Consider the following 57,671-nt stretch of genomic DNA (forward strand, 5'->3'; position numbering starts at 1 on the left):
CCTGGGCTGGCTGGCGCACCCCGCCAGCAACGCGAGACACCCTGTGAGCAGAACCGCACGTGCTGTTTCAGGCATCATCGTTGACCTCCTCATTCCACGTCATCCAGCGCACCTCCCGGTCGTACCTGCCGGGGAACAGGTCCGCCAGAACTTGCAGGCTGCGTTCCATCCACTCATCAAACCGGCCTTCCGCCAGGCGTTGATGATTCCTTGCGTGCAGGTCGATGGCCTTTTCCTCGAAAGGGTAGGCCTCCTCTTCAAGCAACATCCGGTACTGGGTTGCCTCAAGGTCGCTCAGATTCGCCGGCGCTTCTGACGTCATGAGATCCTGCGCCATCACCCGGTACAGCTCTGCCCGACGGAACAGAATTTCCGAACCTGCGCCCTCGCCAATCAGCTTCTCAGCTTGTGAGAGACGCTCCCGCGCAGCCGAGAGGGCCGCTTGTTTGCGCCCCAGGGATTCGGCCAATGGAATCTGTAGCGGAACATCGGCAAATCGCTCGGACTCCTCCGCCCCCAGCACGATGGCTGCCCGCCCAGCCCACGCCAGCGTGTCTTCCGAATGCCACTGGCTGGCGAGCTCTCGCTCTACCAACTCGATTCGATATCGCCGCGGCTCCACATCGTCGAGCACAAGACGCTGGCGCAGGGTCTGACTAAGGATATGGCTCTCGGAATCGGCAGCAGCGGAATCGCGGTTGAGCCACGCGACGTAGATGCGATTGCGACGCGCATGGGCCTCTGCCTTGTGATACAGCTCAGCCGCCCTCAGTTGCTGATCCCAGGACGGCGACTCTCCTTCGTCGGCACGCATGATTTCATCCGCCGCGCGCACCAGTTGGCCCGATGACTGATAGGCAAACACCAGCTTTTCGCCTACGGTTGGGGTCAGGTCATGCTGCGGGTAATCCGTGCGGAATCGGGTCAGTTCATTAACGGCAGCCTGCCAGCGCTCTGCCTTCAGAAGTGTATTCGCTGCGTCGTAACGGCCCTTGATCGCAATGTCCGACCCCGGAAACGCAGACTCCACACGCTGAAAATGCGCCACAGCGGTATCAATCCGGCCCTCACTCGCCGCTTTCTCCCCCTGGTAGTAGATGCTGCTGGCTAGTTGCCGTTTCAGACTGTCGGTATCTTTGGCCCGCCCTTCCTGTAACAGCCCCTCTGAAATCAGTGCCAGTGCTTGACGCCAGGCATTTTCAGCAAGCCCATAAGACGCCATCGCCAGGCTCGCCTCACCGGCTGCGACCCAGGCACTGTAGCGTTCGGCTGGGCTGACCAACGGATGGGCTATGGCAAGCTCGGCAAACCGAAGGGCCTCAGCATAACGATGCTCCGCGAGCATTCGGTTGGCGATATCCGCCGTCAGACCAGCCTGACGTTCGTCCTCTGGGAACTCAGCCGCGAAGCGGTCGGCGGCTGCAGCCAGGTCGTCCAGTGTCGCGGGAAGTGAATTGCGATTGTCCAGCGCATCACGCTGAATTACGATGGCAGCCCAGGCGGCATCCGCCGCCCCCGGATACTCTTTTGTCTCATGATCCGTGTCATAAGCCGCACGCTGGTAATGCTTGAAGGCGTCAGTGTGGTCACCTGCCTGCAGGAACGCATCACCGGCCATGCGAAGAACGTCTCCCTTCTGGCCGCTCCGGCCAGCCAACTGGCTGTAATACCCCCCAGCCAACCGGAAAGATGCCACTTGGCGCTCCGCTTGCCCCTCTTCGGCCTGATCATAGTGATAGTCCGCCAGTGACCGGCTGAAATTCTGCCAGCGTTCCTGATCCGCTTTCGCGAGTTGCTGGTAACGGGCATCGCCGGCAAATGCCTGGACATACTCAGCCCTGGCGGCCCTTGCGCGATCAGTTTGCCCCGCCATGCGCCGGACATCCACATTCTGGGCCAGAAAGGCCGGTACGGCGTTATGCGCCTGGAAATCGCGAACAAAGGCATTGTTCACCGCCACGCTGTCTTCAAAACGCCGGTTGCTGGCGTAGTAATCTGCCAGCCTGTCGTACAGCAGGTACCCGAAGCCCTTGCCACCCGCATCGGTCAACCAGCTTGCCAGGGATTCAACGCCCCGGTCTTCCGCCGCCATCAGAGCGACAATCCTGAAGGTGTCGTCAACCAGTTCAGCGTCGCTGGCAGGAATGCGGCGAAACCCACTGGTTTCCTCACCGACACCGTCCAGTACCGCCAGGAACGTCTTTGCGGCCCTTGTCCGGCCAGAAGACCCTTGCTTGTACTGGCTCCAGCCCTGCATATATCGGGCCTTGGTTTTCAGGCTATCGGTGCCGTCACTCGAGATCACACGGCTGTACTCGGACTCAGCCTCGGCATAGTCTCCCGCCGAAAACGCTGCCTCGGCAATGCGGAAGCGGGCCTCAGGTACCAGGGAGGACGAAGGATACAGACCAACCAGTTGGCGTAACCGGTCAATAGACTCCTCCGCCTGCCCCGTGTAGGCATGAGCCTTCGCCATCTGGTATAGCAATTCATCAAGCCGGCCCTGGTAGGCGCCCCTGTCGAGAATGGATTCGTAACTTTCCAGCGCCTGCCGGTATACCTGTTGTTCGCGTTCTTCGCTGAAGCTGACGTCCTCGTCAGTCACCTTCTGGATATTGGAAAGTCGGTTAAGTGCATCAATGCGTACTTCAGGTTCATCAGAGTGTTCAAACAATCGCTGGTATCGACGGGCAACTTCTGTTGGCGATATGGCCGGCATCGGTCGGGACTGGAATTCCAGAAAAACCGGGCGCATATCAGCGATGGTTTCGCCGTCGCGACCGAGCTCTACCCGGAAAGATTCCTGTGCCTGGGCACTCGCCGCGAACGCCGTAAACAGCACCGTCAGGGAAATTGACACCACTGGCTTCATGGCTGACCTCGCTCAAGGTTTTCCAGGGCCAGATACTCGTACAGGTGGGCAATCTGCTGCTCGGTCCGATCCAACGCAAACGCCATACGGTGATCCTGCTCTTCGACATAGGCCAGAGCCAGTTCATCCAGTTCCGACTCTGCCCTGCTCAGAAGTGCATCGGCCGTGCGACGAACCGTCCGTATCCGCTCCAGCGCATGGTCGGTGCGTGTCACCAGTTCAGTGAGCTTGCGATCTTTCTTTTTCAATCTTCCATCAAGCCTGCCAACGGACGCTTTCAGATCGGCCAATGTCCTGGCTACACCTTTCAGCGCCTCTTGTTGTGCAGGAGAGATGGTCCGGGCTTTCAGGTTCGCCAACCGCTGCACCAGCTCTTTGATTTCTTCGTTGAAGGGACCGCCATCAACGTTGTGCCCCACAGGCCCCAAACGTTCACTGATGGCCCCCCGAAAAACAGCAAGGCTGTCTTCCCGCTGATTCAGTGTTTGCCTCATCTCCTTCAGTTCAGCCACCCGGTTGACGGCGGCCTGGGCAGCGGGCTGCTCAATGAAACGAATCAGATAGGCAGTACGGGGCTGTGTGAGCGTACGGTTGTCGGCAAGGAACCATTGGGCCTCAGAGTTCCGTGCGTCCAGTACCAGCGCCTGATACGCACCTTTCTGACGGATCTGGTCAGCCAGTTTGCGAAGGGTCACCCGTTCACTTTCATAGGACGCATTTGCTGCCAGATAAGCTTCACCCGCCTGCCCCAGGTAACCGGCGAGGTCGTACCCCCTACCCGTTCCAAGCCAGGCATTGGCCACACCAGGATAGGCCAGTGGGTACTTTTTGGCGCGATGCCAGGACTGCATTGCCGCACGCTGGTTGCCACTGGCCGAGAGTGCAAGACCGTGAAGGTAGAGGCCATGGGATGTGCTGTAGCTTTCCAGGGAGATTTTTTCCAGGAAGCCGATGGCCTTTTCGTAGTCTCCGTGATCGTAAGCAAGGTAGCCGGCGCGAACCAGTAGTCGGCTTCTGAGTTCCTGGCTGCGTTGGCTGTCGACGTCTTCTTCGGACATGGCCAGAGCCACTCGAAGTGCAACCAGTGCTCGCGATGGAGTCCGGTCCTGCCTGCCGTAGTCAGCCGCAATGTTCATGTAACCCAGCGCAGCCCAATAGCCTGGCTCCATGGACGCCAGCACCTTCCCGGCCCGATCGGTATGCCCCGCCTCCCGCTCAATCTCGGCCAATCGGTAAAGCGCCTTTTGCCGGTCGCTGCCACTGGCCCGCTTCGCAGCAGTTTCAAGGTATTCCCGGGTTTTGTTGTCTCCAGAGTCCGTCGGCAGTTCCGCCAGCAATAGTGCCGCCTGCCCGCGGTAATACTGTCCTTCGATCAGTTCTTTCAGCAGCCGTTCAGCCTCCTGATGACTCCCCGTGACTAACAATGCTTTAGCGCGAACCAGGCGTTCGGCTTCGGTAGTGGCATTCCAGGTATAACGCAATGCTGCAGCCGGTTCATGGGTGTCCAGGGCGAATTGTGCGAGCCCCAAGTGCAACGACGCCAAATCGCTGCCTCCGGACGCCAGCCCCGGGATAAGGGCCGCGGTCAGACTGAGAGCAAACCGTGTGGAGACTTTCCGAAACTTAGCGAGCACGACCATCCTTTCGCCCTATTTCCATTCCTGAAACGAAACCACTGGTTCGTAGTCCGGCGCCGCGGCATCCAGAGACAGCTGTATGCGGGATTCACCGGGCCGCTTCCGAAATTGATGGGTCGCTTCACGGCGAACAAAGCGTTCATTCGCTGAACGTGCCGTCAGAACCGCTTTTAGTTGATGGGCGCCATGAGGCAGGTTACCGATATAGAGCCGCTGGACACCGCCCTGCTTCAGGGAGTCACGTTCCTGGTCGGTATAGAGGTGGGAAGCAACTGGCGTGTCGTTCAGGTACAGTTCCACCGAGTCCAGATCCAGCCCCTCCCGATTTCTGAGTGTCAGGAAAACTGCCACTTGCGTGTCGACTGGGTAGAGTACGTTCTCCTCCAGTTGGTACAACGTCTGGCTGAGGTCCGCCACATCGGCTTTCAGGCGGTCGATCTCCTGGTCCAGCGATTCAGCAAAGGCGCTACGCGTCAAACCGAGCTGAGATGCCACCATCATGACCAAAATGACCAGCCACGCCACCCTGACCTGGCGCCCAACCGTTACTGTTTGCTGCGCTCCGGCGACCATACGCTTCCTGCCTCTAGCAATGTTCTGTAACAAACCGGCAGAAAGAGTAACACTTGGTAACAGGCAAGAACGGTATCCAGATCACCAATTGGAAATCCGAAACCGTCGGATTTTTTGACAGGAGCAAAACGTCGAGGAATCTCCCGTTCACGGGAGATGCACGAAAATTATTCTAATTAACTGATTTATATTAACTATTTTAAACTGGCCCCGGATTTGCTCCGAGAGAAGCGCGGGACAGCCTTTTGGCCACCCCGTTTGATATGCCGAGCTTAGCCGATGCTCTCAACCGCATCGGCTTTTTTTATTTGCTCAGTTGTTTCATGGCCGATTCCAGGCCTTCAATGGTCAACGGATACATGTGGTCATTCACCAGCTGACGGGTCATACCGAGCGACCCACCCATGCCCCAGTAGCTCTCCGGCAATGGATTGATCCACACCACCTTGCGGAAGTGATCGGTAATGCGCTGAAACCACGTTGCGCCCGCTTCCTCGTTCCAGTGTTCGATGGACCCGCCGGGGTGTGACACCTCATAGGGCGCCATGGTGGCATCCCCTACAAAGATCACTTTGTAGTCCGGCGTGTACTTGTGAAGAATGTCCCAGGTGCTCGTTGTTTCGTTCATCCGGCGGATGTTGTTTTTCCACACGCTTTCATAGATGAAATTATGAAAGTAAAAGTACTCCATGTGCTTGAATTCGAGCCGAGCAGCCGAAAAGAGCTCCTCGCAGACCCGCACGTGAGGGTCCATGGAGCCACCCACGTCGAAGAAGATCAGGACTTTGACCGCATTGTGCCGCTCGGGAACCATCTTCAAGTCGAGGTACCCGGCATTGCGGGCAGTGGAGCGGATAGTATCGTCCATGTCGAGCTGGTCCGCGGCACCCTGGCGAGCAAACTTACGCAGCCGACGCATGGCCACCTTGATATTGCGAATGCCGAGAGTAACGCTGTCGTCCAGGTCCTTGAACTCCCGTTTTTCCCAAACCTTTACGGCGCGGCCATGACGCCCCTTGTTCTGGCCAATGCGAAAACCTTCCGGGTTGTAACCGTTTGCACCAAAGGGTGAGGTACCACCAGTGCCAATCCACTTGTTGCCGCCCTGATGACGCTCCTTCTGCTCTTCCATGCGTTTCTTGAAGGTATCGATCAGCTCTTCCAGCCCGCCGAGGGAATCGATTTTGGCCTTGTCCTCTTCTGACAGCTGCTTTTCAAATTCTGCGCGCAGCCAATCATCCGGAATCAACGCCTGCATCAGGTCATCGAGGTTTTCTATGCCCTCGAAATAGGCCTGGAACGCCCGGTCGAATTTATCGAAATGGCGCTCGTCCTTGACCAGGCAGACACGAGCCAGGTAGTAAAACTCTTCCATATTCGCAAAGGCGAGCCTGTTCTGCAGAGCTTCAAGCAGGTCGAGGAGTTCGCGCAGACTGGCGGGCACCTTGGCCCGCCGGACTTCGAGAAAGAAATCAATCAACATAGGGTGCTGCTCTTGCTGTATTTCAGCTACGACGACGGGCCATGAAGGCCAGCTTCTGCAACAGGTGAACATCCTGCTCGTTCTTCACCAGTGCGCCATACAGCGGCGGCAAGGCGGAACTGGTGTCCTTCTCCTGCAACATTTTGGCAGACAGGTCATCCGCCATCAGCAGTTTGAGCCAATCGATCAGTTCTGAAGTGGACGGCTTCTTCTTCAGCCCTGGCACCTTGCGAACGTCGAAGAAAACTTCCAGCGCATCGCGAACCACCTGCTGCTGCAGACCCGGGAAGTGCACGTCCACGATGCTCTTCATGGTGTCGTGGTCCGGGAAGCTGATGTAGTGGAAGAAACAACGGCGCAGGAAAGCGTCCGGCAGTTCCTTTTCGTTGTTACTGGTGATCACGATGATAGGCCGATGCTTGGCACGCACAGACTGCTGTGTCTCGTAGACGAAGAATTCCATGCGATCGAGTTCGAGCAGAAGATCGTTCGGGAACTCGATGTCCGCCTTGTCGATTTCATCGATCAGCAGTACCACCTGCTCCTCGGATTCGAAGGCTTCCCACAGCTTGCCCTTGACGATGTAGTTGCTGATGTCCTTGACCTTCTCGTCACCGAGCTGGGAATCCCGCAGACGGGAGACCGCATCGTATTCGTACAGTCCCTGTTGGGCCTTAGTGGTGGATTTGATGTGCCAGGGAATCAGGCGCAGGCCGAGGGACGCAGCCATTTCTTCGGCCAGGAGGGTTTTACCAGTGCCGGGCTCGCCCTTGATCAGTAGCGGGCGTTGCAGCGTTATGGCTGCGTTGACGGCCATCTGCAGGTCATCAGTGGCAACATATTTCTCGGTACCGGTAAACTTCATGCTGATAGTGTCCTGTTCAATTAACGGTTAAACGTCTGTTTGAAAATAGACTCAGAGTATAGAGAACCGAAGCCGTTCTGATAAGAGCCCTGTTCGATTAACCGCCAACTACCGATCCTTTCCGCCATCCTTATCGTCGTTTTCAGACTCATCGTCTGTGGGCTCACTATCCTCATCAGTGGCTGGCAAATCGTCGAACTCGGAGAGATCAAAGTCCTCCAGCCCGAATTCGTCTTCACCGTCCTCCACCTCCGCATCAGCAACGGGGATATCGTCCTCGGGCAACGCTTCGTCTTGCTGGAGTTCCGGCACCTCTTCAGGTTCCGGCAATTCTTCGGGTTCGGGTTCCGGCACCGGTTCTGGTTCAGGTATCTCTTCGGGTACGTCTTCAGGCGCCTGTTCAGGTTCGGGTGCGGCGGTAGCCTCTTCCTCCGGCGTTTCCTCTGCGACCAGGGGCGGCTCCTCGTTGTTGCCCTGATCCTGCGCTGATTTTCTGCGCTTGACGAACAGGAATGCCACCCCGGCGACAGCCACCACACCCAAGGTGCCGGCAGCGGCCCATACCCAGAACGGAATGCCGCTCGCCGCCTCCTCAACGGTGGCCGGCGTTTCCGGTTCCGCCTCTTCCTTATCGACAGGCTGTTCCTCAAGCGGCTTCGGTTCTGGCTCTTCAACCTGGCTGATATCGATCGGCCCGGAACTGGACACAGGCGATTCAATTTCGGGAGCGGGTGAGGCCTCTGGCAACTCATCCTCCATCACTGGCGCTTCCTGCGAGGGCTCGTCAGAAACGACTGCCTCAATTGGGGCTTGTTCGCCCTCGGGCTGAATATATCGGGTAACGGTACTGAAGCGTCGGGAGAACGTTTGACCATCCGCAACAACGCTGAGTTGGTATTCACCGGCATCAGGCAGTCGTGTGATAGTGTCCGTATAGACGCCGTCCTGCGGCGGCTCATCCGGAGACAACACCTTGTTACCGCTGCGCCCGTCCTCTGAGGTTAATGACACACTGACATCGATAACCCCCAGGAAGTCCCGGTTTTCAATTTTTCTGTCTTCCTCAAAGAAGGCCACCTGAAGGGATACTGGTTCGTTTTCCGTGAATGTTGGCGGGACCGGGCTCACCACCATCCGCAGATCGCTGACGACAGTGACCCGACTGCCCTCACCCAACTCGCCGTTGATCGTCCAGTCGCCCGCCTCAGGATCGGTGACGGTAATCAGGTCGTATTCCGTTTCGCGCACCCAACGCATTCCCTCGGTGGCTGAGTCCGGCCCTGCCTTGGTGCCGCCGGGACTGACCAGTTCAAGCGTTCGGTTAGCGGCAGACTCGTCACCAGCGCGAAAAATCAGCGCGGTAAATTCCTCTACGCCACCATCCACCTGAAAGCCATTGTCCTCAATGGGAATCTGCTGCTGCGGCACGGCGGTGTTCAGTGCTTCAAGAAAAGCCAGAGTCAGTGCATCAGCGGACGACGCCAGGGCATAGCGGCCCCCGGTGCGTTCCGCAAGGCTCTTCAAAAGAGCAAGATCTGCCTCCTCGGACAATGCGACGGTATGAAGGGTGGCACCGCGGCTGCTCAGATCGTCCAGCAATGCCCCCAGAATCCGCTCACGCTCCCGATCATTGGCGCTCTCGTTGTCGGAGATATCCACTTTGCCATCGGTGAGTAGAATGAAGTCCGTATTATCGAGGCTCTCCGAGCCCAACAGGTAATCATCACTGGCAACCTGAATCGCCTCCCCCAGATTGGTCCGAAGGGCGACCGAATTGATCTCATCTGAGCGTTCGACAGCCAGCCCCCGCCAGTCATCAGTGACTTTGCCATGGGGCACCAGCATGTTGACGTACTGACCAAAGGTCCAAACTCCGGCATTGGCTTGCCCAGGCAGCATACGCGCCAACAGACGCACAGCCGGGCGGCGCAGGTTGTCCGGATCGTTGGTTTTCATGGAGCCGGAGATGTCGACAATAATTCGGACATCGGCACTGTCGGGTAACTGCAGGGTTGGCGCCTGCTGTGCAAGCGCCGTAATTGGCAGGATGAGGATGACAGCAAGCAGGCGGCTTAGAAGTCGCATCAGGGCAGCTCCATGCGAGGTGGTGATCAAGGAAAGTCTCAGCGTTTAACCAGCCGGTATCTGACGAGGTCAAGAACCCACACCAACACCATAACCAGGGATGCTATGCCCATGTTCACAAAGGCCCGGCCCGCGTTGGCGGCATCACCCAGAATGGTTTCGTAGCCGCCGTGCAACCAGGCCGGCATCCACCAGCCAGCTACCTCTCCGGACTCGACCGGGGTCAACAGGAGGACAATCAACGCGGCCTGCAACAGCGTGCGGATGGCATAAACCGGAATTACCCGAAACAGGCGGGATATGGTGTAGAAGAACACCACGAAGGCGACGGCGTACAGGGCCCAGAATATTCCGTAAGCAAGGTTTGTTTCTGCGTCTATCATCAAAGGATCCAGTGAATTATGTGTTCTTCCCAATCGTCTTCCGGTACATCGGCTTCCGAGATCACGCGATTACGCACCGATACACCCGCTTCATGAACCGTATCGGGGTCACCCGACCGTAGCGGGTGCCAGTCTGCAAGCGCACGCCCTTCCGCCAGTGTGCGGTAGGCACAGGTATACGGCAGCCAATGGTAGTCGCTCAGCGTATCCGGTGTCAGCACCGTGCATGCAGGCACTTTCTGCAAACGCTCGGAGTACACGCTGCACTGACAGGTGTCTTGCTCCATGTAACGGCATACCAGCTCAGTGTAGTAGACATCGCCGGTGTCTTCGTCTTCCAGCTTGGCCAGACAACATTTTCCGCAGCCGTCACACAGGGACTCCCATTCCTTGGCGGTCATCTCATGGAGACGTTTGCGTTGCCAGAACGGAATCTCTGCAATCATTCCCGGCCGGGCTCCGGTTTACGGCGAAAGTCTACAACGTAGCCGCTGGATTCCTCAGGCATCTGCAGGAAGAAATCCTTGTCGGCAATAGCCTCCAGAACCTGCTTGCCAGACGTTCGGGCAAGCTTCCGTTCCGGTGTCATGATCAGGTCCATGGCGTGTATTGGCTGGCCGAATATGCCCCGCAGGCTATCCGGCAGGTCTTCCCAGGCCTGGCCCCGTCGAACGTAGATATACGTGTCCGGCTTTTTACTGCTGCGAAACACCGACACAAAGGTCTTTTCGGTCATGATTTCAGTAATTCCTCAATCTGTTCCTGCACCGGTGCCAGGAGGTCACGGCGCCAGCCCTCGTCAAACAGCCCGGCAGCCAGGTTTCGTTGTTGTACAACAGCCTCAAGGCGCTTGCGAGGCGCCAGCAGTTCCACCGGCACATCCCGTTCCTCCGCCGCCTTCACCATCAGCCGTTTGAGCTGTTTATAGAACATCTGGTCCTGGCGGCTCAGCGGAGCGGCAATAACGTCGATGCCGGAATTATCCGCGGTCGATGCCTCCGCAACCATATTAATAATCGTATCCCCGTAGCGCCTGACCACGGCCGGAGGCAAGCCCTGGATATTCGATAGCTCCCGTACTGACTGTGGCAGTCTCTGGGCGATGGCAATCAGCAGCGCATCGGCCACAACACGGTTGCGGGGCCGATCCCGGAGGCGCGACTCATGTTCCCGCCAACACACCAGGGTTTTCAGCACCCCCTGCTGTTGGCGGCTCAATGTCCAGCCGCCTCGCAGTTTCAGGTAATGGCTGTCGGGATTATCCTGGGCTGCCAGTTCCTTTGAAAATCGAGTGGATTCGTCAGCCAATGCCGCTTCAAGGCCCCGTTTCTGCAACCGAGTAATCACCCAGTGATACAAGGGAACAAGGAAGCGAACGTCGTCCAGAGCGTAGCGTTCCTGAGCCGCGGAAAGCGGGCGAGAAACCCAATCCGAGCGCGTCGCCGATTTATCCAGTGATTCACCGAAGAGAGTTTCCACCAGCCGGGCATAACCGACGGAAAAGCCGGCACCGGCCAGCGCGGCGCCGATCTGCAGGTCGAGAATGCCCTCCGGTTCCAGCTGCAACCAGTGCCGGAACAGTTCCAGATCCTCACTCATGGCGTATAGCAATTTGGGGGTGTCCGGGTCGGTGAGCGCGTTGCGAAAGCCCTCTGACGCCTCTGCGACCGACGGGTCTACCAGGCAGAACCGCTGCCCCATCCCCAACTGGACCAGACCAGGAATCGGGAAGAAGGTGTTGACCCGTTCGAACTCGGTATCCAGTGCAAGCGGTTCGCCTTGCCCTTCGGCAAGCCAGCGGTCCAGGTCGTCCGGCTCCCGAATCCAGGTAACCGTGTCGGGAGCCGCAGGAACGGAAGCGGCCGGGGTGTTGGAATCCATATAATAATCCCGGTCAGGTTTAATCATTCAGAGGTTTTCGGCCACGGAAGGCATGGGTCAGAGTAAATCCGTCAACATAACCCAGTTCGCCCCCCACCGGGATACCATGGGCAAGACGGGTAATCAGGATATTGCGGCCATCCAGCCTGTCGGCAATGTAGTGGGCAGTCGCCTCACCTTCCACAGTTGGATTGGTCGCTAGGATCAGCTCCGTCACCCCTTCTCCGTGGACGCGTTGCAGCAGCCGCTCAATACCGATTTCCTCGGGGCCCACGCCGTCGATGGGCGACAGATGCCCCATCAATACGAAGTAGCTGCCGCGATAATCGCCCGCCTGCTCAATAGCAAGAAGGTCGGAGGGGCTTTCCACCACGCAGAGCGTACCATTCCGTCGTTCAGGGTTTTCGCAGATATTGCAGGTAGGCGTATCGGCGAAGTTCTGGCAGCTCTCACAGCGGCGCACACCGGTCATGGCACGATCCAGTGCGTCAGAAAGCCGCGAGCCTCCAGAGCGGCCGCGCTCCAGCAGGTGGAAGGCCATACGCTGGGCCGTTTTCTGACCGACGCCAGGCAGACAGCGGAGAGACTCCACCAGTTCGTCTACCAACGGACTAAAAGCCATCAGCTATCCTCGATCAGAACGGCATCTTGAAGCCCGGAGGCATACCCATACCGGACATCATGCCGGACATTTTGTCTTTCTGGTTTTCCTCAACACGGCGCACGGCGTCGTTGATAGCAGCCGCCAGCAGGTCTTCCAGAATTTCCTTGTCTTCGCTCAGCAGGGACGGATCGATATCCACTTTCCGCACGTCATGGCGACCGTTCATAGTCACCTTGACCAGGCCCGCGCCGGCTTCGCCGGTAATCTCGGCCTTGGCGGCCTCTTCCTGAGCCTTCTTCATTTCTTCCTGCATCTGCTGGGCCTTTTTCATCAGGTCGCCCATATTGTTCATCACGCTCACCTTCTACAGAATTGCCTTAGAGAGTTGCCACCACGTGGCTCCAACCGCAGACCTTAGCCGGACTTTGCCTGATTCGGCGGCCGGATACTGTTTTCGACGACCCGAGCCTCGAATCGTTCAACAATCGACTGCACTGCGGGATCATTGCGAATTGAGTCTTCCGCTGCCTTCTGGCGCGCCTGCCGCTGGCGCTCTTCCCAGGCAGCCGGCGTTTTGCCCTCAGCATCGCCCTGCTCCACACGCAGGGTTATGGTGGCGCCAAACCGATTCCTCAACGCCTCGATAATTTTTTCTTCATGGCGGGCGTTCAACAACCGCGCATGACCTTCATCGATGGTCAGCACGATTTCATCGCCGTTGCGGGCCATAGCCGCATTACTGGCGAGGTTACCCGGCATGCCCACAATGCCCAGGCTGCGAAAATCACGTTCCCAGACAAATTCGCCAGTATCCGCGGGTTCTTCGATCGGTTCGGCCGGCTCAGTCGATTCGGTCGACGCTGCTGATTCTACCTGGGGCACATCGGCCTGAGGCGCTTCGACGTATTCCGGCTCAGGCGCTACGGGCTCGGGTTCATAATCCTCAGTGCTGGCCGCTTCGGCCGCTGCAGATTCAGCCGCTTCATCCAGGCTCGCCAGCCAGGCAGCGTCAGGCTCCTCTGGCGCGGGAGCGGGCTGGGATTCCAGTACGGGCTCCTGGGCTTCCGGTTGAGGCTCCGGCTGGGGCGTCGGTTCGGTTCGTTGTTCTGGCTCTGCCCGCTGTTCTGAATCTGGCTGTTGAGGCGCTTGTTCAGGCTCAACAGCCGCTGTTATTGTCTCCGATGCTGCCGGGCCAGGCTCAGGGTCTTCCCGGGATTCCTGCCCTGACGATGACGTCCCGGAGGCCACCACCGGTGGTTCACGGCGGTCAGTGCCAGGCCGGAAGGCCAGCATTCGCAGCAACGTCATCTCAAACCCCATGCGGGCATCGGGAGTGACCGCCAGGTCCTTACGGCCCATCAGCGCGGCCTGATAGAAGAGTTGCGCGTCTTCCGCGCTAAGCCGGCGCGCCAGGGACTCCACCTGCGCGGCATCCCCAAGGGCATTATCGACACTGCCCGGCACCACCTGCTCCATCGTCACCCGATGGAACAGCGACAACAGGTCCGCCAGGATCACGCTGTAATCCGGCGCAAAATCGGAAATACGATTGATCTCGGACAGCAGCGCGGGCCCATCGTCTTCCACCAGCGCATTCACCAGGTTCTCGATATCACTTTGATCAATCGTGCCCAGCATGTTGCTGACATCACTGCCGCTGAGCGTCTGATTGCCGAAGGCAATGGCCTGGTCTGTCAGGCTCAGGGCATCCCGCATACTGCCATCCGCGGCACGTGCCAATAGCCACAGGGCCGGTTCCTCGAAAGGAATGCCTTCCTGGGTCAGCACGTGGCGCAGGTGCCCGGCAATGTGTTCGGGCGTCATCCGCTTGAGGTTGAACTGCAGGCAACGGGACAACACGGTCACTGGCAGCTTCTGGGGATCCGTGGTCGCCAGCAGGAATTTGACGTGTTCTGGGGGTTCTTCAAGTGTCTTGAGGAAAGCGTTAAAGGACTGGTTGGTCAACATATGTACCTCGTCAATGAGGTACACCTTGAAGCGGCCACGGGTTGGCGAGTACTGGACGTTATCGGTGAGTTCCCGCATATCATCCACGCCAGTACGGGAGGCTGCGTCGATTTCGATCAAATCAACAAACCGCCCTTCCTGGATTTCCTGGCAACTGGAGCAGGTTCCACACGGCGTGGCGGTAACGCCGGTTTCGCAGTTCAGGCATCGGGCCAGCAATCGGCCAATGGTTGTTTTGCCTACGCCCCGGGTACCGGTAAACAGATAGGCGTGGTGCAGCCGCTGGTTGTCCAGGGCGTGGATCAGTGCCTGGAGCACATGCTCCTGGCCGACCATATCTTCGAATGTCCGGGGGCGCCACTTACGGGCAAGTACCTGGTAGCTCATGTTCTGCCAACTGCCGTTAAAAATGGGTTTAACCATAGCACGGTCAGGATGTTAGAAGAAGCCAACAAGAAGCAATCAGAGAGGGATAATCGGGGGCGTTAAAAGGAAAAATCTGGGGGTGACTCCATCAGCGACACTCCGGCACACAAGTCCACCGCTTCGGCTGCTCCCTTCCGGGCCTGACCGGGTTCACGGTTTATCGTTGCGGAGGCACCAATGGAGCCACCATAACGGGCTTTGGGGCGAAATCCCTCAAAGCGGCGCGCATATTAGCAAAAGGGTTCCGGCACTACAATGGCAGCGGCACTTCATCGCATCGGAACCAGCAGGCGACGCTGTAACGGGTACGGTGGGCCGGCAACACCTCATGGGGAATTTCTTCGCTCATAAACAGCGCCATCCGCCCTGCCAGTGGCAATACGACGCCACATACCTCGTTCTCGTTTTCACGATTGAAAATCTGCAACGCGCCGCCGTCGGCCTCCTGCCAACCCTCATTAAGGTACAAAACCAGGCTGACAACCCGCGACGCCCTGCCCTGGAAGCTATCCACATGGCGACGGTAGAAGTCACCGTTGTGATAGGTGGCGTAGTGCGCCTCAAACCGTTTCAACCCCAGGAACAACCGCTCATTCAACCCCAGCCTGACCGACTCGAAGAACTCGAACAACGCCGCCTGAACCGGCGTCACGCCCTGCAGCCACGCAATCTTGTCTCGCCTTACTGATCTGTCCTGGAGCAAGTCCTGACCACGCCCCACACCCGCCTTACGCAGCGCCTCGGTCCGGTCCAGTATCCGAACTTCACTGCGAAGACCCTTTAAAAGGGACGGAGTTAACAGCACAGACACATCCTGGCTCATCCAGCCGTGCTCCGTGAGACCATCGGCCAAGTCATCAAGCCACTGATCGCCTCCCGGCGTCGAAAGATCGACTCCAGCCTGGCAAGACTCGGGAACTGAGGCAGTAATCTGGTCAATCATTCATCAAACTCCGACGGGGACGGGCGATTTTATGATGGTTTCTCGCCGTAAGCACAGTTTTAATTTACCCTGAGTATAGGGACATGCCGTAACTCTTGCGGCACCTCAGACCGACAATCCATTGACCATCCAGAAAGCTGTAACGAGGCACTACGTGACACTAAAACCCGGGCACTGGTCGTTCACCCGATGGACAACCATCGGGCAACTGGAAGCCATGGAGGTACACCACCCCTTGTTCCACGCCCGCCTTTTCCTGCAGGGCGCTCACCTTACTCACTTTGCCGCCCGTGACGAACCACACTGGCTGTGGATAAGCGACACCGCGCGCTTTGAACCCGGCGTGGCCATCCGTGGTGGCATCCCGATATGCTGGCCCTGGTTTGGGGCGCCCGAGAAAAATCCCCCGGAAGTTCGCCGCAGGCTGCTGACCACCAGCTCCCACGGTTTCGCCCGCACAGCAGTGTGGAAGCTGGAGGATGTCAGGGAAACCGCGCACGACGTGGAAATCAGCCTGTCACTTGATGCAAACAGTGACTTTTCTGATGCCTGGGACGGCCGCGCCCGGTTACTGATGACCTTCCACTTCTCGGCTGACGGCTGCCAACTGGCGTTGACCACCACCAATCCGGGTTCGGAACCGCTGGCGTTTACCCAGGCACTTCACACCTATCTTCCGACCCCGGACATTTCCAAAACGCTGGTCAGAGGCCTCGAAAACTGCGGATACGTGGACTCCCTGAAAGACTGGAGCTACCACACACAGCAAGGGCCAGTGAGCTTCGAGGGTGAAACCGACCGCATCTATGAAAGCGGCAATTCGCTGATCGTTGAAACCCCATCAGGGAACCGGCGCATCACCGCCATCGGCAGCGACTCCACGGTTGTCTGGAATCCGGGGCCGGAGAAAGCGGCACGACTGTCGGATTTCCCCGACGTTGCCTGGGAGTCCATGCTGTGCGTTGAAAGCGCCAATGCCCTCGGCGATTACCGCGTGCTGAATACGGGCCAGAGTCATACCCTTGGCGTTATGATAGGAAGAGAGTAGAAACCACATGGGTCTAGCATCGATTCTGAAGTCACGGTTGATCCCGGCAGAGCTGGAGAATCACATCAATCGCATCCGCAAGCCGATTGGTTCTCTGGGGTACGATCCCTGGGGCTATAACAACGAAGTGATGAAGTACGGCTTCTCCCTGACCCGCCAGATCTACGAAAAGTATTTTCGAGTGGAAGCCACCGGCGTTGACAAAATTCCCTCGGAGGGGCCGGTGCTGATCGTCCCGAATCACAGTGGGCAGTTGCCGGTAGATGGACTTTTGATCGCCTACGCCCTTGCCTCTCGCGAGAAAAACCCGCGCATTCCCCGGGCAATGATCGAACGTTTTTTCCCGACCGTCCCCTACCTCGGCAATTTGCTGAACGAGTTTGGCGCGGTTTTGGGCGATCCCACCAATTGCGCCAAGATGCTGGCCAACGGCGAGGCCGTCATCGTATTCCCCGAAGGCATTCGCGGGTCTGGCAAGCTGTATCAGGATCGCTACCAGCTCAAGCGGTTCGGTAACGGCTTCATGCACCTGGCCATGAAGTACAAGGCACCCATTGTGCCAGTGGGCGTGGTCGGGTGTGAGGAAACCATTCCCGCCATCGCCAACATCAAACCACTGGCTCGGTGGCTCGGCATTCCCTACGCTCCGGTGGCCATGCCGTTTGTCTTGCCGGCCAAAGTCCACCTGAACTTTGGCGACCCAATGGTGTTTGACGACCTGGAAATTCCCGAAGAACAGGTGACAGAGCGGGTGGAACAGGTGAAGGCAGCGATCAGTGAATTGATCGATACCGGACTGAGCGAAAGGAAAAGGCTGTTCTGATGGTTGAAAAAAGCAGACCCCAGATTCTTGTAACAGGTGCAGCTGGCGCCCTGGCTCAACAGGTAATCAGCCGCCTGCGGGATACCTGCAACCTCGTTGCCGTGGATTTTCGAGAACAGGTCTATCTGGGCGACGATATCCCCAGCTACTGCATCGACTTCAACAAGCGCTCCTTCGAAGACCTTTTCCGGCGTTACCGGTTTGATGGCGTCATTCATCTCGGCCGCATCATGTCGAGCCAGCTCACCCGAATGCGCCGGTACAACGCCAACGTTCTCGGTACCCAGAAACTGCTGGACTTGAGCCACAAGTACAACATCAAAAGGGTGGTGGTCCTGTCGACCTTCCACGTCTATGGCGCGGTGGCCTACAACCCGGCGCTGATAGACGAGGAAGCTCCGCTGAAAAGTGCGGGGCTGAGCGCGGACCTGATTGATTCCGTGGAACTGGAGAACCTGGCCAACATCTACCTGTGGCGCTACCCGGACCTGAATATCACCATTCTGCGGCCCTGCAACATTGTCGGCCCTGGCGTGCGCAACTCCATCAGCACCTTGCTGGGCATGGAACGGGCACCTGTTCTGGCCGGTTTTTCACCGATGATGCAGTTTATCCATATCGATGACATGGCGGATGCCATCGTGCTGGCTTACAACAAACCCCAGCGGGGAATTTTCAATGTCGCGCCGCAGGACTGGGTGGCCTACCAGCATGCGTTGAAGCTCTGCGGCTGCGGCCGCATACCAGTACCATCCATTCCCCCCATACTGCCCAGGATGATACTGCGCACACTCAACCTGCGAAGTTTTCCTTCGTACCTGATGCACTTTTTCAAGTATCCTGTAGTCATCGACGGCAGGGCGTTCGCCAGGGAATTCGGTTTCACTCCCAGGCGCCCGCTAAAAGAGATATTCCGGTTCTACCGGGAGAACAAGAAGCCGGTGTGAACGGCACAGGATCGAAATCGGTGCCGTTATGGAAAGTGGCGCATAGCGCAGGAAGCGAAACATGTTGAATAATTTCAGCCTGATCAGTCATTCCACGGCAGCCATTGCCTTTGGGTTGCTATCGCTGCTGATTGCCACACGATACCTGCGCCGGGACATTGATCGTTCTTTGCTCCTCGCCGCCGTGGTCACCACGCTGTGGGCCGGCTCACTTGTTACCCAAAGCCTTTGGGGCGAACCAAGCTTTTTTATTCGCTACCTGCTGGAACTTCTGCGTGATGCCGCGTGGATTACCGTCCTCTTCGCCCTACTTCGCGATTCATTCCGGTCTGCCAATCTTGTCGGTCGCCTACGAAAAGTGCTGGCGGCAGCCACCCTGATTCTGGTTGCTCTCCTACTCGGCAGCGGTGTCCTGGAATATTTCTTCGGGCTCAGCATTCTGGACGGTAAAACCAAAGTGGTTGGCCAGATAGCCCTATCCTTACTCGGCTTATCGCTGATTGAGCAGATCTGGCGAAACTCCGTGTCATTTGGTCGGTCCAGCATGAAGTATGTCTGTATTGCCGTTGGCAGCCTGTTTGCCTTTGATTTCTTCATGTATGCCGACACCCTGCTCTTTGGCCAGGTCTCGGAGTCGTTCTGGAACGCCCGTGGCCTGGTCAACGCTGCACTGGTGCCCTTGTTTGCTGTCAACGTGATTAACACCCGCAAACAGCCAGTGGATTTCCAGCTCTCCCGTTCAGCCGTCTTCCACGCCGGAGCCCTGATACTCGCCGGTGGTTACCTGTTGTTCCTGTCACTGGGTGGCTACTACGTCAAAACCCTGGGAGGCGAATGGGGCGACGCCCTGCAGGTACTCTTCTTCAGCATCGCACTGGTATTCCTCGTCACCCTGCTGGTCTCGCGCCGTGTGCGTTCCCGGCTAATGGTGTTTATCAGCCAGAACTTTTTCGATTACAAATACGACTACCGCGACGAATGGCTGAAAATGACCCGGGAAATGGCCGACCTCAGCGACAGCCCGCCACTTCCGGAACGGGTCATCCGCATTCTTTCGGGCCTGGTTGAAAGCAACGCCGGCGCACTCTGGATACGAGAGGAAAGAGGCGACTTCATCCTCAAGAACGCAGTCAACATGGTCACGCCCAAGTACACGACCATCGACGCCAACTCCGAACTTGTCCGCTTCTTTGGGGAACGGGAGTGGATTATCGACCTTCATGAATATCGTGGCGATCCGGTCAGCTACAACCTGCTGGAGATCCCCGACCCGATATCACATACACCGGATGGTTGGCTGGTCATTCCCCTATACCTCAGCAACGACTTATACGGTATTGCCATGGTCGGCAACCCCTACGCGCGCGTTGAACTCAACTGGGAGAACTTTGACCTGATCAAGGTTGTCGCCCGGCAGACCTGTAACCTGCTTGCACAAACTGACGCCCAGAACCGGCTTTCCAGGGCCATGCAGTTTGAGGCGGTAAGCAAGGCGTCTGCCTTCATGGTGCATGACCTGAAAACGCTGATTGCTCAACTATCGTTGCTGGTGAAAAACGCCCCCAGGCACCGGAACAACCCGGCCTTTATCGACGATATGATTCACACCACTGACCATGCCGTGCGCAAGATGTCGAACCTTGTGGATCACATCCGCAAGCCAGCGGACGAAACCCTGGTGACCGAAGTGATCGACCTGACTGAGGTTGTCAGCCAGTTGGCGGAGCACTACTCCCGCCGCCAACCTGCACCGAGGGTTGCCGATAATCCCGGAAACATTTTCATCAATGCCGATCGGGAGCAACTCTACAGCATTCTCGGCCACCTGATTCAGAATGCGCAGGATGCCACCCCACCCGATGGCGAAATCACTCTCACCCTGAAAACCGCCAAGGGCAACGTCGTGCTGTTCATCCAGGACACCGGTTCCGGCATGACCGAGGACTTTATCCAGACCCAGTTATTCAAACCGTTCGAAAGTACCAAGGGGCTGACGGGCATGGGCATTGGTGCCTATCAGGCCAGGGAGTATGTGCGCAATGTTGGGGGTAATATAGATGTAACCAGCGAACCGGACCTGGGCTCCTGTTTCTCAATCCGGTTCCCGCTTGCCCGGTTCAAACCGGAACAGGCTCCGGAAGAACCCGAGCGACTGATTACCGGCGACCCACTGCCGCAGCAGAATGCCAAATAATTGGCGAAACCGAAATACAGCGAACACTATCATTGCAAAGTGTCAATCTTCGGTTAAGAATCAGGGTTTAGAGGATTGATCGCAAGACCGTCACCATTACAAAAAGGGATTTGTAACCGTTGTGAGTAGACGACTGCTAATCGTAGAAGATGATCCGGGTTTACAAAGCCAGATGCGCTGGTGTTTCAGCGAAGATCTGGAAGTAAGCGTTGCGGCTGACCGGGAGTCAGCCCTGACCGCACTGCGTCGAAGCGAACCCGATGTCATTACTCTGGATCTGGGTCTGCCTCCGGATCCAGGCGGTGCAAAAGAAGGCTTTCTACTGCTTGAAGAAATTCTTCGGTTGTCGCCCATGACCAAGATCATTGTGGTCACCGGACGGGAAGACAAGGAGAACGCCGTCAAGGCCATCGGTATGGGGGCCAGTGACTTCTACCAGAAGCCGCTGGACGCGGACATTCTGACCTTCGTGGTGAACCGTGCCTTGCGATTGGCCGAACTGGAACGTGACAACCGGGAGCTGGCCCGTCAGCGTAATGGCACCAACATCAAAGGTATCGTCGCGGCCAGCCCACAGATGCTTGGCATCTGTCGCACCCTCGAAAAAGTGGCCCCCACCGACGTCACTACCCTGATTACCGGTGAAACCGGCACGGGCAAGGAGCTGCTGGCAAGGGCGCTTCATGATTTGAGCCACCGCTTCGATAAACCTTTTGCGGCCATTAACTGTGCCGCTATTCCTGAGAACCTCCTTGAAAGCGAACTCTTTGGCTTTGAGAAGGGCTCGTTCACCGGCGCCACCCAGAGCAAGAAAGGCAAAATCGAAAGCGCCAATGGCGGCACCCTATTCCTGGACGAGATTGGCGACATGCCCATGCCCCTCCAGGCCAAGCTGCTCCGCTTTCTCCAGGAGCGCGTGGTCGATCGGGTGGGCTCGGTCAACCCGGTTCCTGTCGATGTCCGCGTGGTGTGCGCAACTCACCGGGACGTACAGCAGTTGATCGATCAGGAGACTTTCCGCGAGGACCTTTATTACCGGATCAGTGAAATTACTCTCGACGTTCCCGCACTTCGCGAGCGCGAAGGCGACGCCCTCGTTGTTGCGCAGTCGCTGTTGCAGTCATTGGGCAAACAAATGGATCGGCCCAACCTGGCCTTTACCGAAGACGCCATCAAGGCCATCAAGACACACCCATGGCCCGGCAACGTGCGTGAAATGATCAACAAGGTGAAACGGGCCACAATCATGGCCGACGGCAAACGTGTTACCGCCGCCGACCTTGAGCTAAACTGCGACCTTGAAGGCCCCGAAAGCCAACTGAATCTCAGGCAGGTCAGGGAAAATGCGGAACGTGCCGCCATTGTGCAGGCACTGCAGTCCTGTAGCTTCAATATGGCGCAGGCCTCACGCCTGCTCGGCGTAACCCGACCAACGCTGTATAACCTGACTGATAAATATCGGATTGAAACATCCCCCGAATCGTCAGGCGCCTGAATAGCAGGCAAGGAATCCAGAACAAGACCCGATAAGGAAAAGGACCAGGGCCATGAAGCCAGTTTCAGCAGTACGTGCCACCCTCCTCTCAGTCGCAATCTCATTCGCTCTCGCCGGCTGTGGCGACAGCAATGAGATGAGCCAGGACGACATCCAGTACCTGAGTCATATTGACCAGTCACGTTTTTTCCAGCGTCAGGGTGAACTCAAGGCGAGCACACTGGAAGCCAGGAGCGCGATCGAGCTTCAACCGGAAAAGATCGAACCGTATTTCCTGATCGTCAACAATCTCCTCAAGGCAGGCGATGCGGCCAATGCCGAACGGCACCTTAACCAGATCCTGGAGCGCCTCCCTGCAGAGCAGATCGATGCAAAGGTTCAGAACCGCGCCAGCCTGATCCTCGCAGAAGCCAATCTGCTTCAGGAAGATTTTGAAGACGCCCTGGCGGCTCTCGATGACATCACCTCCCCGGACCGACCGGTGGAAACCCAGGCGGCACTGCTGGAAGGCCAGATTTACCTGGCATCCAATGAACTTGAAAAAGCCCGCACTGCGTTCAACAGAGCACGGGAAATAGACTCCGGGGAAGTTGAATCGGTGATAGGACTCTCGAAAACGGCGTTCGCCGGCGGCGACGTATCGAAGGCCCGAAAACTGGTCACCGAGGCGGAAGAGGTCGATGAGGCGAATGGTGAATTATGGCTCTGGAAGGCCGAGCTCGCCGCTTCTCAGGAAGAGTGGCAAAAAGCGGAAGATGCCTATATCAGGGCCCTCGAAGACATCGGTCAGTACGATGTAATGACCCAGCGCAAATACGCCACGATTTCGTCCCTTATTCGCGTCCTTAGAGCCCAGGGGAAGCAGTCAGAAGCTTTCGTTTACGAAGAAATACTGGCCAAGTCCGCCCCCGGTACGATCAAGAGCAACCTGATGGCCGCCCAGGCGGCAGTGGAACAGGGTGACCTCGATGAGGCCGCGCGCTATCTGGAGGAAGTTCTGGCACAAGCTCCCAACCATGAGCAGACATCGTTGATGCTCGGCCTTGTCCGGTTCAGGCAAGGCCGGGTAGAGGATGCTGAAAAGCTGCTGGCACCCATCGCAGAAGCGGGAAATTCGGAAACCGCCAGCAAATTACTGGCCGCCGCACGGCTGCAAATGCGAAATCCAGAAGGCGCCCAGGCCATACTCTCCAATCTGGAGGACAAGGACTCCGATCCGGAAACGCTTGCCATGGTGGCCATTGCCACGCTTGCCAGCGGCGACCTGAAAACGGGCGAAACGCTTATGGACAAGGCCCTGGCAAGTAACCCCGAGAACCACCAGCTGAGGCTACGGTATGCGACCTACCTCAACCAGCGGGGTGAACATGACCGGGCGATCGCCGAGGCAACCCGGGTTCTTGAAAGCGCCCCTGAGTTGGAGCAGGCACGCAGCGTCATCGTTGAAGCTCAGGCTCGCTCTGGCAACATGGACGAGGCTGTAAAATCCGCCTCTCAGTGGATTAAAGAAGATCCTGACAGTATCAATGCCCTGATGACCAGGGGAAGCCTCGCAGCCACCGCAGGCAATGTGGACGCGGCTAAAACAGACTTCAACAAGGCCAGGGAAACAGCGCCCGAATCACCAGCACCGCTGATCGCTCTTGGTAGACTGGCGCTGACTCAAGACGATCAAGCGGAAGCGCAGAAGCAGTTCCGGGCAGCAGTCAGGCTCGCCCCGGATAGCCGCCAGGCGCTTCAAGGGCTGGCGACCGTTCTGGATCGCGAAGAAACCACAGGTTTCATGCGGGAGATTCTCAAAGAGAATCCGGAAGCGACCGGCCCTCGTCTGATTCTGCTTGAGGTTGCCCTCATGGATAACAACCAGCAGGAAGCGGACGATTTAACCGCCTCCCTGCTGGAGCGAAACGAGCAATCGACCCCATCACCCGCAACGCCCTTCGTTGCAGGCATCTATAGCAGCGCAGCAACCGCATTCCAGAGCTCGGGAGAAACAGCCCGGGCGGCCGCTCTCCTTGACCGGGCTCGCGCACTGTTCCCGGACAACCAGGACATCGCTCTTCAAGCCGCTCAGCAAGCCTTCAACGAAGGCGAGGAAGATGAAGCGCGGAGAATTATTCAGGAAACCAAGCAGCAACACCCGGAATCCTCTGCGCCCTACGTGACGGAAGCCGTTTACTTCGAACGGCAAAAAAAGTACCAGCAAGCGGCTGAACTCTACCAACTCGCCCTCGACAAGCGCCCCAGCGCCGAGCTCGCAAATGGATACGCGACAAACCTGCAACGATCCGGCAAGGCACAGGAAGCACTCTCTTTCCTCGAGTCCGCTCGCAAAACGTATCCCGGCAGTAACCAGCTGCTTCTTACGCTCGCGCTGCTGCAGCAATCCGAGGGCCAGCATGAAAGCGCCAAGTCGAATTATGAGACCCTGCTTGAAAACGCACCCGGCAACGTTGTGGTGCTAAATAACCTGGCCTGGATCTATCACGAAAATGGGGACAAGCGGGCAATCGATCTGGCGAAGCAAGCCTACGAGCTTAGCCCTGGCAACGCGGCAGTCGCGGACACCTACGGATGGATCATGCTCAAGGCCGGTAACCACGAAGCCAGTGTACCCATTCTCGAAAAGGCCCATGAACTACAACCGGAGTCGGAAGAAATCGCACTGCATCTGGCAGAGGCGTATCGCGCATCAGGTAAAAACAACGAAGCGCAGAAAGTGCTCGAAAAATTTAACGGGCAAGGCTAATTGCGTCATGACCATTCGATATAACATTAACCCTCAAAGACCAAAACGGTACAACGAATAAGTGGCAGCCCTCACTTTATCAAACAATACTTGTCCTACTGAATCTGGGAACGATAAGGTGAGGCAGGATGTCTATTACAAAAGTACTTGGTCTCGGTAGTACAGTAATACTCATCAGCGGGTGCCAAAGCTGGCAGCTACAAGACATTGAGGATCTTCCTCCAACGGCGGCCCTACCCGAAACCAGCGAGCCTGGCGTTGTCGAGATTCGGTATTATGACAATCTTGATGGTGTTGAAATTGACACCATGACCTCTGCCACCAAATTTCCGGATAACCCGGATGAGGTGGATACGTTAACCAGTCTGGAAGCCCCCGAAAATCGTGTCGATAACTATGGCACCTACGTCAGAGGGTTCATAAAGCCACCAACATCCGGCGAATATCGCTTCTTTGTGAGCGGTAACGACAAGGTCGAGTTCTGGCTGAGTACGTCAAACTCACCGGATGACGCCGACATTCTGGCCACAGTGCCAGGCTGGACCTATGTCAATCAGTTCAGCAAATACAGCTCCCAAACCTCCCCATACGTAACCCTGGACGCTTCTCAGCGCTACTATTTCGAAGTCTTCCAAAAGGAGGGCGCAGGGAGTGACCATTTCGCAGTCGCATGGGAAGGCCCTGGAATCAGCCAACAGATCGTCGACTCTAATTATATCCACTCCTATGCACAATCGGGTGAGACGGCCGGCCTTTCCGAGATGGAAGCCTACTCGTTGGGCTACCGTGTTGGCTTTCTGGATGGTAACCAGGGTATAGCCTTCAACCCCGAATACCCACCACTCGATGAAGATCAGGACGGTCTGTACGATAAGTGGGAAACCGTTTACGGGCTAGACCCAACGAACCCGGCGGACTCCACCTCTGACCCAGACAATGACCTGTTAAGTGCGGCGGATGAGTTCCTGCTGGGAACAGCGGAAAACAACGCCGACACAGATGGAGACGGCATTCCCGACGGTGCTGAGTATGCCTATGGCATGGACCCTCTTGATGCTGGAGACGCCAGTGGAGACATGGATAATGATAGCTATACCAACCTGGCGGAATACCTTGCCGGGACGTCGCCCGAAGATGCCAACGAGGTTCCGGAGCCTTCTGAACAGGAACCAGTTTACGTCGAAGGCTTCGTTGGCCAATATTACAGCGGTATAGCGTTCGATGATTTTGTAGATGCGCGAGTCGATAGAAGTGTCGACTTCAATTGGGGCACTGGTCAACCCCATTCCCAGCTCTCCGACGACAACTTCAGCATTCGCTGGAATGGTATATTTACAGCGCCCCATGACTCAGGCACAAACACCTACCGCTTTACCGTCAGGACCAACGACGGCGTGAGGCTCTACGCAAACGGTACTCTTGTTATTGATGACTGGACAGAGCATGCTCCCACCGAATTTCAATATGAACGCACACTCAGCCCCGGGGAAGAAGTCCTGCTCTCTATGGAATATTTTGAACGAGTTGGTTCAGCGGTCGCCGAGTACAGGGCAACAAACACCAATACAGGCGCCCCCCTCTCCACGCCTGCCACTGTGAAGGCGCCAGACCCTACAACGAGCCACTCGCTTGATTCGGACAACGATGGGATTCCGGATACCTGGGAACTTTCACAGGGGCTTAGCCCCTGGGTTGACGACGCTGACTCTGTATCAAACAACGCTGGTATTTCGAATATTGAAGCATACAACAGTGGCCTTGATCCTTTCACACTCGAAGAAGTCGGAACCGTGAACACTAGCCCCGGCCCAACCGAGCCATCTCCTGAACCCGCAGAACCAAATGGCAGTATTACGCTGTCCTGGACGGCTCCAGGCACCCGCCTTGATGGCTCGTCTCTGTCACTGAGTGAAATCGATTACTACAGGATTCGCTATGGTCAATCACCGGGAGCGCTCACACAAACCCAGCAGGTCGACGGAGCCGAGACCTCATTTACTTTCGGAGATTTGGCGTCAGGAGTGTGGTACTTCTCGATAAGCGTCGTGGACCAGGGCGGTCTCGCAAGTGCGCCATCGGAAGTCGTATCCCAGCAAGTCGAATGAAGTAAAACCATATAACTCAATTTGTGTACAGGCGGTCTAGGTGTTCCTGGGCCGCTTCTTTTATTAACGGCGAAATGTCGCGTAACACGCGATCCCGGTCGCACTCTTCGCAATGAACACCAATAACTAACAGCGACGCATCGCTGCGGGAATTAAACATACCCGGTAGCTGGGCAAGCTTGGCCTGAAGTTCATTATTCTCCCATCGACCCTCAACATAGTATCCATACGCCACTACAAACGTCGTATCCGTTTGACGGTAGCCCAACTCCAGACCAGCCAACGGTGTCTGACCACTTACAGGATCAACACTGAAGGTACGCTTAGGAACCAATACCGAGGAATCGTATATTCGGTTGTTATACTGAACCACCTCAAACTTGGGGCGCTGATAGTCGTAACTGTATAATGCCACTAACAACCTGACTCCGGCCTGACCCTCCCGCGCCGTTCCTCGCTTTATATAGGTCTGTTCAAAGATACGATCGGGACGAACAATGGCAGGCTGCCATCCCAGAAGACTCCGGCGGAAAAGGGGCATCCAGTTGGAAGCATCTACTAGAGACACACTGTGTTGTTCGGTTTCCCCATTCATGTCTGCGAGGCTTGGTGAAACAGACCAGGAAGCCGCTCCCATCAAAAGCACAAGAAAAAGGGGGGATAACATGCCAGCGGCAGAATGGAGGCCTGATCCTTCCGTGTTGCCGTCCACAGCCGAGTCAAGGTTCTTTTCGGTGCCTTCCAGCCAACGAGCGAAGAAGTACAGTGGAACAAGAGTCCCGGCGAAAACCCACCAACCAAAGAAATCGTGCTCCTTGATAAGTGATGACGTCATTTCAGATTCGTATCCAATATAAATAATGACGAAAACACGGATCCAGTTGGCAACAAGGGATATCACCACTCCGGTAAACAAAAGAACGCAGCGGGTACGCCACAAACGGTAATTCAGTTCACCGTATAGCAGCGACAACGTTGCACCAACCAACAAGTACCGTAATCCGGAGCAACCATGGGCAATCTCGAATGCCCCCACTCCCGGAAAATAGACGAACACACCCTCGACGATAAATTCGATATCAAACTGCGATAACATCAGCTGGTTGAAAGCAACTGTAATCAGTTGCAGGTTCCAGGAAAGATAGTCCCAGAATGGAAGCGTGAATACCATCAACCCCATGGGGATAAAAAACGCTTGAGTCTGCCTCCACCCCCACAACACCAGAAGCCCACCAATCAATAGCGGCAAAAGTGCCACTTGCTGGAACGCTTCAATCAGAAGAACGCTGCCCGCGAGGTATACCAAGCCGGAGACACACAGTGGGAGCAGCCAGAACCAATAGAACCCAACTACCGGGCGATGCCTGCGCCACGCAGAGACTGTCAGGAAAATGCTGATCACGAGTACAAGAAAACCGTGGGAGTACGACTCATCGAACTTCAGCCAACGGTCAACCAGACCGCTCAACGTAGAAGCGGTAGCAACGAGAAAACAGGCAAAATACAGCGCGGGAAACAGCCAAGGGTATCGCGCTATGCCGATATTACGATCCATGTAGTAGATCCTGAGAAGCGTGGTTTAAATGGTAGTTTACCTTTTTACTACAAGTTGGCACTCGGGAAACGAGCACCCCACTTTAGTTTCCGGATTTTATACGGTATAGATACCGAAATATGCGGCTTCTGACTAGCATAAACGAAACCAGAGGCTCGGCATGAGTTGCAAGTCGAGCTTTGTAATCTTCATTCTTACCAGAGCCAGCAAGAAGGTCAAAGTCCGCAATACCGGCATTCTCAAATGCCTCTTCAATTGAATACCCTAAATGGAGTGTGCCCAGCGCCAGTTTAGGATGAAAATCCTGCTGGTAGCCCGATTGAAGGTTATAACAGCGACCACGGTAATGGACGTTATACAGCACTGACACGGCTGTCCCATCACAACGCATTATCGAAAGATCGGGCACACCCCCTTCCTCTACAACGTGTGTGAGAAAATCCTTATGGAATCTCAGGCTCCTCGCGGAAAAGCAGGGCTGCCCCCAGCGCTCGACATGAAAAGCGTTCAGGGCATTAAAAAAGTCATCAGGACTGTCTGGCCAGGCGTTCGCAAATGAGAGCTCTCCGCAGATTTCGAGCACCTTGCGCCTGTTAAAGAGACGCAACCTGGTATTGGGCCCCAAGGCAGACAGGTAGTTGTCAAAACTCCCCGTCGTTTCAATGCTGTAGGCCACATCACTATCGACAACCCGGTAGCTCCATCCCTCTTTGTGGGCCAGGTTCTGCAGATGCAATGCCTCAGGGGACTGTTTAATCACATCCCGGAAAACGGCTTCGGACCAACCACAGGACGACAGAAGACGTTCAAGCCGTCCCGCACCTTGGTCAAACGTCTCTTTTGAACAAACAAAGGAATTGTACTCCGTGCGCGGGGTGGAAATTCTACGGTAATTGGTGCCCACAAACTGCAGACAGCGCAACGGTATCAGCCCCTTGAGCAGGTATTTGTCAATGTAGACTCCGGACGCGCCGGAACCGCCCTGCTCCAGCAACTGGAACCCCCGGGTCTGCCCCCATTCACGCCACCATGCATTCTGCCAGGCATCTGTCTGGAAAATACTCACCGGTCCCTCACAAACGGTTGAAAAGTCGTAGCTCGTCCATGGAATGTGGTAGGTTACCTCACGAATAAGGAAATGCGTTATCTATCTTGTGCATGGATGTACAATACTGCCTCGTCATTCCGATACGTCCAGTGCGCCCATTGTTAACTCTTGAATACTCAGGAAAGCCCAGTGTCGACCATGTCACTCGTAAAACGCCTGTTTCGTGGGTCAATTGCCCAGACACTTCACATTGTGGTTACGATTGGCGTCGGGCTTTTCATGTTGCCCTTCATGGTGTCCCAGCTTGGGGAGTCCATGTACGGCATCTGGATACTCATCGGTGGCTTCACAGCCACTCTTTACCTGTTTGATTTCGGTTTCGCGACCGCTGTTACTCGGTTCATGGCGCGCTATATCCAGCAGGAGGACACCAGGAAAGCCAACCAGGTTATCAACTCATCCCTGATTATCTATTCCGGACTTGCTGTTGTCGTCATGCTGGCCAGCGCTGTCATCGCCTGGGTATCACCGGTCTGGGTTGAAAATCCAGACAATGTCTTGCTGATACGCCTTCTGATACTGATTGCCGGGCTCCAGATAGCACTCGGATTTCCATTTAAGGCATTTGCCGGCATTGCTGCAGCCTACGTGAGATATGACCTTACCGCATGGTGCCGAATAGTCGTAAAAGTACTTTCCACTGTCTGCTCTGTTATCGCCCTACTGCGTGGCTATGAACTACTCGCCATCAGCCTCGTCCAACTGGGTGCCTCTATCCTCACAGACATCATCCTGATCTCTATTGCGAAGTATCTCCACCCGGCTATGCGCATCAGCAGGGAGTTTGTCGACAGGGAAACAATGCGGTCGCTCTTCAATTACAGCAACTGGGCCTTCCTGATCGATATCACCAACCTGGCCAAGGACAAAGCCGACATATTTCTGATCGGTGCCTATCTTGGAACTTCATTGCTGACGACCTATTACGTCGCCGTCAGGCTGGTTGAGTACAGCCTCCAGTTCCTTACCAAAGCAACAGGAATGAGCACCCCGGTGTTTGCGGCATCGCAGGCTAAGGGCGATACCGTCGATCTGCATGACAAGATTGCCGTTTTTCTGCGAATCAACATGATCCTCGGTGGATTCGCGCTTTTCGGCCTCATACTGCTCGGTGAACCGTTGATACGCCTTTGGATGGGTGCAGAGTTTGAATACACAACGGCCTACCATACGTTGGTGGTTCTGGTCAGCGGCCGCATGCTTATGTTCCTGACAGCACCCATGGGCAGCGTGCTCATGGCAACATCCCGACATCGACTTCAAGCCTTCCTTGGAATCGCGGAAACACTCACTTCAGCCTCGTTGATCTTCCTCCTGATCGGGGTACTGGACTACGGCATCGTGGCCGCAGCCATAGGGGTATCGGCACCACTATTCATTGGCCGAGCTTTTGTAATGCCATTCATCGTTCAGAGAGAAGTCGGGTTTACAGTTAACAGAGCAATTAAAGAGCTTGGTAAACCCATAGTTTTAATAGCATTATCATGTATTGTGGCCTCAGCAATGACTCGCTTCTTATTGCCCACGGGAACCCTTCCGGAGTTTTTATTTACCGGCCTGGCGATAACAACCGTATATTGGCTATTTGTTCTTCCGTCATTGTCCAAACGGGAATGGGGACACCTTGCACAGCTTTTACCGGGAAAGCTTGGCGTCAGGGCGAGAAACTATCTGTCAGCCAACCAATAGTCGTATATACTTACACTTATAGCGTGATTCAAGCTGTTGGCTTGCACAAGGACAAGCAAACTATGGCGAATACGGCCCCTCGCATTGGTGTAGTTATCCCCCACTTCCAGAACGACGGCACACTGCTCAGGCGCTCCCTCGAGTCCATTTTCAGTCAGACCGTCATCGCGCATATCGATATTGTTATTGTGGATGACGAATCACCCGTATCTACAAAATCCATTACACAGGATCTCTCACCTCCTGATGGAATATCGATCGCTGTAATAGAACAAAAGAACAGCGGGCCGGGTATTGCCAGAAACACGGGGCTTGCCGCGTTAAATTCAAAGACTGATTATGTCGCGTTTCTTGACTCGGACGACTATTGGTCACCTGAGCATCTCGAAACTGCTATGCTCGCTTTCAAGCTAGGCGCTCATTTCTACTTCTGCTCCCGCATTGTAGAGGGTGAGGATGAGGATCTTTTCAAAAAACTTAAGTTTATTGAAAAATATAACCTCGACTCGATCGAGGGTTATCCCCACCTATGCAGAATGAAAGACAACTACTTCAGGTCGGTTATCGAAGGTTACGTTACCACTTCGACTATTGTTTACGATTATCAAATGTTTGGAGATTTACGATTCCCAACGGAGTTCTACAGGTTTGGCGAAGACCAATTTCTGTGGCTAACAATCGGGAAAAGATCCGATAACGTCATCTGCTCGGATACCGTAGGGCTAACCTATGGGAAGGGCGTAAGTATATTTTCAGAGCAGACGTTTGGGACGGATAAGGATTTCTTTCGCATACATGATGAAATCCTTTATCGCAAAAAGGTGCTACGTAACTTCGAGCTGGACAGTGAAATGAATGAAGCAATTCACCGGCGGCTAAAATCGGCCCGCGATAGATTATCCCTTCGCCTTCTCCATAAGTTAAAACGGGGCCAGCTTCGCTTCCTGATGGTGGCTATCAAGTGTGACCTTGGAATCGCTCCGTACATGCTGGGAAACGCGGCAAGAATTATCGGGCGAGGATTTCATGTCAACAAGAATTAGTGTTGTTATCCCGGCATTCAATGCAGCAGCCTATTTAACTGAAACTGTGCAAAGTTTGCTCTCCCAATTGAGTGATCAGGACGAAATACTCGTCGTCGATGACGGCTCAACTGACAACACTTGCGCCGTTTGTGCGGATATTTCAGATCCCAGAGTTCGTTTGGTTCAAAGGGCAAACAGCGGTGGCCCTGCAGCTCCTCGGAACGCTGGATGCAGGGAAGCGAAAGGCAAATACATATTCCTGTTTGATTCGGACGATATCGCCGAACCCGACAAGGTAAGTGTCGCCATGAAGGCACTGGAAAACTCTCCAAAGGCCTCATTTCTGTTTACGAACTTCAGCCTTGCTGACTCCAACGGTGTCATCACCGAACACAGGTATCTGGACAGATACAGCGTTCTAAAACAGTTAGAGAAGTCGCCCGCTGGCACCAACACCTATACCGTAAACGGTGGCCGGCTTCTTGCCGCATTGTTGAGAGCCAATTTCGTCGGAACCTGCAGCGTTGTGTTTAAAAAGTCAGTTTGGCTACGTACCGAAGGGTTCAATGAGAACCTAAGACACCTCGATGATCGGGATATGTGGCTCCAGCTCTGCCGGCATGGCGACGCAGTGTTCGTGGACCACAGCTCATTCAGATATCGAAAACATGAAAGCGGGATTTCCTCACAGCGCATCAGAGCCCAGCATTTAGAGCGAGTGGCCGTAGCGGAAAGGGTAAAGCAGTGGGATCTCAACACTGAACAAAAAAATGCAGTGCACACGTTGGCCGCGAAAAACTACCTCAAGCTTGGCTACATAGACTTTCACGATCAGGGAAATATAGAACTTGCAAGGAATTGGTTTGCAAGAAGTTTTATTAACAAGCCATCCTACCCTGCCTTTAAGGGCATGATAAAATCAGTGGTACCACAGAAACTGTATCTAATGCTCAGCAGGAACTGATAGAAGCCCAAGAAAATCAACCAGAGCGTCTCGCTCCTCAAGTGTTATGTCGAGCGTTCTCAATTCATGCTGGCCATTAAGTCCTTTCTCTGGGGGCGATCTGTAGTAGTCCATCACGTCCTTTAATTGATCGAAGCGGCCATCATGGAAATAAGGTCCGGTCTTATCCAAAAACCTTAAAGTAGGCACCTTGAAAGCCCCCTGGAGCCCCTGGTGCTTGTCCCTGCTGAGGTATTTCAAATCGGTGCATTCTGAGGGGGCTGCGTCACTGTACTTGCCAAGACAATTGAACTCATCCATCAAAACAGACTGCAAACCGAACACGCGTCCATAGTCCATATTTGGACCACTGAACACGCCGCTGCCGATGTTGTGAAAACCACCATTGGTAAGCATTGGACCATTATGGCACTGAAGGCACTGAGTTTTTTCCTGGTCGATAAAGAGCTTCGCCCCAAGGATCTGGCTTTCGGAAACCATCGATAGCGCCTTATCCTGTTGGCCGGCCGTAAGGGCATCTACAAAATGATCAAACTTTGATGGCTCCGGTAGCAACGTTCTCTGAAACGCCTCAAGAACCTTGCCAATATTGGAAAACGCGCGATTGATCGTCGTTTGTGTCGGTCGTGACAACCTGTACCAGTTATTCTGGATATCAGAAGCACCGTAAGGTGAGGCTTCGTCCGGGAGTTTGGAGAAATCGAGTTTTGGCAAGCCACCAAACAGCGCCTCATAGTAGGAACGGTATCTTTTGTCATTATTGATGACTCTCAACACAGAGAGCCTGCTACTTCCCATTTCATCCGGAGCTTCAAAAGGAATCAGGGCCTGCGACCAGAGGGAGTCGCGGCGACCATCCCAGTAAAACCAACGCTGGTACGCCGCTCCAATAAGGGTAGGAGTGTTACGGGCCGCTTCCCCGACACCCTTTCCACGCTGCTTCCCGTCAGTAAAAGCCAGCTCGGGTTGATGGCAACTGGCACAGGACAACTGCCCATCCTTGCCAAAGCGAGAATCGTAGAAGACCTGGCGGCCAAATTCGACTGCGAGTTTGTGGTCCGCGACATTGTTTGAGGGGGTGTCAGGCAGCGGCGGAAGAGCAGAAAGGCTCAGTGATTGAAGTATCCGTATATCTCGCTCATCAAACTGCTCGTTGTTGGCCTGCGACGATAGCGACACGGACAGTGAAACCAACAGAAGCAAACACTTGGTGAAGAGCCGGAAGAGCATCAATAATCCAGATTAAAGACCAACGTCGCGTGGTCCTGCGCTACGCCATCGGAGAGACTTAAATTCAACTGCCACTCCCCATGCATATTGAACATCAAGCCATCTACCCTGTAACGGCCACCGCCGAGATACTCAGTCACTCTCGGCTGTGAAGGCAACCCATGGCCGTGGGCGGGCATTCCACCTGAAACCGCCAACCCTCTCAGCTCAACAGGATCACCAACGTCACTTTCTACTTCAATGATCCAACTGTGGTGGCTGTTTAACGGTACTTTCCCATCTTCGGGAAGAACCCGAAGATGGAAATGCCCATTGGCAGACATTACCTCGCACGCAGGCTGGCAAACTCCTTCCGACGCGGACAGGACTGCGGCCCACGGGAGAAGCACAACAACCAGCCAACGCCACTTAATCTCAAAGCCCAATTGGCTACCTCGCTTCATCCTGAACCGATTGTCTTAGCGGCCACCGTCGATCTCAAGCAGATACATCTCCAGTTCAACCGCCTCTTGCTCCGTGACCGTTACATTACTGTGTCGCAGGATTGCTTCCGCTATCGTAAGCGCAGAGCCATCATGCAGATAGGGTGCTGTCGCCCACAAGTGATTCAGTGTGGGTGTATCAAGACCGTAAACCGGTCCTCCTGAGGCATTACCGGTGACAGCTGTAATAGTTCCGACATCATGCACTACTCCGGAGGGAGAGTCTGTGCCTTCGCTACCAGAGTGGCAGCCTGCACATCCTTCTCTCTGGAAGACGCCCTCACCTGCCTGGCCTGCAGCCGACAGATTCCCGTCGTAGTAGGGTGAAGCGGGAATCGCGGTAAGCGACTCCACGTACGCTGCAACGGCATCCAGTTCAGCATCGTAGCCCTGCTTGGGTGCACCCATTGGATCCTCTACAACAGCAAAGTCCCCGTCCTCCAGGAGCCCCGTGCCGCCGGCCAGTGAGCGGATCTGATTTTCGAAGTCCTGAACCTCGTCAAAGTTGCCGGTCCAGTGCAAACGCCCGTGGCCAGAGCCTCGGCCCAGCAGACCAATAGTATTCCTCAACCCTTCGCCAAAGGTGCTCAGGTCCCACGTCCGGCCATCCTGACCGCCATCGTTATGGCAGGATGCGCAACTCATGTAGTTGTCCCTGGCCAAACGATCGTCGGCGGCATCGTAGAATAGCTGTTTTCCAAGAAGTACTGTTGGGGAAAGCGCTTCCTGCGAGACCAATGACGTTGACCCAACGGCAACAGTCGCACTTACGTCACCGTTGAGAATGGCTTTCAGGTCAAAGGTTGTCAGCGCGCGGTCCATGAAGTCATGGACATACAGCACTTCACCATCCGGCGACAGCGCAACGCCCTGCGGTGCACGCCCCGTATCCAGCCTGGTCAGTTCGAACCCACTGATTACGTCGTAAACAACCACTTCCCTACTGGTTTCAAGTGCAACGAACAGATAACGGCCATCGCCGGTAAACGCGGCACCGGTCGCAACACTGGCGTTGTCATGATCGATACGAACGCCAGGGTTCTCGGTCAGGTTCGCAAGATTAACCCGGGATGTAACGGCCCTGACAGTCTGGTCAAAGGTCATACCGGCGCCGCCTCTCAGACCGCCAGACAGGATATTGTCCTGTTTGGAGGGAACATAGGCATAGCTACCATCCGGTGACAGCACAGGAGCATTCAGGTAGTTGGGCAGCCCCGGACCAGAGCTCTCAGAAACGCCCTTGTTCAGATATCCCAGGGAGACAGTCGATGTATGGGCCAGGGAGGCGGCATCCAACACAAATATTTCCGCATTGGCGTTTTGTACATCCGGAGACAGTCCATCCTCTCCTGGAACAAACGGCGTTACGAAGTTGGTGGCGTAAACCCGGTCACGGCCCACATCAATCGCCAGGTGCCGTACCCTGCCATCCAGCATGGCGGAACCCAACGTCTGATCCGTTGCAACATTCAACCTCAATACCTGCCCCAACGCCTCAAGGGCGACGTACAGCTCATGAGATCCCGGGCGGAACACAATGCCATGAGGCTGGGAAGCCATCGGAAGAGTCTCCGTCCTGACAACCTGATAGGTGTCAGGATCAATCGCGTTCAGAGTGCTGTCACCTTTATTGGCAACCCAGACGTCACCTGAAACAGGATTAACAGCAACCGCGCTCGGCTTGTCCCCGACGGGCACTTCGACAACCACATCGCCGTCATCGACAAGCGTCACCGAGTCGTTATCCGGATTGACCACCCAGACTCTCCGTGAACCCGTATCGCGTTCGGTCACCAGCGTGGTGGAGTTAAGTACCTGGGGCGCACTCTCCGCATAACGGGAAGGATCATTCGGATACGCGTCAGTATTGTCTCCTACACCATCGTCATCCGTATCGGCCCAGTTCACAGAGTTATTCGGGAAGACATCACGATTATCTCCAACACCGTCACCATCGCTATCTGCATACTCACCGGAATTTTCCGGGAAGGCATCCAACGCGTCTGGTACGCCGTCATTATCAGTGTCCACTGCAAAGTCCCGTGGGTAAAGCGTCATGACCTCCTGGGCATTGATTTCAGCACCATTATTGAGGGCACCGGCAACCACGAACAGTTCGTTTCCGTAGCGGGCACCGCCAGGTGCATTCCGTGCGATGCCCAGGCTGGGCAGGGTGCGCCAGTTTCCGGTCACCACATCCAGAGCCTCAACATTGGAGTGAGCGCCCGCACCGCTCTCGCCGGCAGCAACAATCAGTTCAGAGCCCTGCTTGATCATCGCTATTCCACCCCTTGGCGTCGGAATATCACTGTCCAGAGTGCTCCATTGCCCGGTTTCGAAATCAAAGACATCCACCTCGGGAATGGTATCGCTTACCGGGTTGCCGAGGTTCACCGAGGAACGCCGGCCTCCAACTACGTATAGCTTACCGTTGGCCACAGCAGCCTTGTGATGGTCCCTTGCGCGCGGGGCATTCGGAAGCTGCGTCCACGTTTTGTTGACGGGGTCATAAACGTCAAACCACGGCACCCAGCCCGCGTTATGACCGCGGGTGTTCCCGCCGACTACGTAAATCTTGCCCTGATAATTGACCGCGGCAACCGAGCCTCTCCGGCGCTCCGCCGGGATCACAAACTCAGTTTTCCACTGAGTTGGTTGGTCAGGATCAAAGCTGTAGATTTCAGGCACACCGGTTTCTGCAGGGAAACCACCTTCAAGCGCACCAACAACGAAGATGCGACCGCCCACCTCAACGCTCTGATAGTGATGCAGCCTGAGCTCCTGCTGGGATTCGTCGACCGGCACACCATGTTTGGTCCAGGTATTGGAGATGGCATTGTACTCGTCTATTGAGCGGCTACCGCGCCCCCCCGTCAGATAGAACCGCTCCTTGAACGCTATGTAGTCGTTCTCATGACGGGCATCCGCAGACCCGCTCGCCGGCGTACGAACAGCCCAGTCAGAGGGTTGTTCAGGGTCCCCAGAACCATCGCCCGGGTCGCTGGAAGTATCACGCACCACCTGGATGGTATAGCCCTCTGACGGCACACCATTTTCATCCAGCGCATACAGCCAGTAGTAACCTGGGATCACAACATTCGGATTCGGATTCAGCTCCAACTGGTATCCAGAAGCCTGCTGGGTGAACTCAACAGGAATGAACCGCTGATCGGTGTTTATCGAATGGGTTGTTCCCTGCAAGCGAATCATGTTGAAAGCCGTCGCACCGGATGAAACCTGAACCGATAAGGTCTCTCCGGCGCTGACCACTGTGCTATCAACTGAAACTATCTCGAGGCGACTTGCATCGCTTCCATCCGTGTTGAAAAGATAATCAGGGGAATAGAACTGAGCATCCTGATGATTTGCATCGCAAGGTCCGCAGGCGCCGCCACCACCAGAAAATACCCGTCCGTCCTTCATAAGAAGCGCAGTTGAGTGGTAATTCCTCGGGATCTCAAGGCTGTTTACAACTGTCCAGGCCTCAGTTTCCGGATCCCAGATCTCTGCAGGAAGAATCGAGCCCCAATCATCCCAAAGCTTGCCCTCTGTGGTACCACCTATTATGAGTACCCTTCCGTCTGGCAGAACCACTGCATCGTGGAAGGTCCTCTTGAAATTCATTGGTTCGATTTCCGTCACCACAGGTGCGGGCCCATTGATATCAACCATGATGGCGGTATCAGAAGACGGATCATCACTCGATGGATCGTTACCGCCGGTAATCAGAATCTTGCCCACGTCGTACATGACAGCGGAACCGAACATCCTTGCCTGATCGCCACCAAGCCTTGCACCGATTTCCTCCACGGAGCCCTGTCCTTCAGTGCCAAACCAGCGCATGGTTTCCATGGGGCCAGACTGGAAAACGTTACCATCCGGCGCCACGTGCATAAACGCATACCATTGCATGCTCGCCGTCTGGTTCTGCCAATGCTGTTGGCTATTCACCAGATTCTGCTCATCCACCAGGCCCTGCATATTCGCACCCGGGGTATTTGTCCATTGGTTCGTCACGCTGGAGTAGATTTCCGACGTATTGGCCGCACTTCGGGCAAAGGTTGTGAACACCCGGTCATCCGGCATGGTTAATGTCGTCGGATACCAGCGAGCCTTATCCATGTCATCCAGAGGTACCCAGGACATGGTCTCAATATCAAACCGGCTGGTTTTCTTGGTGTCCGGGTTGCCGCCAGAATTGAAGATTGAACCGTCTTCAGTCAGGGCAATACCGGAACAGAACTGATTATGTGTTTCGTTGTCCACACCCACGAACACACCAGTCTCGGGGTCGTAAAGGCTTGCGGTGCTCTTTGTACCCGTATCGGTTATCTCGGTTCCACCAACCCAGGTCAGCAATTTGCCGTCAGGAAGATGTGCTGCCGAAACCGGTATTTCCGGCCACTGAATAACCTCTCCCCACTCTCCGCCGATGTGCGGCTCGTAAACGACCGGGGTGGAAACCTCTCCGTGCAGGCGATCCGTTACAGCTGAGAACTCCGCAATATCAAATGAGTACTGCTGGACACCTTTGACGCCAGCGAACTCAACAACAGCCCCGCCGGTATTCTCAAAGTAGAGAACTTCAATCTGATGCAACCCTTCTTCGAGGAAAAGCACTGCCTCGCTGTGGTCCACCGCGCGTGTCAGGTCGTCATTAACGACAACGTTGCCATTTACCGTCAGGCGTACACCATCATCACTTCTGACAAGCAGGCTGTATTCTCCTGACTCAGGGGCGTAAACCTCCCGAGTCGCCAACATCGCGAAGTTGTTTACAAACGGGAAGCTCTCGCCAGCAGCAAAGATGGCCTCGCTGCCGGAAGTACCGTCGGTAAAGCTGATCTCATGAGTCTCGAAAGCGACGCTTTCGTATTGAGTGGCGTTATCAATCAAGGCCTGGGCATCCGCCAGGCTATCCACAACACCATCGCTCTTCACGAACTGAACCTGGTAGAGACTGCTGTAATACTGCTGGGTTGGATCGTTAGGATAAGCGTCACTGTTGTCCCCAACGCCATCCCCATCTGAATCAGAGGCTTCCGTTGGGTCAAACGGGAACGCATCATTCATATCGACGATACCGTCGCCATCGGAATCCAGATTCGCGTCGCTGTTGTCCCCGACTCCGTTCTCATTGACGTCCGCCCATTCCGTCGGGTCGTTGGGGAACACATCGGAATTATCCCCGAAGCCGTCTCCATCGCTGTCCAACCACTCATCTGGATTGTTGGGTAATGCGTCTTCGCTGTCAGGAACACCATCACCATCCGTGTCGAAGTCTCCGGTACTTGGTGAGATACAAAACGCTGAGAGTTTTGGCCAATCTGCTATAGCACCGAAACCAATTTCGACCGCGTTGTCAGTGGTTTGGGCGAGATAACGCTTGGTTATGGCTGTTTTCGGGCCAACCTCATCAATAATGTCGAAACCGCTGGTGGTCAATTCGTTCTCGACATAGATATCGAAAACACGGCTGCCAGGGCCACCTGAGGGCGTTCCAACCTGGTAATAGATTTCCGCAAACATCAACTCAACAACGTAGTCTCCCACTGCAGGAACCGGAACTGCGTAGCTGAAGTCCCCCCAACGCTCACTTCTAAACAGTTTGTCATCGTCGGTGCCAGCAATACTGTAATTATTGGGGCCGCCAGTATCTCCGCCAGAAAAATGGGCATCCGCAATGAACTCTGTGCCATCGGTCGCCACATAGCTTCCGCCACCAACGTTCACACACATCTGGAACCCATCAATGTCACCGAAGGGTGTGGGGTCAGCATTATCACCGACGCCATCACCATCGCTATCAAGCCACTCGGTGGGATCACCTGGGAATGCATCCTGATTGTTGTTGTAGCCATCTCCATCACGGTCAGGATCGCTATTGTCACCGATACCGTCGCCATCCAGGTCAGACCACTCTGCCGGATCGGCCGGGAACACGTCGGTATTGTCTCCAACGCCATCTTCATCACTGTCCAACCACTCAGCTGAATCAATCGGGAAAACGTCCTGGTCATCCGGAGTGCCATCGCCGTCATAATCGCCATTGGTTTGCCTGACACAAATGGCCGACACCTTGGGCTCGTTGGCAACTGCATTGAACGAGATATTGATTGAGCCGCTGCTTGAACTGGTGAGATAGTGCCTTGTTAGCGCCGTCTTGCTAGGCACGTCCGCCAGGATATCGAACCCGGGCTCCAGGACATTGCCCTGAACAATGATGTCGAAAACCCGGCTGCCAGCACCGCCAGTTGCGACCGTGGACTGGAAGTAAATCTCTGCAAACTCCAATGACGCAATGTAGTTTCCGGACTCAGGAACCGGTATGGAATAGGCGAAGTCGCCCCATCTCTCTGAATGGTAAAGGGTATCGTCGGCCGTACGGTCTATCTCATACACATGACTGGCTTTCGAGCCACCATTAAAATGGCTGTCGGCTATATAGAGGGTTTCATCAGCCGCGGAGTATTCCGGCCCACCCACATTTACACACATCTGGTGGAGAGGCTCATCTCCGCCGGTTCCACCACCGTTGTCTCCACCATCACTTCCTGGATTCTCCCAGGCGGTGGGGTCATCCGGGTAGTAATCATCGGCATTGGCAACACCATCACCATCGCGATCCGGGTCCGAATTATCTCCCACTCCATCACCATCAAGGTCGGACCATTCTGACGCATCATTCGGGAAGAGATCCGAATTGTCACCAACTCCATCTCCGTCCGAGTCAACGGTTTCATTGGGATCAGAGGGAAACGCATCCTGAGCGTCGGGCACACCATCACCATCGGAGTCAGCGCCCACGATTTCGGTCACACAGTAGGCTGAAAGCTTTGGCCAGTCTGTAATAGCACCGAAATCGACATCAATTTCGCCATCCTCGACAACAGCCACATGGTCAAGCTGGGTTGCTGACTTGCTGCCTGCTGCCGCAATTATGTCGTACTGTTCCGCAACGGTTTCACCCTCTACGAACACATCAAATACCCGACTACCAACTCCGCCAGATGAAATCCTCGCCTGATAGTAGATTTCGGCAAAGTAAAGTTCGACCAGATAAGAACCTGAAACAGGAACAGGAATGTTGTAACTGAAACTCTCCCAACGTTCCGTATGATAAAGGACATCATCCAAGGTATTGGCTATGGATTGCTTATGAGTGCCGGTTCTGCCCCCGAGGAAATGGGTGTCAGCCTTGAAAACAGTGCCGTCCTGAGCAGTGAACTCCGGGCCCCCAACGTTCACACATTCCGCAACACTCGCTAGGGAGGGAGTTGGATCAGAGTTGTCACCAATGCCATCATTATCGCTATCCAGCCACTCCGACGGATCCTCCGGGAACGCATCGTTATCATTAGCGAAGCCATCACCATCCATGTCAGGGTCGCTGTTATTCCCTACGCCATCACCATCCATGTCCGCAGATTCTGTGGCATCGAATGGGAACGCATCTGCATTGTCGCCAATACCATCCCCATCGCTATCGAGCCATTCCGTACCATCAAATGGAAATACGTCGTCGCTGTCACTATAGCCGTCGCCATCGAAATCACCGTTGCTAGGGAAAACACACACGGCCGACAGTTTGGGAAGATCTGAAATTGCGCCGAAACTGATGTTTACAGAGCTGCCGCCCACCTGAGAAAAATAGCTCCGGGAAACCGCTGTTACGCTTGCAGCCTGCTCGATTATATCAAGCTCGGATTCTACTTTTTCGCCCTGGATGTAGACATCGAAAACCCGGCTACCCACACCACCGGTTGTGGTGGTGGACTGGTAATAAATCTCTGCAAAATGAAGTGTCGTGATGTAGCTGCCCGCGGTCGGTACGGGAATCTGGTAACTGAAATTGCCGTATCGCTCCGATTGGAACAGCGGGTCGTCGTCCGTAGCGGCAATGTTGTGAGCGTGGGCCGCAATATCGCCACCAGAGAAATGGGCATCGGCGATAAACTGGAAGCCCTGAGACGAGGTGTAGGCGCCTCCCCCAGCGTTGAGACAGATGAGCGGCTCGCCAAAATCAGCTGCGCTTGTGATTCCCGTCCAGAGTAGCGCCAGCATAAATGTGATCGTTGGCTTGAAGGTGTTCCGTTTTGCGCCCATGCCCTAGCCTCTCCTTTGGACAAAACTCATCTCCAAAGGATCGCTGCAAAGCCTGTACCATTAAAACAAAAGGTTCGGACTTACAGTAGACAAAAGCCGCAAAAGGTCGTTGTGAAAAAGCTCAATGTAAAGAAAGCTGACGACCAAAAAGCTCGGTCGATCCGCTAACGAGCCCGCCAATTCTTGAGCTGCCTGATTCTTGCAGCCAATCTGGAGCCAAGAAAGGACAGCAGATAGAGCTTCAAAGCCGTGGAGTTAATAGAAGCACTCAGTGCCTGTATGGCTTCCGCTCTGCATCGTCCCATTTCACTCTTCTGGAAGCTTTCGTAGGCCAACGCACAGTAGTTGTCTGAAACCAAGGAACGGATACTCCGCGCAAATTCATCGTCAAGTGGATTGTCCAATTGCCTTTCCAAAACTTTTATTTTCGAGGGGGTGCGTTTTCTTGCACTGCCCTTGGAAATGCTTGAACTTCCAATACGATAAGCGTGGTAGCAGCCAGGCAAAAACAGGACCACCTCTTGGCGCGTCACCCGGAACCACAGATCCCTGTCGTCCCCATTGGTCAGCGATTCATCAAACCCCCCAAGCCGATCAAACACCTTTCGGGGAATAACGACCCCCGATGTACCAATATAGTTCTCGCTCCCGAGAGCACGATAGGCCTCCGGAGGTTCAATTCTCACGCACGCCTCATCTTTTGCACAAAACGGACCGGTGAACGTATAACTATCCAGGAACCGGGAACTCAAAACATTTCCGAGTTCATCAATTGTCGAAAAATTGGTGAACAGCAGACCAGCATCCGGATAGTGTGAAAAAGCCTGACGGGTCGCCTCCAACTTTCCCGGAAGCATGATATCGTCTGAGTCGAAAAGAGCGATGAGCGAGCCGTTTGCCTCCCTTATTCCGCGGTTTCGCGGGCTTGCAGGCCCCCCGCTGTTAGCCTGTCTTACATAGCGGACTCGTGACGTAGACCAGCCCTCCATAACATCGGGAGTTTCATCGGTCGATCCGTCATCGACCACAATGATTTCATCATGCTCGGACAGCTGCGGGACGATGCTCGCCAGAGTCTCCGGTAGAGTATTCGCCGCATTGAAGCTTGGAACAATGATACTGAAACTGAATTCTTTCACGTGCGCTAACTCCCTGTGAACGACGGAATTCTACACTAATGGTTAAAAGGCTGGAGAGAAACTATGAATTGCGGACGTCTACAACAAAAACAAAAGCAGACAGTGCGAAAACCACAGAGGTTGAGATAGACTTACTTCCATAGACCACCCCTGCGAGTTCGAAGGAGCTGAACATGTACACTTGGTGCGATCTGACCAAACAACTGCCTTTCGCCATCAACATCGACGAATTGCGGCGGGAGCTTGATCAGCTGAAGGATGACAGCTGGCTGGAGCACTATGATGTAACCCTCTCACGAGGCTGGAAATCCATACCACTAGTTTCTAAAAACGGGGAAGCAAGTGGACCAGAGTCACAACGTGCCGCTCCATATGAGGAGATGAAACGGACTGAGATTTGCGCTGACCTCCCGGCATTCTCTTCGCTTCTGGATTCTTTTCATTGCCCTCAAGGCCGCATCCGTATTACCCGACTGGATCCTGGCTCTGGGATCGATAAACATCGTGACATCGGCCATGAAGTGGCAAATCTCGCATTCCGAAAGGTTCGTCTCCATATCCCTATCGAAACAAACTCCGGCGTCTATTTCTGGGTCGATGGCGAAAAGATCAAAATGGATACTGGTCGACTTTACTATGTTAATTTTTCAAAGCTGCATTACGTGATGAATGACGGCGATTCGCCTCGCTATCATCTAGTCATGGACCTCGGCGTAAACGATTGGTTGGAACAGTTTTTCCCTAAGCCCAGCCCTACTGATCGAGTCGAAATGGCATTCTATCGAGTAACGTTACCTTTGTTTTGGTATCTGAGGAGAAAGAAAGTAATTTGGACGACCAAATTTTGGCAGAACTACAACGGCTCATGGCTTCAGCGATTCCGACATAGATACTTTCCAAAGACATAAGTCCGAAGTCACCAATTGTCGATCTACTTATGAAATCAAAGTATAGAAGCTCACACGAAGTAGCAGAGAGTAGTAATTCTCAACAAAGCTACAACGCAAAACCAAAAGAACAAAGGCTATTTGTTTATTTAACCTGTATATACATTTTTTCTTGGTATCTTCAAATTGGGCTGCGCGTAGATTTCCTCGGAACCATTCGATTCGAGTTTATTCTTGGAGCCTTTTTAAGCGTTTGCGCAGCAATTAAACTACTAAATGAAAAAAAGTCTACTCCTCTAAAAGGACCAGTAATATTTTTTTTCTCGGTTGTGGCCTTCTATACGGCCTTTTCTTACGATCACGCTCAGTCTTGGAATATCTTCTTCAACCGCGTAGTGAAGTTCTCCATGCTTGCTGCGTTTATCGCCGCATTTGTTCGCACCGAGTGGGCTCTAAAATTAATAATAGGTGCCTTTCTTCTAGCGATGCTAAAGATGGGCCAAGAAGGATTTATGGGCACATTGACAGGTGGGATGGTTTGGCAAAATCAAGGTATTCCACGCTTGCATGGAGTAACCCCTCTTTATAGGCATCCAAATTCATACAGTGGTATGGCTGTTGGTTGCTTGCCATTCATCTTCTACCTCTATCCTATCGCGAACCGCTGGCAAAAGGCCCTTCTAGGCCTTTTGTTGGTATTCTCGATAACCATTATAGTTTTTACCGGCTCAAGAACTGGTTACGTAGCCACAGCCCTTCTAGGACTCTATTTCTGGCGTGAAAAGCTACGCTTACACAAATTTAAGTACACTTTAATAGGGCTTCTTGTAATATTAGTTGCGTACCTTGCTCTGCCTGAAGCCTATGTAGGACGGATTCAGTCGATTTTTACACTAGAAGAAGCAGAGGGTTCGTCATCTGACGCCCGAATCCAAATAATGAAAGATGCAATTTTAGTTTTTTTATCTAATCCTTGGGGCGTCGGGGTCGCTGCATTTCCAAGCGTAAGAATTGATATGTTTGGAAGGTTTCAAGATACCCATAATCTATACCTTGAGCTATTAACCAACATGAGCATATTAGGAATATCTGCCTTTTTCCTTTTTGTGCGTAGAATAATTGCAGTTAATCAAAAAATCGCCAATACGCCGAACCAATCACCATTTATAAAAGCAATGTCGAGAGCCATCATTGCGTTCATATATGCTCGTCTTTTTTTGGGATTGTTTGGGATGGACACCTACGAAATCTACTGGTGGTTTTCATTAGGTATATCTATTGCAATATATCGCATAAATGACCAAAACAGCCATACCGATGTATCGAATAGTAATATTGAATCCACTCTTACCGCAAAACGTTATATGCAAAAAGCTTTCAATTAGTAGAGTGAGCAAAAAATCCGGACTAAACTGACGGTATGTCTAATTTCGAGTCCTAATGCAAACAAAAACACACAAAGCGTTACAGGCGGAAACCGGAGATTGGTACGTAATTCCAGATGCCTAGGCACTTCTAAGGATAGGCTAAGTGGCTGGTGCGATACACAGACATAGTTGCCTTACTATGAGAATGAGGAATTGAGATGAGACTCAGGTATAGCGTTATAACCAACCTGGTAATTTTGGCGTCACTTGCTTGGGCACCTGCTTTAGCTTTTGGTGCACCGAATGTGCAAAGTGTTACTACAGATCAAGCAGATGGTCAGACATTGATTATTACAGGCAGTAATTTCGAGTCTGCTGAGTTTCCAATAATTCTGGATACTGCAGATGACTGGCAGGTGGTTCAGCAAAACGATAGTTACAGCACGCTATCGCCTTCGGAACTTTGGTCTGAAGAGGGATCTGCGTGGGCCACACCCCTTGAAGTAGTATCGGGTACCGGACCCTTAGGAGAGCAATCAAATAGACTTTATTACGGAAAAAGAAAGAGTTACAACCGCTACTTCACACCGTTCCAAGACGAAAACAATAACTCTCTGTACGTGTCTTGGTGGTTCAAACCTTCCGAAAGCCCAAATGCTGCTGGCGGATCTAATAAATTCATTAGAATATGGGACGATGACGGCGGAAATAACACAAGAATCTCATGGACGAACATGCACCTAACATATTCGACTGGCGACTTGGGGCTAGAAGGCGTGGAATGGGGCACTTGGTCCGGCGACGAAAACAAATGGAATCTAATGGAGATTTACGTCGACTCAAGTAACAACTCTATAAGAACTTGGGTAAACGGAGATTTGCTTCACAACGTGAAGGATTTCAGAAAGTCTCCGATAAACAAAGGACTTAACGCTAAGCTTATTGGATTTGATCCGAGCGTGTCAGACCCATATCAGAATTTGGAGTTCCACATCGATAATATATACGTCTCCCAGAAGCCAACAAGAGTGGTAGCCTCGCTACATAAGACTTGGGATAGAGCAAAATCAGAGCATTTAGCACTTTTCCCAAGAAAGTGGACAACGACGCGAATACATGTAGACGCAGAAGAAATTTTGGATGATGGGCAGAGCTACTATCTATATGTAGTAGATCAATCAGGTGCTGCAAACCAAAACGGTGTCACCCTTTGTCCGAAATGCCCTGCGCGGATAGAGCTTAGATTATAGCTATCATAACTCGATAGCTCAAAATGGGGGCATAGGAAAAGCCTTGCCCCCCTCCTTCTTGCAGGTCAGTAGCAGACTCCATTCCATAGCGGCGAAATTTCAACCTACAAACGTTTAAAAGACAAAAGCGCTTTTGTCTTTATGAATGAAAACCATATACATAAAAAATATTTCTAAACTCTAATTAGCCATATCGTTATTGGAGGAATAACATCGATATCTCTAGAAGAGGCATTCCGAAATTAATCCAAGCAGCCTATTTTATATTTCAAGCGATCAAATTTCTTGGACCATGACTCCACTAAATATGGCTTGTATTCAACCAAATCAGATTTTAGTTCATTGTTGACTTCTTTTGATAAGAGAATATTTTTATAAATATCATCTTTTGTAGGCCTGGTATATAAACAACCACTTCTGAAATAATTTCTGATTATCTTCGTATCAGACAGAATCATAGGCCTCTCTAGAGCAACAGCTTCATAAGAGCCACAATTTAATATATCGTTTTTTAGTGTGAGTATAACGATCACATCTGAGTAGTGCATTAACGCTTGGTATTCTTCTTCACTGATAAAACCCGTTAATATTATTCCACTCTCTTTGAGTTTTTCCACGTCCAATACACTAAATTTTTTTCGATAGTTTCCTGTTAGATAAACTCTAAAGTCGCTCGGCAATTCTCGAGAGGCTTCAATTATTTGAGAAATCGGTTCATCTGAGCTGAAAGTTGAAACAACCATCACATGAAAATAAGGCGTGTCATAGTCCATAAAGTAAGGAGGGTTCTGCGTACTAGCTAAAAACATATCTGGCACTTTATCTTCTAGGATAAAAGCCTCACCACCTAACCTCTCAACTAATTCTTTCAAAAATCCATTTGTCACAATAGTTAGGTCCGAGGCCTTGACAGTATATCGGCTAAGCCAATGAAATATTTGCCATTTTATGTTATTCGAGCGAGAATATTCCATTTTAAAGTTCGAATGTCGATCCACTACCAGCCTAAATCTCATTATTTTTCTCATAAGTGATAAGAAAAACGTGAGAACAATAGAAGGGTTCTGGCAAAAAACAATATCGGGATTCTTATTAAGAACAAAAAAAACAGTTCTAAATATTAAATATGGATAACGAATAAACCTAGATGCATTTAGTGAAAATAAGCAAAATTCTGCATCTAGACCTTTTGCGAGCTCTCGAGATCGTCTATGATTTTCCCAGCATATCCAAACCTTTGATTGCGACTCACTCATTACTCACTATCCATTTTCGACTAGTTTATCCAACAGGTTATGAAAACTAATTTTCCTGTGATTAGCACTCTACCAACTCTACTATCTTAAGAACAACAGCCTTCATCTATTCTCTATGCACTTTTCGTTAACCATCTGAATTTCGATAACAACTTACTAGTGACCCCTTAAGATATCGGAATTAAAGTGCACTTACGTTTGTCTGACATATAATTTCACAGATTCAAACAATAATATTTTGTGTAAAATAATTTCTCTTTTTATTCGCTTTCAATTCAGAGAATAATGATACGTTAATGTCAACTCTAACACCTTCGATACGATTAATCTCTCTCTCAATATAAACTTCTAGATCGCTCACATCACTCTCCCGAACACCACTAATAAACACATCAAGCTCAGAATACTTGGACTGCACAAGAGAAAATATAAAAGCCTCATTTGATTTTTTTGTATACCCATCAATTATCTTAGAGAATACGGTAGCATGAATTTTTTCGCGTTCCGTAATATAAAAAAACCTGTCTGACGTCCTACCGTGCAATTGTTCTATGAAATCAATGCTACCTATTTTTCGACAAGAAACTTTGTCAATGGAAAAGGAATCGCCTAATTGGTATCGAATTATATGTTGAGTGGCTCTAGATACATCGGAAACTAACCCCTCGTGCTCATCTAAAATTAGCCAAGGATTGACTAAATGCCTATGACCGTCTGCGCACTCGAATGCGATCACATCAAATTCAGTAGAACCATATTCTTCGGCAACAGGCGCCTTAAAGGCTCGGGAGATATAAGATTTTTGAGCGGGGAGAATCGTCTCCGCGGTACAAACCACACATTTAGGAGGCAAAAAGTCAAAATTCGTATCAGCCAGAGTCTTAGCGGCTTCAAGCAATAGTGACGAATAGCCATATATATAATCTGGTTGCCACTCCATCATGCTGACAATTTCTTCCCTTGCATGAGAACCCACGGGATGAAAAATCCGCCTGTTCATCACGGCACTTTTGAGCCGTGACGTTAAACCAGATTCAGGTCTCCCCCATAGCCTCGCCTCTCTCTCTCCAAGTTTCACACCATAATGCCGGAAACAATAATCCCGAATGCCGAGCATCCGGCCAAGTTCTATTCGGTTAACCGTAATATGGGTGGGCTCTCCTGTCGTCCCGGCAGTATGGCGGTTAAATGACCAATGCCTGGTGGACCGGCCTTTACTGTCACGTTGTTCTCTCAGAGCTTTCTTTGAAAGAGGGGGGGATTCATAGAGCTGCGTCAAGCTCGTAACCTCGTCACCACAAGCGTTCAGTGGACGGTTAACCTTGAGCTGATTTTCAACTTTTTTCAACCTTTCAGTTTCGGGAAGCGCCCATAACGCCTCTACTTCTTTTCGCCATTTCGTTACGGACAACCCCATTGCAATAAAAAAAAACCTACTAAGTAAATACCGCAGTCTCCGCATTGCCCGTAATATCCTGTTATCGAAATCTAGTTAAATGGTTCTTATAAATCTGTACTTTCGGTCTTTTATTTTTTAACTTTTCGTAAAAATCTACTAGTGGACTCAATGTATACAGTGTTAGATCGCTCAACAGTTCCCAAAAAGCGATTTTAGTTTCCTATCGGTTGGAATTTAAGTACGTTAAGCCAAATAGGGTCTTCTCGAGTGAACTGGTCGAGGAGCTTACGGGATAGCGATTGATGGCCCATCGGTCGCCCAAAGTATCCGCACCTGGAAATGCGGCAACTGCATACTCATAGCCTGCATCACGAACCTCGGACTTTATCCTCTCATTGAAATCAACTTGTTGCCCATTGGGGTAGCAAAATGCTCGAACGTTACAAGCCAATCGCTTTTCTATCAAACTACGTGAATAGAATAACTCCCTCTGTAACTCAGAACCCTCCAGCTGTGTTAAAATTGGATGACTGTGTGAATGGCTCCCGATATCCAACCCTCCTGCGACCATCTCCCTAATTTGCTCCCAGGTTAATGGCCGATAGACAGTTGGAGCTTTATTCGGCTTTTCAACGTCCAGAAGCCGGAAAAGATTATCTATCAGTTCAAGCTTCTCTATGTTCGATATCACCATGCAGTGATCTGCTATCTGGTGCCAGCATTGTTCAGGCTCCACAGCAATATTCAATACCTTGGGGATATTAGGTAAATAGAATTCCCTTATTCTTGTATTATCGAGTGCATAACGTATCTGGTCTGGCCAAAGCCAGAGATCTCCCTCTACAAACCCTGTTGTCACGAAGAGAGTGGCTGGTATATCTAGTTCTTTAAGTACCGGGAAAGCATAGTCAGCGAAGTCATGGTAGCCATCATCAAAGGTTACTACGACAGCATTTGTTGGCAAGCAAGCATTGTCATTTGCATTAACGAGCTCATCCAAAGTTATCACATTGAATGACTGTTTTATCATTTTCATTTGCTGGCGAAAGATATCAACGGTCATACCGGTTCTGTTCTCGGATGCACCTATTCTATGGTACATGAGAACTCTCGGGTGCCACCGTGTAAGATATCTAGCTACCGCCAGGCCGCCCAACGGCCTACAAACGCGATAGATCAGTTGATTTAGGCCCATAACCCCTTCCCGACTAAGTACATAATTAGATCCGTCTTAGCAACAACTTCGCCAGGGCTTTCCATGCGAACATATAGAAAAAGTCATGGCGTAAGCCCATCAGGATATCCTTGAAAGGCTCTGAAAACGTCTTTTCGCCATGTGCCACAGACATGCCACGACTTACATACATATCCGACCAGGCACGAGCCTGCAGCTTGATCGGTACTGCAGTAGGATTGTTGGTTATGAACTTTTTTAGGATTCGAAAAGCATTATCGTAACGACCACGATAGTTTTTAGACATCTGTCCTGGCCATATACGATAGATATAGGTTTTTTCCTCCGTATACTGAAACCTCCAGTCCATGGAGTATCTTAGCCAAAGGTCCCAATCGATTCCCATTGGCAGATCTTCGTCGAAATACCCATTTTTCTCCAGACACTCCCTGCGTATAACCGCTGTGCCAAACGGAACGAAATTTTTTATAATCAGGTGATTGGTTACCTCGCCACTATATCGCTCATAAGGCTGAGGTTTATCAATTGTCTTGCCGTTTTGGTCTATGTACGAAACCTCGCTGTAGACCACCCCGGTATTTTGAACCTCAAACAATGGCATCTGTACGCTCAATTTCTCTGGGTGCCAGATGTCATCGGCATCGCAGAATGCAATGAAATCGCCGTTTGCCTCCTTGAGGCCACGATTCTTTGCTTTGGGCTGGCCGCGATTTTCCGTAGGTAGGTACCTCACTCGGCCATTGCCCTCAAACCGCTTCATTTGTTCTGGCGTATCGTCCGTTGAGCCGTCGTCTACTACTATCACTTCCAGGTTTTCCCACCTTTGAGCTAGTACGGAGTCAATAGCCTCTGGAAGGTACTGGCCCATGTTGTATGTCGCTATAACAACGCTTACCAGAGGCTGATCATTCATTCTTATACCTTGCATATTGAGAACCGGTACTTACCAGACGCTTCCTGAGGGATATTTGAGACATCTTTGATCTCGAGTTCTACGCTGTCGTCAAACACTTCCCGCATGGCGCTTATAAGTCCCGTGTCCGTATGTTCGTTGAAATCCTGACCTTTGACGCGATTGATAATCACGTGGTCCAGCGCATCCTGAACGAGCTGCATCTGCTCGATGCCCGGCACTTTGGTCAAGGTACGTTCCACCAGCGATATGCCGGCTACCTGCCCGCCTGCAGGCAATTTGAGAAAATCCGCTACCCTCCCCTCAAGGCGCTCAAGAATAGACATCCCCCGTCCACAGCTACAGGTTTTCTCGGTATACACGCCTACATCCTCAACCCGGTAACGAATGAGTGGCATGCCGCGGTTATTCAGGTCCGTTACAACGATCTTACCGGGTTCGCCAGGCTTCACCGGGCGATTATTGGCATCCAGAAATTCCACATACACATGCGGTAGATTGAGGTGCATACCCTGGTGCTGTTCGCACTCGCAGGCAATCAGTCCAACTTCCTCGCAACCATAGCGATTCGTCACCGGGCAGCCAAAGGCTTGTTCAATCACTCTCCGTTCATGGTCGAGTAGCATCATGGATGTGGCAACAATCCCGTCCGGCTTCAAATCCTCAATGCGATTGGATACCAGGTAGTTCGCAAAGATGAAGATTGAATGAGCGTGCCCAAATACGGCGCCTGGTTGCTCTCTGCGCCATCGTTCCACAAACTCTCCCATGGATTTGTCATTCAGGTCCATGGTGTCGAGATAGATTGTGCGGTCAAGGAGGTGAAGACGCAGTTTCTGTTTCAACGTTTCCGCAACGGGAGGGTTACCCCAAACCGAGGCCTTCTTCATTCCAAGGTCCCAGCCCGCCCATCGATCAGCCATCAACTGGGCACCATTACGGCGTTCCTGGCAGGCTTCGTCGAAGTACAGATTCAGTGAAACACCGGTGGACCCACCAGTTTTGGCCATTACCAGATCGGTCTTGCTGAACTCGTCGCTTACAAACTGGTCCAGGTTGTTGCGGATATCCTGTTTGGTGGTTACCGGAACCGCCTCGAAAGCCGCTTTCGAGTTGATGGCGCCCGGCTCAATACCTTGCTCGGCAAACAGCTTTCTATAATGAGGGCTGTGGTTCGAAGCGTAAATTAACATGTCCTGAAGTCGCTTGAACTGAAGGTCCAGCAGCTTCTGGCGTGGCCACCACTGTTGCTCTTCGAGAGTTTTCCATTCCCGAAGTCGCCCGCTACGGTCTTTCAAGTCCCATAGCGGGTAAAAAATATGTTTGGAGAGTGTTCGCATCATATCTCGACCATCCCTGGTTCAATTTGGCGGTAAAGTTCAACGTGTTTGGCTACCATCGCTTTCATGGAGTACTTGTCAGCCAATTGTGATTGAGCGGCTTTCCCCATTTTTTCGCGCAGCTTCGGATTTTCCGCCAGTTTCCGTATTCGGTCTGCCAGAGCCTCAACATCACCAACGGGCACGAGGTAGCCGTTAAGGCCCTCTTCAACAATTTCCGGGTTGCCGCCGGTACGCGTGCAGACCACCGGCTTTCCACATCGCATGTACTCAATGATGGCATTGGAAAAGCCTTCTGTTTCCGAACAAAGTACGGCTATATCAAAGTCACGGATGTGGCGTTCAGGTTCGGGCTGACTCCCCAACAGATGGACGCGCCCTTCAAGCCCGAGTCGCGTTACCTGTTCCATATAGGCACTGGGATCACCGCCGCCGATTACGTTCAGTTTGAGATGCAAGCCTTCCCTGGCCAGTAGGCCAATCGCTTCAATCAGGTCTTCAATACGCTTAATCGGGCGAAGATTCGCAACGATACCCACGACAACCTCGGCCTCAAAACGACTTTCCCCGGAGGCTGTTACCTGCTCGCCAGACGAAATGTCGGGGTATCCATTGTAGATCACATGGATCTTTCCGAGTGGCATCTTCTCAAATCGGGACGTGATTTCAGCTACCGCTTTGCTGTTACATACGGCCGCGTGCACGCAGCGACCCGTCAGGCGTAGCGCCTTGAGATAGGTCCCGCTGTACCAGAAGCCCATGTCTCTTCTGGAGATGAGTGTTTTAAGGCCGGCAAGGCGCATCATGGGGGGAGCGATCACGGAAGTGTCGTTGAAAAAAGCATGGACCACGGAGAACCCCTGCTTGCGCAATAACCGGGCATACCTGTACATTTTGAACCAACTGCCGGGGCTGGAAATACTACCCACGCCGAGATCATGTACCGGCACCGGAAACATCCCGCTTCGGGTGTAATCCGTTCCGCGAAGCACAGCGAACTGTATGTCCCATCCCTGCTCCATTAGTCCATTGACAAGCTTCAGTACCTGGCTTTCGGTGCCGGCGTAAGGATTATCGTATCGATCCATGATAATACTAAGCTTCATTGGGTGACCTGTCTGTAAACAGCGAGATAGCTTTCCATCATCGCATTTGCCGAGTAGTCAGTTTCCACCCTGTTCCGGGCCCACTCGACCTGTTCGTCGACGCTGTCTTTGTGGTCAAGTACGGCTGCCAATTCGCCTGCAAGCTGGGATGCCCCTTCATAGCGGACTATTCGTCCGCCCGCACCATGGCCCAGTACCTTGTCGATTTCACCAACGTCGCACGCGACGATCGGGATTCCCACGGCCATTGCCTCCAGCAGCGTAATCGGGAGGCCTTCCGTCAGTGACGGCATGCAGAGCACATCGCTCCTTTTCATTACCGCTGGAACCTCGTCGACATACCCCGGTAGCTGAACGAAATCCTCCAGGCCGAGATCGGACACCTGCCTTTCCAACGCAGCCCGCTGTTTACCTTCGCCAATAATAATAAGGCCCAATAATTCATGGCTCTGCCTGAGCACGGCAAATGCATCCAGCAGGCGGACAAACCCCTTTTCTGCGGACAAGCGCCCTACTCCCAATACTATCGAATCAAAACGGCTCAGGAATCCGAACACAGCCTCAGCGGGCTCACTCGACGCAGACTCACGTATTGAACCTATGCTCATCCCGTTGGGGATCACTACAGTCTTCGAAGAACGGGCAATTTTCTCCGGAACCTGACGTTTCATTGCTTCGGAGACCAGCACAACACGCCGCAACCGCGCCAGGATCAGGCGATCTATCGTTTCGTATACCCAGGCCTTTGTGAATCGCTTCGCCCTTACGTAACCGTGCAGTGTAGCGATCAAAGGTATTTTCCGGATCGATTCGGGCCAAAGGCCCATGAGCACGTTGAACTTATAACCGTGTGAATGGAGGATCTGGTAGTTTTCGGATTGTGCCCAACGGAGTATGTCGCGGGCAGCCTTTAGATTGAATCCCGGGTTCATTCGCCAGGGAATTACCGGTATACCAAGACGCCTAGCTTCTACTTCAATGGGCTTGTTCTGAATACCAGTCTCACCGGCACTGAGAACGGTAGGTAACAAACCTGCGGCCATTTGCTCGGAAACCAGCGTCAACAACATCTTCTCAGCCCCGTAGAGACCGCCACTGTCAATCAGGTGAAGAACTCTCATGTTATCGGTATCAACCTTTCCTTGGGTTCCAGACTACTTTCTTTTCTCCCTTCAGAAACGCCATTGTGGCTTTTAGCGATGCGATGTTCAGCAAGAGGAAGTAATAGGGAACGGCATAAACAAAGGAGCTACTGCGGCCGCGCTCCTCGCCCTTACGTCCGAACCAGCCAAAGGCGTAGAGCAGCACCAGGCCGAAGAAACACAATGCGTAGAAGCCTCCCCGGGGGGCCAGCAGCAAGGCAGCCACCGTGAACGTTATCAGAGGAACAAACGCCAGATAGCGAAGCAGTTTGTGAGATACCATTTGCAGCGCAAACAGTCCGTAGTTAAAGGGGTTCATCAGATGTGCCATGTCCTTCAGGGCCCACAACGCTCGCAGACTCACTCTGACACGCATACTGAACTCGCTGACGCTCTCCTCGTTGGCATCTTCCTTCAACAGTGCCCTGGGCTCGTAGATAACCCGATACCCTTGTTCAACGACCTTCAGCGGTTGCACGAAGTCCGGGAGTTGGTCTGCTCGCAGGGACTGATAGAGCGACTTCCGAATGCCATCAATACCACCATCAACACCTACGACGGAGCCAATGGCAGACTCCTTTACCCGCAGCCAATTCTCATATTTCATGTAGGTGCTGCAGCCATCGCCCACCAGTGAACCATCAGCGGCCACGTAAACCATTTTTCCGGTCACATAGCCAACACCGTCATCAGCGAAGTTGCTCACCAGATGATTCACTGCGTTTTGGTCCCACTGGGAGTTCGCATCCGAGAACAGGATAATGTCACCTGTAGCGTTCGCAACCAACGTGTTCAAGCCGGCGGTTTTGCCTTGCCGGGGAACCTGACGAAAGAGTTTTATGCTGCGACTGGATGACTGAGCAACCCGTTCGACAATGCTGTCTGTGCCATCGTCTGATTCGTCAGACACTACCAGTATTTCAATTTTTTCGTCCGGATAGGCAAGTTCCAGCTTGTTGTTCAGTGTTGCCTCAATGCTGTCTGCTTCGTTATAAGCCGCGATAACAATGGTCACTGTGGGCTGATACGAATCGTCTGTGGAGATAGGCAAGCCTTGTATCTGGGCCAGTACCGACGCCAGTAACGGATAGCCCAGATAGATATAGAAAAGCAGCGCCAGCGAAAGCCAGAAAACCAGGGTTAGCATGATGTCTCATCCGTGAAGAAGGTCATTTCGTTCAACCCTCAAGCAAACGGGCAGTGCCCATCTCAGTCTGCCGGGGGCTGGCATCCCGGCCCAGCACACCCTGCTCGACGAGAACGTCACTCATCGTGGTGAATCGGAACCTTTTCAGCAGGTTAACCAGCCGCTGTTCACACACTTCCAGGTTATTGTAGTGCCTGAAACGAGAGAACCACTTTACGTCGAGCCGCGGTTGGCCAGGGTCGATTTCCCAAGGATGGAGGTAGAAGACGAAGGGCTTGCCCATACGGTTG

General features: G+C 53.2%; 42 protein-coding genes and 1 other RNA gene (1 of these 43 cut by a window edge). 13 read left to right on the forward strand and 30 right to left on the reverse strand.

Features of this window, described 5'->3' with window-relative positions:
• Positions 1 to 67: 67 nt before the first annotated feature.
• The 15 genes from B3M52_RS10220 to B3M52_RS10290 all read right to left on the reverse strand — a co-directional run bounded on the left by B3M52_RS10220 (position 68) and on the right by B3M52_RS10290 (position 15,720).
• Complete coding sequence (locus B3M52_RS10220) at positions 68 to 2,872, reverse strand: tetratricopeptide repeat protein (protein ID WP_286749512.1); 2,805 nt, start codon at positions 2,870 to 2,872, stop codon at positions 68 to 70.
• On the reverse strand, positions 2,869 to 4,512 hold the full coding sequence (locus B3M52_RS10225) for a hypothetical protein (protein WP_286749514.1): 1,644 nt from the start codon (positions 4,510 to 4,512) through the stop codon (positions 2,869 to 2,871). Before B3M52_RS10225 ends, B3M52_RS10220 begins: the two co-directional genes overlap by 4 nt.
• A 9-nt stretch (positions 4,513 to 4,521) precedes the next feature.
• Positions 4,522 to 5,082: a hypothetical protein gene (locus B3M52_RS10230; RefSeq protein ID WP_051946727.1), complete on the reverse strand. Its 561-nt coding sequence runs from the start codon at positions 5,080 to 5,082 to the stop codon at positions 4,522 to 4,524.
• A gap of 304 nt (positions 5,083 to 5,386) precedes the next feature.
• Positions 5,387 to 6,565, reverse strand: a complete 1,179-nt coding sequence (locus B3M52_RS10235) for a vWA domain-containing protein (protein WP_007152565.1) — start codon at positions 6,563 to 6,565, stop codon at positions 5,387 to 5,389.
• Positions 6,566 to 6,587: 22 nt separating this feature from the next.
• Positions 6,588 to 7,430, reverse strand: a complete 843-nt coding sequence (locus B3M52_RS10240; protein WP_075196100.1) for an AAA family ATPase — start codon at positions 7,428 to 7,430, stop codon at positions 6,588 to 6,590.
• A 108-nt stretch (positions 7,431 to 7,538) separates the two neighbouring features.
• Positions 7,539 to 9,515, reverse strand: a complete 1,977-nt coding sequence (locus B3M52_RS10245) for a VWA domain-containing protein (RefSeq protein ID WP_127401413.1) — start codon at positions 9,513 to 9,515, stop codon at positions 7,539 to 7,541.
• 38 nt (positions 9,516 to 9,553) lie between these two features.
• The gene (locus B3M52_RS10250) at positions 9,554 to 9,898 is read right to left on the reverse strand and encodes a hypothetical protein (protein WP_036205445.1); all 345 of its coding nucleotides are present in this window, start codon (positions 9,896 to 9,898) and stop codon (positions 9,554 to 9,556) included.
• Positions 9,898 to 10,344: a YcgN family cysteine cluster protein gene (locus B3M52_RS10255; RefSeq protein ID WP_036205444.1), complete on the reverse strand. Its 447-nt coding sequence runs from the start codon at positions 10,342 to 10,344 to the stop codon at positions 9,898 to 9,900. Before B3M52_RS10255 ends, B3M52_RS10250 begins: the two co-directional genes overlap by 1 nt.
• Positions 10,341 to 10,634 (reverse strand): YcgL domain-containing protein, encoded by a 294-nt coding sequence (locus B3M52_RS10260; protein WP_127401415.1) that lies wholly within the window; start codon positions 10,632 to 10,634, stop codon positions 10,341 to 10,343. The genes B3M52_RS10255 and B3M52_RS10260 overlap by 4 nt, the downstream gene beginning before the upstream one ends.
• On the reverse strand, positions 10,631 to 11,779 hold the full coding sequence (locus tag B3M52_RS10265; RefSeq protein ID WP_041334784.1) for a ribonuclease D: 1,149 nt from the start codon (positions 11,777 to 11,779) through the stop codon (positions 10,631 to 10,633). Before B3M52_RS10265 ends, B3M52_RS10260 begins: the two co-directional genes overlap by 4 nt.
• Before the next feature lie 19 nt (positions 11,780 to 11,798).
• A complete protein-coding gene (recR, locus tag B3M52_RS10270) occupies positions 11,799 to 12,401 on the reverse strand; it encodes a recombination mediator RecR (protein ID WP_286749519.1) in 603 nt (200 codons plus the stop codon).
• Between the two features lie 13 nt (positions 12,402 to 12,414).
• Complete coding sequence (locus B3M52_RS10275) at positions 12,415 to 12,738, reverse strand: YbaB/EbfC family nucleoid-associated protein (RefSeq protein ID WP_174447635.1); 324 nt, start codon at positions 12,736 to 12,738, stop codon at positions 12,415 to 12,417.
• Between the two features lie 59 nt (positions 12,739 to 12,797).
• The gene (gene dnaX, locus B3M52_RS10280; RefSeq protein WP_075196281.1) at positions 12,798 to 14,738 is read right to left on the reverse strand and encodes a DNA polymerase III subunit gamma/tau; all 1,941 of its coding nucleotides are present in this window, start codon (positions 14,736 to 14,738) and stop codon (positions 12,798 to 12,800) included.
• Between the two features lie 122 nt (positions 14,739 to 14,860).
• An RNA gene (gene ffs / locus B3M52_RS10285) (signal recognition particle sRNA small type) lies at positions 14,861 to 14,957 on the reverse strand.
• A gap of 70 nt (positions 14,958 to 15,027) precedes the next feature.
• Positions 15,028 to 15,720 (reverse strand): 2OG-Fe(II) oxygenase, encoded by a 693-nt coding sequence (locus B3M52_RS10290; RefSeq protein WP_286749520.1) that lies wholly within the window; start codon positions 15,718 to 15,720, stop codon positions 15,028 to 15,030.
• 217 nt (positions 15,721 to 15,937) lie between these two features.
• Between B3M52_RS10290 and B3M52_RS10295 the strand changes: the two genes are divergently transcribed.
• The 7 genes from B3M52_RS10295 to B3M52_RS10325 all read left to right on the forward strand — a co-directional run bounded on the left by B3M52_RS10295 (position 15,938) and on the right by B3M52_RS10325 (position 27,081).
• Entirely contained in the window at positions 15,938 to 16,768 is an 831-nt protein-coding gene (locus B3M52_RS10295) for a D-hexose-6-phosphate mutarotase (protein ID WP_177190597.1), read from the forward strand.
• Between the two features lie 7 nt (positions 16,769 to 16,775).
• Complete coding sequence (locus tag B3M52_RS10300) at positions 16,776 to 17,591, forward strand: lysophospholipid acyltransferase family protein (RefSeq protein ID WP_036205432.1); 816 nt, start codon at positions 16,776 to 16,778, stop codon at positions 17,589 to 17,591.
• The gene (locus B3M52_RS10305) at positions 17,591 to 18,538 is read left to right on the forward strand and encodes an SDR family oxidoreductase (protein ID WP_036205431.1); all 948 of its coding nucleotides are present in this window, start codon (positions 17,591 to 17,593) and stop codon (positions 18,536 to 18,538) included. Before B3M52_RS10300 ends, B3M52_RS10305 begins: the two co-directional genes overlap by 1 nt.
• 61 nt (positions 18,539 to 18,599) lie before the next feature.
• Positions 18,600 to 20,732, forward strand: coding sequence for an XrtA/PEP-CTERM system histidine kinase PrsK (gene prsK, locus B3M52_RS10310; protein WP_286749522.1), 2,133 nt, complete (start codon positions 18,600 to 18,602; stop codon positions 20,730 to 20,732).
• 121 nt (positions 20,733 to 20,853) lie between these two features.
• A complete protein-coding gene (prsR, locus tag B3M52_RS10315) occupies positions 20,854 to 22,227 on the forward strand; it encodes a PEP-CTERM-box response regulator transcription factor (protein WP_036205429.1) in 1,374 nt (457 codons plus the stop codon).
• Between the two features lie 52 nt (positions 22,228 to 22,279).
• Positions 22,280 to 24,976, forward strand: coding sequence for a tetratricopeptide repeat protein (locus B3M52_RS10320; protein ID WP_286749523.1), 2,697 nt, complete (start codon positions 22,280 to 22,282; stop codon positions 24,974 to 24,976).
• Between the two features lie 128 nt (positions 24,977 to 25,104).
• Complete coding sequence (locus B3M52_RS10325; RefSeq protein ID WP_286749524.1) at positions 25,105 to 27,081, forward strand: PA14 domain-containing protein; 1,977 nt, start codon at positions 25,105 to 25,107, stop codon at positions 27,079 to 27,081.
• A gap of 16 nt (positions 27,082 to 27,097) precedes the next feature.
• Here B3M52_RS10325 and B3M52_RS10330 read toward each other — a convergent pair whose 3' ends face one another.
• Positions 27,098 to 28,636 (reverse strand): exosortase/archaeosortase family protein, encoded by a 1,539-nt coding sequence (locus B3M52_RS10330; protein ID WP_052479514.1) that lies wholly within the window; start codon positions 28,634 to 28,636, stop codon positions 27,098 to 27,100.
• Between the two features lie 82 nt (positions 28,637 to 28,718).
• Positions 28,719 to 29,630, reverse strand: coding sequence for a GNAT family N-acetyltransferase (locus tag B3M52_RS10335; RefSeq protein WP_286749525.1), 912 nt, complete (start codon positions 29,628 to 29,630; stop codon positions 28,719 to 28,721).
• Positions 29,631 to 29,882: 252 nt separating this feature from the next.
• On the opposite strand from B3M52_RS10335, the gene B3M52_RS10340 reads away from it, so the two are divergent.
• The 3 genes from B3M52_RS10340 (at position 29,883) to B3M52_RS10350 (ending at position 33,422) form a co-directional block, all read left to right on the forward strand.
• A complete protein-coding gene (locus B3M52_RS10340) occupies positions 29,883 to 31,433 on the forward strand; it encodes a lipopolysaccharide biosynthesis protein (protein WP_286749614.1) in 1,551 nt (516 codons plus the stop codon).
• Positions 31,434 to 31,495: 62 nt separating this feature from the next.
• Positions 31,496 to 32,476 (forward strand): glycosyltransferase family 2 protein, encoded by a 981-nt coding sequence (locus B3M52_RS10345; RefSeq protein WP_052479515.1) that lies wholly within the window; start codon positions 31,496 to 31,498, stop codon positions 32,474 to 32,476.
• Positions 32,460 to 33,422 carry a glycosyltransferase family 2 protein gene (locus B3M52_RS10350; RefSeq protein ID WP_075196104.1) on the forward strand — a complete coding sequence of 321 codons (963 nt, stop codon included), beginning with the start codon at positions 32,460 to 32,462 and terminating at the stop codon, positions 33,420 to 33,422. Before B3M52_RS10345 ends, B3M52_RS10350 begins: the two co-directional genes overlap by 17 nt.
• Here the strand turns inward: B3M52_RS10350 and B3M52_RS10355 are convergent.
• The 4 genes from B3M52_RS10355 to B3M52_RS10370 form a co-directional block, all read right to left on the reverse strand.
• The gene (locus tag B3M52_RS10355) at positions 33,402 to 34,652 is read right to left on the reverse strand and encodes a cytochrome-c peroxidase (protein WP_199480680.1); all 1,251 of its coding nucleotides are present in this window, start codon (positions 34,650 to 34,652) and stop codon (positions 33,402 to 33,404) included. The genes B3M52_RS10350 and B3M52_RS10355 overlap by 21 nt on opposite strands.
• Entirely contained in the window at positions 34,652 to 34,975 is a 324-nt protein-coding gene (locus tag B3M52_RS10360) for a FixH family protein (protein WP_185906443.1), read from the reverse strand. Before B3M52_RS10360 ends, B3M52_RS10355 begins: the two co-directional genes overlap by 1 nt.
• 135 nt (positions 34,976 to 35,110) lie before the next feature.
• Positions 35,111 to 43,240 (reverse strand): malectin domain-containing carbohydrate-binding protein, encoded by an 8,130-nt coding sequence (locus B3M52_RS10365; protein WP_286749526.1) that lies wholly within the window; start codon positions 43,238 to 43,240, stop codon positions 35,111 to 35,113.
• 164 nt (positions 43,241 to 43,404) lie between these two features.
• A complete protein-coding gene (locus B3M52_RS10370; RefSeq protein WP_273633665.1) occupies positions 43,405 to 44,379 on the reverse strand; it encodes a glycosyltransferase family 2 protein in 975 nt (324 codons plus the stop codon).
• A gap of 173 nt (positions 44,380 to 44,552) precedes the next feature.
• On the opposite strand from B3M52_RS10370, the gene B3M52_RS10375 reads away from it, so the two are divergent.
• The 3 genes from B3M52_RS10375 (at position 44,553) to B3M52_RS10385 (ending at position 47,883) form a co-directional block, all read left to right on the forward strand.
• Positions 44,553 to 45,287, forward strand: a complete 735-nt coding sequence (locus B3M52_RS10375; RefSeq protein WP_269399920.1) for an aspartyl/asparaginyl beta-hydroxylase domain-containing protein — start codon at positions 44,553 to 44,555, stop codon at positions 45,285 to 45,287.
• A gap of 29 nt (positions 45,288 to 45,316) precedes the next feature.
• Positions 45,317 to 46,651, forward strand: a complete 1,335-nt coding sequence (locus B3M52_RS10380) for an O-antigen ligase family protein (protein ID WP_269399921.1) — start codon at positions 45,317 to 45,319, stop codon at positions 46,649 to 46,651.
• Positions 46,652 to 46,851: 200 nt separating this feature from the next.
• Positions 46,852 to 47,883, forward strand: coding sequence for a hypothetical protein (locus tag B3M52_RS10385; protein ID WP_269399922.1), 1,032 nt, complete (start codon positions 46,852 to 46,854; stop codon positions 47,881 to 47,883).
• 242 nt (positions 47,884 to 48,125) lie between these two features.
• Here B3M52_RS10385 and B3M52_RS19995 read toward each other — a convergent pair whose 3' ends face one another.
• The 9 genes from B3M52_RS19995 to B3M52_RS10430 form a co-directional block, all read right to left on the reverse strand.
• Positions 48,126 to 49,139: a glycosyltransferase gene (locus B3M52_RS19995; RefSeq protein ID WP_337946988.1), complete on the reverse strand. Its 1,014-nt coding sequence runs from the start codon at positions 49,137 to 49,139 to the stop codon at positions 48,126 to 48,128.
• A gap of 223 nt (positions 49,140 to 49,362) precedes the next feature.
• Complete coding sequence (locus B3M52_RS10395) at positions 49,363 to 50,556, reverse strand: CoF synthetase (protein WP_269399924.1); 1,194 nt, start codon at positions 50,554 to 50,556, stop codon at positions 49,363 to 49,365.
• Positions 50,557 to 50,758: 202 nt separating this feature from the next.
• Positions 50,759 to 51,601, reverse strand: a complete 843-nt coding sequence (locus tag B3M52_RS10400; RefSeq protein ID WP_269399925.1) for a polysaccharide deacetylase family protein — start codon at positions 51,599 to 51,601, stop codon at positions 50,759 to 50,761.
• A 157-nt stretch (positions 51,602 to 51,758) separates the two neighbouring features.
• Positions 51,759 to 52,646, reverse strand: coding sequence for a glycosyltransferase family 2 protein (locus tag B3M52_RS10405; RefSeq protein ID WP_269399926.1), 888 nt, complete (start codon positions 52,644 to 52,646; stop codon positions 51,759 to 51,761).
• A gap of 2 nt (positions 52,647 to 52,648) precedes the next feature.
• Positions 52,649 to 53,989 (reverse strand): phenylacetate--CoA ligase family protein, encoded by a 1,341-nt coding sequence (locus B3M52_RS10410; RefSeq protein WP_269399927.1) that lies wholly within the window; start codon positions 53,987 to 53,989, stop codon positions 52,649 to 52,651.
• Complete coding sequence (locus B3M52_RS10415) at positions 53,986 to 55,092, reverse strand: glycosyltransferase (protein ID WP_127401454.1); 1,107 nt, start codon at positions 55,090 to 55,092, stop codon at positions 53,986 to 53,988. Before B3M52_RS10415 ends, B3M52_RS10410 begins: the two co-directional genes overlap by 4 nt.
• Positions 55,089 to 56,213, reverse strand: a complete 1,125-nt coding sequence (locus B3M52_RS10420) for a glycosyltransferase (RefSeq protein WP_127401456.1) — start codon at positions 56,211 to 56,213, stop codon at positions 55,089 to 55,091. Before B3M52_RS10420 ends, B3M52_RS10415 begins: the two co-directional genes overlap by 4 nt.
• Positions 56,214 to 56,223: 10 nt before the next feature.
• Entirely contained in the window at positions 56,224 to 57,381 is a 1,158-nt protein-coding gene (locus tag B3M52_RS10425; RefSeq protein ID WP_075196119.1) for a glycosyltransferase family 2 protein, read from the reverse strand.
• Positions 57,382 to 57,412: 31 nt separating this feature from the next.
• A protein-coding gene (locus B3M52_RS10430; protein WP_075196120.1) for an XrtA system polysaccharide deacetylase crosses the window boundary here: on the reverse strand, positions 57,413 to 57,671 show its end. 647 nt of this gene lie beyond the right edge of the window; only the last 259 of its 906 coding nucleotides appear in the window; the start codon falls outside the window, past its right edge; the stop codon is at positions 57,413 to 57,415.

It is taken from the genome of Marinobacter sp. UBA2688 (genome assembly GCF_002352785.1).
Lineage (GTDB): Bacteria > Pseudomonadota > Gammaproteobacteria > Pseudomonadales > Oleiphilaceae > Marinobacter > Marinobacter salarius.

Coding starts and splice junctions, on each gene's coding strand:
- B3M52_RS10330 (WP_052479514.1), bottom strand. CDS start 28,636: ATGGATCGTAATATCGGCATAGCGCGATACCCTTGGCTGTTTCCCGCG.
- B3M52_RS10365 (WP_286749526.1), bottom strand. CDS start 43,240: ATGGGCGCAAAACGGAACACCTTCAAGCCAACGATCACATTTATGCTG.
- B3M52_RS10385 (WP_269399922.1), top strand. CDS start 46,852: ATGAGACTCAGGTATAGCGTTATAACCAACCTGGTAATTTTGGCGTCA.
- B3M52_RS19995 (WP_337946988.1), bottom strand. CDS start 49,139: ATGAGTGAGTCGCAATCAAAGGTTTGGATATGCTGGGAAAATCATAGA.
- B3M52_RS10405 (WP_269399926.1), bottom strand. CDS start 52,646: ATGAATGATCAGCCTCTGGTAAGCGTTGTTATAGCGACATACAACATG.
- B3M52_RS10345 (WP_052479515.1), top strand. CDS start 31,496: ATGGCGAATACGGCCCCTCGCATTGGTGTAGTTATCCCCCACTTCCAG.
- B3M52_RS10265 (WP_041334784.1), bottom strand. CDS start 11,779: ATGGATTCCAACACCCCGGCCGCTTCCGTTCCTGCGGCTCCCGACACG.
- B3M52_RS10355 (WP_199480680.1), bottom strand. CDS start 34,652: ATGCTCTTCCGGCTCTTCACCAAGTGTTTGCTTCTGTTGGTTTCACTG.
- B3M52_RS10400 (WP_269399925.1), bottom strand. CDS start 51,601: ATGACCGTTGATATCTTTCGCCAGCAAATGAAAATGATAAAACAGTCA.
- B3M52_RS10380 (WP_269399921.1), top strand. CDS start 45,317: ATGAAATCAAAGTATAGAAGCTCACACGAAGTAGCAGAGAGTAGTAAT.
- B3M52_RS10225 (WP_286749514.1), bottom strand. CDS start 4,512: ATGGTCGTGCTCGCTAAGTTTCGGAAAGTCTCCACACGGTTTGCTCTC.
- B3M52_RS10410 (WP_269399927.1), bottom strand. CDS start 53,989: ATGATGCGAACACTCTCCAAACATATTTTTTACCCGCTATGGGACTTG.
- dnaX (WP_075196281.1), bottom strand. CDS start 14,738: ATGAGCTACCAGGTACTTGCCCGTAAGTGGCGCCCCCGGACATTCGAA.
- B3M52_RS10375 (WP_269399920.1), top strand. CDS start 44,553: ATGTACACTTGGTGCGATCTGACCAAACAACTGCCTTTCGCCATCAAC.
- B3M52_RS10235 (WP_007152565.1), bottom strand. CDS start 6,565: ATGTTGATTGATTTCTTTCTCGAAGTCCGGCGGGCCAAGGTGCCCGCC.
- prsK (WP_286749522.1), top strand. CDS start 18,600: ATGTTGAATAATTTCAGCCTGATCAGTCATTCCACGGCAGCCATTGCC.
- B3M52_RS10290 (WP_286749520.1), bottom strand. CDS start 15,720: ATGATTGACCAGATTACTGCCTCAGTTCCCGAGTCTTGCCAGGCTGGA.
- B3M52_RS10230 (WP_051946727.1), bottom strand. CDS start 5,082: ATGGTCGCCGGAGCGCAGCAAACAGTAACGGTTGGGCGCCAGGTCAGG.
- B3M52_RS10250 (WP_036205445.1), bottom strand. CDS start 9,898: ATGATAGACGCAGAAACAAACCTTGCTTACGGAATATTCTGGGCCCTG.
- B3M52_RS10415 (WP_127401454.1), bottom strand. CDS start 55,092: ATGAAGCTTAGTATTATCATGGATCGATACGATAATCCTTACGCCGGC.
- B3M52_RS10395 (WP_269399924.1), bottom strand. CDS start 50,556: ATGGGGTTGTCCGTAACGAAATGGCGAAAAGAAGTAGAGGCGTTATGG.
- B3M52_RS10245 (WP_127401413.1), bottom strand. CDS start 9,515: ATGCGACTTCTAAGCCGCCTGCTTGCTGTCATCCTCATCCTGCCAATT.
- B3M52_RS10320 (WP_286749523.1), top strand. CDS start 22,280: ATGAAGCCAGTTTCAGCAGTACGTGCCACCCTCCTCTCAGTCGCAATC.
- B3M52_RS10240 (WP_075196100.1), bottom strand. CDS start 7,430: ATGAAGTTTACCGGTACCGAGAAATATGTTGCCACTGATGACCTGCAG.
- B3M52_RS10300 (WP_036205432.1), top strand. CDS start 16,776: ATGGGTCTAGCATCGATTCTGAAGTCACGGTTGATCCCGGCAGAGCTG.
- B3M52_RS10340 (WP_286749614.1), top strand. CDS start 29,883: ATGTCACTCGTAAAACGCCTGTTTCGTGGGTCAATTGCCCAGACACTT.
- B3M52_RS10295 (WP_177190597.1), top strand. CDS start 15,938: ATGGAGGTACACCACCCCTTGTTCCACGCCCGCCTTTTCCTGCAGGGC.
- B3M52_RS10260 (WP_127401415.1), bottom strand. CDS start 10,634: ATGACCGAAAAGACCTTTGTGTCGGTGTTTCGCAGCAGTAAAAAGCCG.
- B3M52_RS10305 (WP_036205431.1), top strand. CDS start 17,591: ATGGTTGAAAAAAGCAGACCCCAGATTCTTGTAACAGGTGCAGCTGGC.
- B3M52_RS10425 (WP_075196119.1), bottom strand. CDS start 57,381: ATGCTAACCCTGGTTTTCTGGCTTTCGCTGGCGCTGCTTTTCTATATC.
- B3M52_RS10220 (WP_286749512.1), bottom strand. CDS start 2,872: ATGAAGCCAGTGGTGTCAATTTCCCTGACGGTGCTGTTTACGGCGTTC.
- recR (WP_286749519.1), bottom strand. CDS start 12,401: ATGGCTTTTAGTCCGTTGGTAGACGAACTGGTGGAGTCTCTCCGCTGT.
- B3M52_RS10360 (WP_185906443.1), bottom strand. CDS start 34,975: ATGTCTGCCAATGGGCATTTCCATCTTCGGGTTCTTCCCGAAGATGGG.
- B3M52_RS10325 (WP_286749524.1), top strand. CDS start 25,105: ATGTCTATTACAAAAGTACTTGGTCTCGGTAGTACAGTAATACTCATC.
- B3M52_RS10255 (WP_036205444.1), bottom strand. CDS start 10,344: ATGATTGCAGAGATTCCGTTCTGGCAACGCAAACGTCTCCATGAGATG.
- B3M52_RS10350 (WP_075196104.1), top strand. CDS start 32,460: ATGTCAACAAGAATTAGTGTTGTTATCCCGGCATTCAATGCAGCAGCC.
- B3M52_RS10420 (WP_127401456.1), bottom strand. CDS start 56,213: ATGAGAGTTCTTCACCTGATTGACAGTGGCGGTCTCTACGGGGCTGAG.